The sequence below is a fragment of the Ornithinimicrobium sp. CNJ-824 genome, from assembly GCF_001942405.1.
Lineage (GTDB): Bacteria > Actinomycetota > Actinomycetes > Actinomycetales > Dermatophilaceae > Ornithinicoccus > Ornithinicoccus kibberensis.
The window spans coordinates 1-55,006 of the sequence record NZ_MKKA01000010.1 but is presented as its reverse complement, the minus strand read 5'-3'; the positions used below and the strand labels follow the sequence as shown (position 1 = coordinate 55,006).

Annotated in this window: 55 protein-coding genes and 7 pseudogenes; 20 read left to right on the top strand and 42 right to left on the bottom strand. The window is 73.8% G+C overall.

The annotated features are described in order from the left end of the window. Positions 1 to 47: 47 nt before the first annotated feature. From BJF81_RS20240 to BJF81_RS20805, 4 genes are read left to right on the top strand one after another with little or no spacing between them, the layout of a single operon-like run. Positions 48 to 173, top strand: coding sequence for a hypothetical protein (locus BJF81_RS20240; protein ID WP_269087307.1), 126 nt, complete (start codon positions 48 to 50; stop codon positions 171 to 173). After that, a complete protein-coding gene (locus BJF81_RS20815) occupies positions 170 to 1,222 on the top strand; it encodes a hypothetical protein (protein ID WP_083663984.1) in 1,053 nt (350 codons plus the stop codon). The genes BJF81_RS20240 and BJF81_RS20815 overlap by 4 nt, the downstream gene beginning before the upstream one ends. Next, positions 1,126 to 2,223: a hypothetical protein gene (locus BJF81_RS20810; protein ID WP_342447077.1), complete on the top strand. Its 1,098-nt coding sequence runs from the start codon at positions 1,126 to 1,128 to the stop codon at positions 2,221 to 2,223. The genes BJF81_RS20815 and BJF81_RS20810 overlap by 97 nt, the downstream gene beginning before the upstream one ends. Then, on the top strand, positions 2,172 to 3,056 hold the full coding sequence (locus BJF81_RS20805) for a multicopper oxidase domain-containing protein (RefSeq protein WP_342447076.1): 885 nt from the start codon (positions 2,172 to 2,174) through the stop codon (positions 3,054 to 3,056). Before BJF81_RS20810 ends, BJF81_RS20805 begins: the two co-directional genes overlap by 52 nt. Positions 3,057 to 3,119: 63 nt before the next feature. Here the strand turns inward: BJF81_RS20805 and BJF81_RS04260 are convergent, their stop codons facing one another. Beyond that, complete coding sequence (locus tag BJF81_RS04260) at positions 3,120 to 3,989, bottom strand: glycosyltransferase family 2 protein (RefSeq protein WP_075957290.1); 870 nt, start codon at positions 3,987 to 3,989, stop codon at positions 3,120 to 3,122. Positions 3,990 to 4,081: 92 nt separating this feature from the next. Between BJF81_RS04260 and BJF81_RS04255 the strand changes: the two genes are divergently transcribed. Then, complete coding sequence (locus BJF81_RS04255) at positions 4,082 to 4,705, top strand: LuxR C-terminal-related transcriptional regulator (RefSeq protein WP_237770010.1); 624 nt, start codon at positions 4,082 to 4,084, stop codon at positions 4,703 to 4,705. Positions 4,706 to 4,815: 110 nt separating this feature from the next. Here BJF81_RS04255 and BJF81_RS19085 read toward each other — a convergent pair whose 3' ends face one another. The 3 genes and pseudogenes from BJF81_RS19085 to BJF81_RS19075 form a co-directional block, all read right to left on the bottom strand. Continuing rightward, the gene (locus BJF81_RS19085) at positions 4,816 to 5,019 is read right to left on the bottom strand and encodes an alpha amylase C-terminal domain-containing protein (protein ID WP_237770016.1); all 204 of its coding nucleotides are present in this window, start codon (positions 5,017 to 5,019) and stop codon (positions 4,816 to 4,818) included. Between the two features lie 275 nt (positions 5,020 to 5,294). Then, positions 5,295 to 5,705: pseudogene (locus BJF81_RS19080) on the bottom strand (alpha-amylase family glycosyl hydrolase); the annotation flags it as partial. 8 nt (positions 5,706 to 5,713) lie between these two features. Continuing rightward, complete coding sequence (locus BJF81_RS19075; protein WP_237770009.1) at positions 5,714 to 6,496, bottom strand: alpha-amylase family glycosyl hydrolase; 783 nt, start codon at positions 6,494 to 6,496, stop codon at positions 5,714 to 5,716. Between the two features lie 181 nt (positions 6,497 to 6,677). Between BJF81_RS19075 and yczE the strand changes: the two genes are divergently transcribed. Both yczE and BJF81_RS19065 read left to right on the top strand, forming a co-directional pair. Continuing rightward, positions 6,678 to 7,367, top strand: coding sequence for a membrane protein YczE (gene yczE / locus BJF81_RS19070; RefSeq protein WP_075957309.1), 690 nt, complete (start codon positions 6,678 to 6,680; stop codon positions 7,365 to 7,367). After that, the gene (locus BJF81_RS19065; RefSeq protein WP_237770008.1) at positions 7,364 to 8,581 is read left to right on the top strand and encodes a multidrug effflux MFS transporter; all 1,218 of its coding nucleotides are present in this window, start codon (positions 7,364 to 7,366) and stop codon (positions 8,579 to 8,581) included. The genes yczE and BJF81_RS19065 overlap by 4 nt, the downstream gene beginning before the upstream one ends. Positions 8,582 to 8,619: 38 nt before the next feature. On the opposite strand, the gene BJF81_RS04235 is transcribed toward BJF81_RS19065, so the two are convergent. The 4 genes and pseudogenes from BJF81_RS04235 to BJF81_RS04220 form a co-directional block, all read right to left on the bottom strand. Beyond that, on the bottom strand, positions 8,620 to 9,021 hold the full coding sequence (locus BJF81_RS04235) for a formate dehydrogenase subunit delta (protein ID WP_075957288.1): 402 nt from the start codon (positions 9,019 to 9,021) through the stop codon (positions 8,620 to 8,622). After that, positions 9,018 to 12,104: pseudogene (gene fdhF / locus BJF81_RS04230) on the bottom strand (formate dehydrogenase subunit alpha); the annotation flags it as partial. The pseudogene fdhF and the gene BJF81_RS04235, both read right to left, overlap by 4 nt. Next, positions 12,034 to 13,629 (bottom strand): formate dehydrogenase beta subunit, encoded by a 1,596-nt coding sequence (locus tag BJF81_RS04225; RefSeq protein ID WP_083663983.1) that lies wholly within the window; start codon positions 13,627 to 13,629, stop codon positions 12,034 to 12,036. The pseudogene fdhF and the gene BJF81_RS04225, both read right to left, overlap by 71 nt. After that, positions 13,626 to 14,201 (bottom strand): NADH-quinone oxidoreductase subunit NuoE family protein, encoded by a 576-nt coding sequence (locus BJF81_RS04220; RefSeq protein ID WP_237770007.1) that lies wholly within the window; start codon positions 14,199 to 14,201, stop codon positions 13,626 to 13,628. Before BJF81_RS04220 ends, BJF81_RS04225 begins: the two co-directional genes overlap by 4 nt. Positions 14,202 to 14,353: 152 nt before the next feature. Here BJF81_RS04220 and BJF81_RS04215 point away from each other — a divergent pair, with 152 nt between their 5' ends. Together BJF81_RS04215 and BJF81_RS04210 are read left to right on the top strand one after the other, a co-directional pair. Next, entirely contained in the window at positions 14,354 to 14,791 is a 438-nt protein-coding gene (locus BJF81_RS04215) for a pyridoxamine 5'-phosphate oxidase family protein (protein WP_075957286.1), read from the top strand. Positions 14,792 to 14,820: 29 nt separating this feature from the next. Then, positions 14,821 to 15,438 (top strand): class I SAM-dependent methyltransferase, encoded by a 618-nt coding sequence (locus BJF81_RS04210; RefSeq protein ID WP_158068608.1) that lies wholly within the window; start codon positions 14,821 to 14,823, stop codon positions 15,436 to 15,438. 27 nt (positions 15,439 to 15,465) lie between these two features. On the opposite strand, the gene acs is transcribed toward BJF81_RS04210, so the two are convergent. The 3 genes from acs to BJF81_RS17225 all read right to left on the bottom strand — a co-directional run bounded on the left by acs (position 15,466) and on the right by BJF81_RS17225 (position 19,422). Beyond that, a complete protein-coding gene (acs, locus tag BJF81_RS04205; RefSeq protein ID WP_075957285.1) occupies positions 15,466 to 17,439 on the bottom strand; it encodes an acetate--CoA ligase in 1,974 nt (657 codons plus the stop codon). Between the two features lie 127 nt (positions 17,440 to 17,566). Further along, positions 17,567 to 19,105 (bottom strand): sodium/solute symporter, encoded by a 1,539-nt coding sequence (locus tag BJF81_RS17230; RefSeq protein ID WP_075957284.1) that lies wholly within the window; start codon positions 19,103 to 19,105, stop codon positions 17,567 to 17,569. Beyond that, positions 19,105 to 19,422, bottom strand: coding sequence for a hypothetical protein (locus BJF81_RS17225; protein WP_237770006.1), 318 nt, complete (start codon positions 19,420 to 19,422; stop codon positions 19,105 to 19,107). The genes BJF81_RS17230 and BJF81_RS17225 overlap by 1 nt, the downstream gene beginning before the upstream one ends. A 157-nt stretch (positions 19,423 to 19,579) precedes the next feature. On the opposite strand from BJF81_RS17225, the gene BJF81_RS04190 reads away from it, so the two are divergent. After that, positions 19,580 to 20,860: a cytochrome P450 gene (locus BJF81_RS04190; RefSeq protein ID WP_075957282.1), complete on the top strand. Its 1,281-nt coding sequence runs from the start codon at positions 19,580 to 19,582 to the stop codon at positions 20,858 to 20,860. Positions 20,861 to 20,863: 3 nt separating this feature from the next. Here BJF81_RS04190 and BJF81_RS20800 read toward each other — a convergent pair whose 3' ends face one another. From BJF81_RS20800 to BJF81_RS04175, 4 genes are read right to left on the bottom strand one after another with little or no spacing between them, the layout of a single operon-like run. Next, positions 20,864 to 21,175 carry a LytTR family DNA-binding domain-containing protein gene (locus BJF81_RS20800; RefSeq protein ID WP_342447075.1) on the bottom strand — a complete coding sequence of 104 codons (312 nt, stop codon included), beginning with the start codon at positions 21,173 to 21,175 and terminating at the stop codon, positions 20,864 to 20,866. After that, positions 21,172 to 21,675, bottom strand: a complete 504-nt coding sequence (locus tag BJF81_RS20795; protein WP_342447074.1) for a LytR/AlgR family response regulator transcription factor — start codon at positions 21,673 to 21,675, stop codon at positions 21,172 to 21,174. Before BJF81_RS20795 ends, BJF81_RS20800 begins: the two co-directional genes overlap by 4 nt. Positions 21,676 to 21,679: 4 nt before the next feature. Further along, the gene (locus BJF81_RS04180; RefSeq protein ID WP_075957281.1) at positions 21,680 to 22,288 is read right to left on the bottom strand and encodes a hypothetical protein; all 609 of its coding nucleotides are present in this window, start codon (positions 22,286 to 22,288) and stop codon (positions 21,680 to 21,682) included. Further along, positions 22,285 to 23,493: a sensor histidine kinase gene (locus tag BJF81_RS04175; RefSeq protein ID WP_187345493.1), complete on the bottom strand. Its 1,209-nt coding sequence runs from the start codon at positions 23,491 to 23,493 to the stop codon at positions 22,285 to 22,287. The genes BJF81_RS04180 and BJF81_RS04175 overlap by 4 nt, the downstream gene beginning before the upstream one ends. A gap of 110 nt (positions 23,494 to 23,603) precedes the next feature. On the opposite strand from BJF81_RS04175, the gene BJF81_RS04170 reads away from it, so the two are divergent. Next, positions 23,604 to 23,954 (top strand): carboxymuconolactone decarboxylase family protein, encoded by a 351-nt coding sequence (locus tag BJF81_RS04170; RefSeq protein WP_075957280.1) that lies wholly within the window; start codon positions 23,604 to 23,606, stop codon positions 23,952 to 23,954. Positions 23,955 to 24,097: 143 nt separating this feature from the next. Here BJF81_RS04170 and BJF81_RS04165 read toward each other — a convergent pair whose 3' ends face one another. The 6 genes and pseudogenes from BJF81_RS04165 to katE all read right to left on the bottom strand — a co-directional run. Then, on the bottom strand, positions 24,098 to 26,488 hold the full coding sequence (locus BJF81_RS04165; protein WP_143780659.1) for a DHA2 family efflux MFS transporter permease subunit: 2,391 nt from the start codon (positions 26,486 to 26,488) through the stop codon (positions 24,098 to 24,100). 388 nt (positions 26,489 to 26,876) lie between these two features. Next, positions 26,877 to 27,227, bottom strand: coding sequence for a 2'-5' RNA ligase family protein (locus BJF81_RS19055; protein WP_237770005.1), 351 nt, complete (start codon positions 27,225 to 27,227; stop codon positions 26,877 to 26,879). Positions 27,228 to 27,277: 50 nt separating this feature from the next. Continuing rightward, positions 27,278 to 27,427, bottom strand: coding sequence for a hypothetical protein (locus BJF81_RS17895; RefSeq protein WP_158068607.1), 150 nt, complete (start codon positions 27,425 to 27,427; stop codon positions 27,278 to 27,280). 298 nt (positions 27,428 to 27,725) lie between these two features. Beyond that, the gene (locus BJF81_RS04145; protein WP_342447073.1) at positions 27,726 to 28,418 is read right to left on the bottom strand and encodes an SDR family oxidoreductase; all 693 of its coding nucleotides are present in this window, start codon (positions 28,416 to 28,418) and stop codon (positions 27,726 to 27,728) included. Positions 28,419 to 28,475: 57 nt separating this feature from the next. Beyond that, positions 28,476 to 29,543 carry a catalase-related domain-containing protein gene (locus BJF81_RS19050; RefSeq protein WP_237770015.1) on the bottom strand — a complete coding sequence of 356 codons (1,068 nt, stop codon included), beginning with the start codon at positions 29,541 to 29,543 and terminating at the stop codon, positions 28,476 to 28,478. A gap of 12 nt (positions 29,544 to 29,555) precedes the next feature. Beyond that, positions 29,556 to 30,655 (bottom strand): annotated as a pseudogene (gene katE, locus BJF81_RS19045) (catalase); the annotation flags it as partial. Positions 30,656 to 30,984: 329 nt separating this feature from the next. Here katE and BJF81_RS04135 point away from each other — a divergent pair. Further along, positions 30,985 to 31,479 (top strand): DUF2243 domain-containing protein, encoded by a 495-nt coding sequence (locus BJF81_RS04135; protein WP_075957305.1) that lies wholly within the window; start codon positions 30,985 to 30,987, stop codon positions 31,477 to 31,479. A 4-nt stretch (positions 31,480 to 31,483) separates the two neighbouring features. Further along, positions 31,484 to 32,383, top strand: coding sequence for a cytochrome c oxidase assembly protein (locus BJF81_RS04130; RefSeq protein ID WP_075957278.1), 900 nt, complete (start codon positions 31,484 to 31,486; stop codon positions 32,381 to 32,383). On the opposite strand, the gene BJF81_RS04125 is transcribed toward BJF81_RS04130, so the two are convergent. Beyond that, entirely contained in the window at positions 32,283 to 32,942 is a 660-nt protein-coding gene (locus tag BJF81_RS04125) for a LiaF domain-containing protein (RefSeq protein WP_075957277.1), read from the bottom strand. The genes BJF81_RS04130 and BJF81_RS04125 overlap by 101 nt on opposite strands. Positions 32,943 to 33,037: 95 nt before the next feature. Between BJF81_RS04125 and BJF81_RS04120 the strand changes: the two genes are divergently transcribed. Further along, positions 33,038 to 34,042: an aldo/keto reductase family protein gene (locus BJF81_RS04120; RefSeq protein ID WP_075957276.1), complete on the top strand. Its 1,005-nt coding sequence runs from the start codon at positions 33,038 to 33,040 to the stop codon at positions 34,040 to 34,042. Between the two features lie 12 nt (positions 34,043 to 34,054). Here BJF81_RS04120 and BJF81_RS04115 read toward each other — a convergent pair whose 3' ends face one another. Beyond that, entirely contained in the window at positions 34,055 to 34,693 is a 639-nt protein-coding gene (locus tag BJF81_RS04115) for a hypothetical protein (RefSeq protein WP_075957275.1), read from the bottom strand. 45 nt (positions 34,694 to 34,738) lie between these two features. Here BJF81_RS04115 and BJF81_RS04110 point away from each other — a divergent pair, with 45 nt between their 5' ends. Continuing rightward, on the top strand, positions 34,739 to 35,890 hold the full coding sequence (locus tag BJF81_RS04110; protein ID WP_143780658.1) for a MalY/PatB family protein: 1,152 nt from the start codon (positions 34,739 to 34,741) through the stop codon (positions 35,888 to 35,890). 21 nt (positions 35,891 to 35,911) lie between these two features. Here BJF81_RS04110 and BJF81_RS04105 read toward each other — a convergent pair whose 3' ends face one another. Next, entirely contained in the window at positions 35,912 to 37,045 is a 1,134-nt protein-coding gene (locus tag BJF81_RS04105; protein ID WP_075957274.1) for a hypothetical protein, read from the bottom strand. A gap of 129 nt (positions 37,046 to 37,174) precedes the next feature. On the opposite strand from BJF81_RS04105, the gene BJF81_RS04100 reads away from it, so the two are divergent. The 4 genes and pseudogenes from BJF81_RS04100 (at position 37,175) to BJF81_RS04085 (ending at position 40,726) form a co-directional block, all read left to right on the top strand. Further along, positions 37,175 to 38,254: a saccharopine dehydrogenase gene (locus BJF81_RS04100; RefSeq protein WP_075957273.1), complete on the top strand. Its 1,080-nt coding sequence runs from the start codon at positions 37,175 to 37,177 to the stop codon at positions 38,252 to 38,254. A 158-nt stretch (positions 38,255 to 38,412) separates the two neighbouring features. Beyond that, positions 38,413 to 39,285: a transporter substrate-binding domain-containing protein gene (locus tag BJF81_RS04095; RefSeq protein ID WP_083663980.1), complete on the top strand. Its 873-nt coding sequence runs from the start codon at positions 38,413 to 38,415 to the stop codon at positions 39,283 to 39,285. A 12-nt stretch (positions 39,286 to 39,297) separates the two neighbouring features. Then, a complete protein-coding gene (locus tag BJF81_RS04090; RefSeq protein ID WP_083663979.1) occupies positions 39,298 to 39,966 on the top strand; it encodes an amino acid ABC transporter permease in 669 nt (222 codons plus the stop codon). A gap of 95 nt (positions 39,967 to 40,061) precedes the next feature. After that, positions 40,062 to 40,726 (top strand): annotated as a pseudogene (locus BJF81_RS04085) (amino acid ABC transporter ATP-binding protein). A 110-nt stretch (positions 40,727 to 40,836) separates the two neighbouring features. Here BJF81_RS04085 and BJF81_RS19040 read toward each other — a convergent pair. The 11 genes and pseudogenes from BJF81_RS19040 to BJF81_RS04030 form a co-directional block, all read right to left on the bottom strand. Beyond that, a pseudogene (locus tag BJF81_RS19040) lies at positions 40,837 to 41,184 on the bottom strand (PIN domain-containing protein); the annotation flags it as partial. Continuing rightward, positions 41,181 to 41,426, bottom strand: coding sequence for an AbrB/MazE/SpoVT family DNA-binding domain-containing protein (locus BJF81_RS04075; RefSeq protein WP_075957271.1), 246 nt, complete (start codon positions 41,424 to 41,426; stop codon positions 41,181 to 41,183). The gene BJF81_RS04075 and the pseudogene BJF81_RS19040, both read right to left, overlap by 4 nt. A 33-nt stretch (positions 41,427 to 41,459) precedes the next feature. Next, positions 41,460 to 42,695, bottom strand: a complete 1,236-nt coding sequence (locus BJF81_RS04070; RefSeq protein ID WP_237770004.1) for an acyl-CoA dehydrogenase family protein — start codon at positions 42,693 to 42,695, stop codon at positions 41,460 to 41,462. An 80-nt stretch (positions 42,696 to 42,775) separates the two neighbouring features. Further along, positions 42,776 to 43,573 carry a PIG-L deacetylase family protein gene (locus BJF81_RS04065; RefSeq protein ID WP_075957301.1) on the bottom strand — a complete coding sequence of 266 codons (798 nt, stop codon included), beginning with the start codon at positions 43,571 to 43,573 and terminating at the stop codon, positions 42,776 to 42,778. A gap of 509 nt (positions 43,574 to 44,082) precedes the next feature. Beyond that, positions 44,083 to 44,895, bottom strand: coding sequence for a hypothetical protein (locus BJF81_RS04060; RefSeq protein ID WP_075957269.1), 813 nt, complete (start codon positions 44,893 to 44,895; stop codon positions 44,083 to 44,085). Between the two features lie 34 nt (positions 44,896 to 44,929). Further along, positions 44,930 to 46,671: pseudogene (locus tag BJF81_RS04055) on the bottom strand (AMP-binding protein). Positions 46,672 to 46,717: 46 nt separating this feature from the next. Then, positions 46,718 to 47,332 carry a hypothetical protein gene (locus BJF81_RS04050; RefSeq protein ID WP_075957268.1) on the bottom strand — a complete coding sequence of 205 codons (615 nt, stop codon included), beginning with the start codon at positions 47,330 to 47,332 and terminating at the stop codon, positions 46,718 to 46,720. Between the two features lie 103 nt (positions 47,333 to 47,435). Further along, entirely contained in the window at positions 47,436 to 48,158 is a 723-nt protein-coding gene (locus tag BJF81_RS04045; RefSeq protein WP_075957267.1) for a matrixin family metalloprotease, read from the bottom strand. Positions 48,159 to 48,201: 43 nt separating this feature from the next. Further along, a complete protein-coding gene (locus BJF81_RS04040) occupies positions 48,202 to 48,873 on the bottom strand; it encodes an FMN reductase (RefSeq protein ID WP_075957266.1) in 672 nt (223 codons plus the stop codon). A 70-nt stretch (positions 48,874 to 48,943) separates the two neighbouring features. After that, positions 48,944 to 50,086, bottom strand: coding sequence for an LLM class flavin-dependent oxidoreductase (locus BJF81_RS04035; protein WP_075957265.1), 1,143 nt, complete (start codon positions 50,084 to 50,086; stop codon positions 48,944 to 48,946). 212 nt (positions 50,087 to 50,298) lie between these two features. Next, complete coding sequence (locus tag BJF81_RS04030) at positions 50,299 to 51,036, bottom strand: SDR family NAD(P)-dependent oxidoreductase (protein ID WP_237770003.1); 738 nt, start codon at positions 51,034 to 51,036, stop codon at positions 50,299 to 50,301. 18 nt (positions 51,037 to 51,054) lie between these two features. On the opposite strand from BJF81_RS04030, the gene BJF81_RS17215 reads away from it, so the two are divergent. After that, on the top strand, positions 51,055 to 51,888 hold the full coding sequence (locus tag BJF81_RS17215) for a rhomboid family intramembrane serine protease (protein ID WP_083663978.1): 834 nt from the start codon (positions 51,055 to 51,057) through the stop codon (positions 51,886 to 51,888). Here the strand turns inward: BJF81_RS17215 and BJF81_RS04020 are convergent. From BJF81_RS04020 to BJF81_RS04000, 7 genes and pseudogenes are all read right to left on the bottom strand, one after another. After that, entirely contained in the window at positions 51,804 to 52,196 is a 393-nt protein-coding gene (locus BJF81_RS04020; protein WP_075957264.1) for a type II toxin-antitoxin system VapC family toxin, read from the bottom strand. The two genes, BJF81_RS17215 and BJF81_RS04020, sit on opposite strands and share 85 nt — an antisense overlap. Further along, positions 52,193 to 52,462, bottom strand: coding sequence for a type II toxin-antitoxin system VapB family antitoxin (locus tag BJF81_RS04015; RefSeq protein WP_075957263.1), 270 nt, complete (start codon positions 52,460 to 52,462; stop codon positions 52,193 to 52,195). Before BJF81_RS04015 ends, BJF81_RS04020 begins: the two co-directional genes overlap by 4 nt. 46 nt (positions 52,463 to 52,508) lie before the next feature. After that, the gene (locus tag BJF81_RS19030) at positions 52,509 to 52,850 is read right to left on the bottom strand and encodes a hypothetical protein (protein ID WP_237770017.1); all 342 of its coding nucleotides are present in this window, start codon (positions 52,848 to 52,850) and stop codon (positions 52,509 to 52,511) included. Positions 52,851 to 52,885: 35 nt separating this feature from the next. Further along, positions 52,886 to 53,299: pseudogene (locus BJF81_RS19025) on the bottom strand (NAD-dependent epimerase/dehydratase family protein); the annotation flags it as partial. Positions 53,300 to 53,444: 145 nt separating this feature from the next. Further along, entirely contained in the window at positions 53,445 to 53,840 is a 396-nt protein-coding gene (locus BJF81_RS20235; RefSeq protein WP_269087306.1) for an SDR family NAD(P)-dependent oxidoreductase, read from the bottom strand. 8 nt (positions 53,841 to 53,848) lie between these two features. After that, a complete protein-coding gene (locus tag BJF81_RS20230; RefSeq protein ID WP_269087305.1) occupies positions 53,849 to 54,283 on the bottom strand; it encodes an SDR family NAD(P)-dependent oxidoreductase in 435 nt (144 codons plus the stop codon). Then, on the bottom strand, positions 54,280 to 54,717 hold the full coding sequence (locus BJF81_RS04000) for an ankyrin repeat domain-containing protein (protein WP_075957262.1): 438 nt from the start codon (positions 54,715 to 54,717) through the stop codon (positions 54,280 to 54,282). The genes BJF81_RS20230 and BJF81_RS04000 overlap by 4 nt, the downstream gene beginning before the upstream one ends. Between the last annotated feature and the right edge of the window lie 289 nt (positions 54,718 to 55,006).

Here is a 55,006-nt window from a genome sequence, read left to right as displayed (position 1 = left end):
GCCCCGACGGGTACCGTCGCGACCTGGACCGGTGCGCCGCGGGCAACGTGGCCGCGCTGCTCCTCTTCGTCCTCACCGCGGTGGCCACGGCGCTGGTGGCCGCCCGCCGCCCCACCCGTCGCCCCGCCCGTCCGACCACCCGCACCCCGGCCCGAACCCTCGAAGGACCATGACCCCCTCGCAGAAGCTCGAGCCCGCCCGGCCCGTTCCGGCGCCGGACGCACCCGCCGGGGCGGCGGCATACCCCTCCGCCACCCCGGGCCGTCCCGCACCCGCCGGGGCCCGCGGGCGGTGGCCGCTGCGGGACTACCCCGGGCTGCTGTGGCTGACGCTGGCCGCGCTGCTGACGCTGGTGCACCCGTTCCTGCCCGGGTCGCGCTGGCTCATGGTGCACCTCGTGCTCCTCGGCGCGCTGACCCACTCGATCATGGTGTGGAGCACCCACTTCACCCAGGCGCTGCTGAAGACCCGGCCCGGCCTGGACGACCGGCGCGACCAGAGCCGGCGGCTGACCTTGCTGCTCGTCGGCACCACCGTCACCCTCGTCGGCGTGCCCACCGCCACCTGGTGGCTCACCGTCGTCGGCGCGACCCTGGTGGCCGTCGCGGTCGGCTGGCACGGCGTGCAGCTGTGGCGCCGGCTGCGGGCCGCCCTGCCCGGCCGGTTCCGGGTGACGGTGCGCTACTACCTCGCGGCCGCCGTCTGCCTGCCCGTCGGCGCCGCCCTGGGCGCCACCCTGGCGCTCGGCCTGGACGACGGGCTGCACGGCCGGTTCCTCCTCGCGCACATCACCGTCAACGTGCTCGGCTGGGTGGGGCTCACCGTCACCGGCACCCTGCTGACGCTGTGGCCGACGATGCTGCGCACCCCCATCGGACCGCGCGCCGAGCAGCGGGCCCGGCAGGCGCTGCCCGGGCTGGCGGGGTCGTTGGCGGTCCTGCTCGCCGGCTCGCTGGCCGACGTGCGCTGGCTCACCCTCGCGGGGTTGGCGGGCTACGCGCTCGCCCTGCTGTGGTGGGCCTCGGCGACCCTCGCCCCCGTGCGCACCGCCCCTCCCCGGGAGTTCGCCCCCGCCTCGGTCGGCCTGTCGCTGCTGTGGTGGCTGCTGGGCATCGGCCTGGTGCTGTGGCGGCTGGCGACGACGTCGACCTGGGCCGAGCTCGCCGACGGCATCGGCCCGGTGAGCGCCGTGATCGTCGTCGCTTCGCCGCACAGCTGCTGACGGGGGCGCTGTCCTACCTCATCCCCTCGGTCATGGGCGGCGGCAAGACCGTGGTCCGGGCCGGCCAGGCGTGGTTCGACCGGGGGGGCACCGCCCGCCTGGTCGTCGTCAACGGCGGGCTGGCGCTGACCCTGCTGCCGGTGCCCAGCTGGGTGCGGGTGGTCGTCTCCGCCCTCGTCCTCGTGGCGCTGGCCGTGTTCGTCCCGCTCATGGTCGGCGCGATCCGGGCGACGGTCGCGGCGAAGCGGGAGGTCGAGGAGGCGCGGGCCCGCGGGGAACGGCCCGCCGGCGCCACCCCTACCCCCGGCCTGGCGACCGGTGCGGCGGACCGGCTGCCGTCGGTCTGGTCCGGCGGCCAGCTCGTCGCCGCCGTGTCGGCATTGCTGCTCGCCGTCTCCGTCGGCGTGGCGATCGACCCGGCGGCCGCCGGGCTGCGCACGACCGCGGCCGGCCAGGTGGCCGGCGCGGGGCCGGGCGAGGCGGCCGGCGGGGAGGTCACCCCGACCGGGCGGACCACGACCGTGCAGGTCGAGGCCGTGGGGATGCGGTTCGAACCCTCGACCGTCGAGGTGCCGCTCGGCGACCGGCTCGTCGTCGAGCTGACCAACACCGACGCCACCAACGTCCACGACCTCCAGCTGCTCGGGGAACGCACCCCCCGCCTGGCCGCGGGCGAGTCGGCGAGCATCGACGTCGGCGTGGTCACCGGTCCCACCCAGGCTGGTGCACGATCGTGGGCCACCGCCAGATGGGGATGGTGCTCGACGTCGCGGTCGCCGGCGGGGACGGCGTGGACGCGGCCGGGACGGCCGACGGGACCGACGGCGCTGCGCCGGACGGCGGCCACGCCGCGCACGGCAGCGACGCGGCCGGGGGCACCCCCGGGGCCGGCACGGCATACCCCGCCCCGGCCACGCCGGCGATCGACCCGGACGCCCGCGTCGAGGAGGTGGTCGACCCGGTGCTGCCGCCGATGCCGCAGGAGCGGGTGCACCGGCTGACCCTGACCGCCGAGGAGGTCGAGCTGGAGGTCGCGCCGGGGATCACCCAGACCCGGTGGACGTTCGACGGGCAGGTGCCCGGGCCCACCCTGCGGGGGCGGGTCGGCGACGTCTTCGAGATCACCCTCGTCAACGACGGCACGATGGGCCACTCGATCGACTTCCACGCCGGTGCGCTCGCCCCGGACCGGCCGATGCGCACGATCGCGCCGGGCGAGTCGCTGGAGTACCGCTTTACCGCCGAGCGGGCCGGGATCTGGATGTACCACTGCTCGACCATGCCGATGAGCGCGCACATCGCCGCCGGCATGCACGGGGCCGTCGTCATCGAGCCCGAGGAGGGGCTGCCGGAGGTCGACCGGGAGTACGTCCTGGTCCAGTCCGAGGTCTACCTGGAGCCCGGCTCCGGCGTCGGCGGCGGCGGCGCGGAGGGTGGCCCGGCGGAGGTCGACATGGACGCGATCGCGGCCGAGCGGCCGGCGTTCGTCACCTTCAACGGGATCGCCAACCAGTACGGCAGCGCCGGCGAGATGCTCCAGGCCCGCGTGGGCGAGCGGGTCCGGATCTGGGTGCTGGACGCCGGCCCCAGCCGGCCGACCAGCTTCCACGTCGTCGGCGGGCAGTTCGACCGCACCTACCTGGAGGGGGCGTGGCGGCTGGGCGACGACGACGGCCCGGCCGAGGGCGCCGGGGCCCAGGCGCTCGGGCTGCAGGCGGCCCAGGGCGGGTTCGTCGAGCTGACCTTCCCCGAGGCGGGGCACTACCCGCTCGTGTCGCACATCATGGTCGACGCCGAGCGCGGTGCGCACGGCTACGTGCGGGTGACCGACTGACGGACGCCGGCTCAGGGTGCTGTCCCCGCCGTGGCACGGCACCCTGAGCCGGCTCCGTCGCCGTCAGGCGGCGACGAACCTGCCGGACCCGTCGCGGCGGACGTGGCCCTGCCCCTGCAGGCGCTGCAGCCACGGCACGTCGGGCTCGACGCCCCACCGCCGGCGCCACACGTCCGCGTGCCGCAGCGCGGCCCGCACCTCGTCGGCGACGTCGGCCGGCGGCACCGGCTGCTGGTATGCCGTCGCGCCCCCCACCCACACGCGGGCGCCCCCGGCCTCGTGCACGGCCCGGCCGAAGTCCACGTCCTCCAGGCCGTGGCCGACGTAGTCGGTGCAGTAGCCGCCGACGGCCTGCCAGTCCTGGGCACTCATCGCGAACGCGCACCCGGTGCACAGCTCCCAGCGGTGGTCGACCTCGTACTGCCCCGGCGCCAGGGCGGGCACCCCGGGGGTGGGCACCGCGATGTCGCGCAGCTGACCGAAGGGGTAGCCGACGACGGGGTTCTCCGGCGGCGGCAGCTCCAGGACGGGCCCGCACCACATGGTCGGACCGGCCGGCTCCGGCCGGTCGGCCGCTCCCGGCCCGGATCCGGTGACGGCCTCGGCATACCGCTCGAGGGTCCGGCCGCCGGGGATGGCCGAGGCGTCGAGGAAGACGAGGACCTCGGCCCCCTCCTCGATCGCCGTCTGCGCCGCGAGGTTGCGGGCCGCCGCGTAGGGCAGCGCCCGACGGTCGGTCTGCACGGGGCGCACGACCGTGCGCCAGCGGTCGGTGCCCAGAGGGAGCCGGTTGCGGGTGAGGTCCCGGTCCCCCATGGAGACGACGACGTGCAGGTCAGCCGGCCTGGAGCCGACCGAGATGCCGTCGACCTGGCCGAGCAGCTGCTCGTGGTGGCCACGGGTCATCGTCAGCACGGCCAGGGAGGAGGTCACACCGGTGACCCTAGTGACCCGGCGGGGCCGGTGCTACACCCCGAGGGGTGGTTCGGGCCGCGCTCCCGACGAATGAGGCGTACTCTCTGGTCGTGACTGTGCCCGTGACGGTGGCGATCCTCAACGACTACGAGGTGGTCGTGCGGGGTGTCCACGCGATGCTGGAACCGTTCGACGACCGGGTCGAGGTCGTCGAACTGACGGCGGGCCTGCCGGTGCGTCAGGACGTCGACGTCGTCCTCTACGACACCTTCTCCGCGCCCCAGGTCGACAGCGCGGACTTCGACCGGGCCGTGCGCCACGAGGGCTTCGGCGCAGTCTGCGTCTACTCCTGGGACACCGACCCCCGCCTCGTGGACGTCGCCCTGTCCAAGGGCTGCCGCGGCTATCTCGACAAGGGCCTGGAGGCCGCCGACCTGGTGACCGCCCTCGAACGGGTGGCCGCCGGCGAGCTGGTCGTCTCGCCCTCCCGCTCCCACGTCGTGCCCATCGGGCCCCGGCCCGGGCTGACCGCCGACCAGGACCCGCCGGACCGGCGCCCGGAGCTGGTGCCCGGCGACTGGCCCGGCCGCCCCCACGGGCTGTCGCCGCGGGAGGCGGAGGTCCTCGCCCTCATCACCCAGGGCCTGACCAACGTGGACATCGCCTCCCGGGCGTTCCTGTCGATCAACTCGGTGAAGACCTACATCCGCAGCGCCTACCGCAAGTCGGGGTGACCCGCCGCTCGCAGGCGGTCCGGTGGGGCATGCAGCACGGCCTGGCGCCGGACACGATGCGCGAGACCGACCCGGACGTCCCGCAGCGGGCCGGGGCCTGAGAAGGGGCCTCAGCCCTCCGGCAGGTAGACGACGCAGGAGTAGGGGCCCAGGTCCAGCAGGCCGGTCCCGTCGGTGACGTCCAGGTCCGGCGTCGCGTGGTCGCCGAAGAGCTGGCTGTAGCGGCGGGCGTCGCTGTTGAACCGCACCCGCCACCGACCGCCGGGCAGCTCGACCTCGCGCTGGACGGCGTGGGCGGTGAGGTTGAGGGCCACGAGCACGTGCTGGCCGTCGTCGGTGGAGCGCACGTAGGCGATGACGTTGCGTCGTCGTCCAGGCTGACGAGGCTGGTGGTGGGCCCGCACAGGCCGGCCGTCTCGCCGTCGAGGTTGCGGCGCATCCGCACGAGGTCGCGGAAGAGCTGGGTGATGTCCCGGAACGCCCAGGCCCGCTCCCAGTCCAGCGGGACGGTGTCGCGGAACCACTCGTCCTCGAGGAACTCCTGACCCTGGAAGAGCATCGGCATGCCCGGGGCGGTCAGGACCAGCGCGGCCCCGAGCGTGGCCATCTTCTGGGCGTCCCAGCCGGAGGGATTGTGCCCCTGCACCTCGGAGGTGATCCGGGCCTTGCCGTTGGCCACCTCGTCGTGGGACTCGGTGTAGACGACCCGGTCGAAGGCGTGGTGGTAGCGGTGCATGACGGCCTTGGCCACCGCCGGGATCGACCGGTGCTCGTCCCCCGGCGCGGTGAGCACCTCGCGCACCGGGTGGACGAACTGGTTGTCCCACTGCGCGTGGAGCGCGGCGCCGCCCTCCTCGGTGGAGGTGACCCACGGGTCGTTGTGCAGGTCCTCGGCGATCGTCAGCCGGCCGGGGAAGTCGGTGCGGACCAGCTCGCCGACCTGGCGCATCATCTCCCACCCCTCCGGGATGTCCCCGGAGAAGCCGTCGACGTGCCGCATGTAGGGCGTCATGTCCAGCCGGAGGCCGTCGACGTGGTATTCGCGCAGCCACATCCGGGCGTGTCGAGGATGAAGTCGCGCACCTCCTGGCGGCCGTAGTCCGGGCGGGTGTCGCCCCACGGGGTCTCCGAGCGCCAGTCGTTGTAGAAGTAGATGCCGCCCTTGCCGTCCTCGCTCCAGCCGTCGAACTGCCACAGGGACAGGTCGCTGGGGCCGAAGTGGTTGTAGACCACATCGACGACGACGGCGATGCCGTGGCGGTGGGCCTCCCGGACGAACGCCTTGAGCGCGTCCGGGCCGCCGTAGGTGTGCTCGACGGCGAAGATGTGCGCCGGGTTGTAGCCCCAGGAGTAGTCACCGGCGAACTCCATGAGCGGCATCAGCTCGATGGCGTTGACGCCGAGGCCGACGAGGTAGTCCAGCTTGCCGGTGAGGTCGTGCAGGTCGGCGGGGCCGTCGGCGGCGTCGACGAAGGAGCCGATGTGGGTCTCGTAGAGGACCAGCTCGTGCTGCCCGGGGGTCTCGAACTGCTCGTCGCCCTCCCAGTCGAACCGGCCGTGGTCGTAGAGGATCCCGTTGCCGACCGAGTTGGTCACCGCGTAGGCGCGGGGGTCGATCCGGAAGAAGGTGTGCTCGCCGTTGGTCAGCAGCAGCTTGTACTCCTGGCCGTGCTCGGCGCCGGGCACCTCGACGTACCAGTTGCCGTTGCCCTCGGGCTCCATCGGGTGCGCCTGGTCGTCCCAGCCGTTGAAGTCGCCGACGACCGAGACGGCGTCGGCGTTGGGCGCCACACGCGGAAGGCGAAGCCCCCGTCGACGGCGATGGCACCCATGCCGGGGTGGGACGAGCTCATGCAGCAACCTCCAGGTCGAGGGGTCGGGACCAGCGACATCGTATGCCGTGGGCGCCCGGGTCCCGCCCCGCGGACCGGGCGGGGACGGCCACCGGACGCGGGTGGGGCAGACTGCGGGGGTGTCCGACCGCACCCGTCCACCTCGTGGCCCCGCGCGCCCCCGCCGGGAGCTGGCCGACATCGGGCCCCTGGAGCAGCTGCGGGCGGGGCGGCTGGCGCCCCGGCTGACGCTGCTGCTGCTCGGGCTGTTCCTCTACGGCGCCTCGATGGCGCTGGTGGTGCGCAGCGTGCTCGGGCTGATCCCCTGGGACGTGCTCCACGTGGGCATCCAGCAGCACGTGCCGCTCACCTTCGGCACGATCGTCGTGGGCACCTCGGTCCTGGTCCTGCTCGCCTGGATCCCGTTGCGGCAGAAGCCCGGGCTGGGCACGCTGGCCAACGCCTTCCTCATCGGTCCGTCCGCCGACCTGGTGCTGGCGGTCGTCCCGCAGACCGACCACCTGGGCTGGCGGACCCTGCTGCTGCTCGGTGGGATCCTGCTCAACGGGGTGGCGACCGGGATGTACATCGGCTCGCAGTTCGGCCCGGGCCCGCGGGACGGGCTGATGACCGGCCTCGCGCGGGTGAGCGGCCGCTCCATCCGGCTGGTCCGGACCGTCCTGGAGGTCTCCGTGGTGGCCGTCGGGTGGCTGCTCGGCGGCATCGTCGGCGTGGGGACCGTGCTCTACGCGGTGCTCATCGGTCCGCTCGCCCAGCTCTTCCTGCCGATCTTCACCGTCGAGCTGCCGCCCCGGTCCCGCGCCGCGTGAGTCGCGGCGGGACCGGCGGCGGCGCGCGACGGCATACCCGCCCGGTGTGGGTGCTGACCCTGACGCTGGCGACCCTGTCGATGATCGGGCCGTTCACCATCGACACGATCTTCCCGGGGTTCGCCCAGATGGGGAAGGCGTTCGACGCCGGCCCGGCCGCGCTGCAGCAGGTGACGAGCGTCTACCTGCTGTCCTTCGCCCTGATGAGCGTGGTGCACGGGCCGCTGTCCGACGCGCTCGGCCGGCGGCCGGTGATGCTCCTGGGGCTGGGCGGCTACGTCCTGGCCTCAGCCGCGTGCGCGCTGGCCCCCTCCCTGGGCTGGCTGCTCGTCGCGCGCGTGGTGCAGGGACTCTTCGCCGGCGCGGCGACGATCGTCAGCCGGGCCATGATCCGCGACCTGTTCTCCGGCGCCGAGGCCCAACGCCTGATGAGCCAGGTGATGATGATCTTCGCCGCGGCGCCCGCGCTCGCCCCCGTCGTGGGCGGGTGGATCCTGCAGTGGGGCCCGTGGCCGTGGATCTTCTGGTTCGTCGGCGGCTACGGGGTCGTGGCGGCGCTGCTCGTCGTGCTCGTCCTGCCCGAGAGCCTGCCCCCGCAGGACCGGCAGCCGCTGCGGCTGGGGTCGGTCGTCGGCGGCCTGCTCACCGTGGCCCGGTCCTGGGTGTTCGAGCGCCTGGCGCTGGCGGCGGCCTTCGCGATGTCGGGCTACTTCGTCTACGTCGTCGGGGCGCCGATCGTGGTGCTGGACCTGCTGGACCTGGGCGAGCAGGACTTCTGGGTCCTCTTCGTGCCGCAGATCGGCGGCTTCGTGCTCGGGTCGTGGCTGACCGGGCGGCTGGCCGGCCGACTGAGCGCGCAGCGGCTCGTCGACGGGGCCATGGCCGGGCTGCTCGTCGCGGGGACGGTCAACGTGACGCTCGCCGCGGTCGTGCCCTCCCTGCCGTGGGCCGTCGTCGGGCCCACGCTCATGGGGGTGGCCATCGGGGTCGTCTTCCCGATGCTGCAGCTGGAGATGCTCGAGCTGTTCCCCACGCACCGCGGGTCGGCGGCCTCGATGGCCACCTTCGCCTCGCTGACGTTCAACGCGGTGCTGGCCGGGGCGATCATCCCGCTGGTCACCGCGTCGCTGCTGACGACGGCGCTGGCCAGCGCCGGGCTGGGCCTGGCCGGGGCGTCGATGTGGGCCTGGCACCGGGCGGCCGGGCGCGCCTGAGCGCCGAGGTCCTTGCCCCGACGTCCGGCCCCCTTCGGTCAGCCGCCGGAGGGCTTGCGCACCTCCGATGGGTCGATCTCGCCCTCGCGCAGCAGCTCCACGCCGGCCCGGAGCAGGTCGTCCATCGGTTCGCCGCGGTCGACCCGGGCCAGGATGGTGGCCCGCATCCGGGGGTCCCAGAACTTGCGCAGGTGGGTGGCGATCTCCTCGGCGGCACGCTCGGGCGGGTGGTGGGCCATGGCGCGGGCGATGTCGTGGCCCATGCGCAGGTCGGCCGGCTGGTGCTGGCGCTCCTGGGCGTCGACGTCGTCCCCGGTCGGTGGTCCCTGGTCGGGCACCGGGTCGGCGTCCGTCGGGGCGTCCAGGTCGGGGTCAGCCAGGTCGGGGTCGGCCAGGTCCGGGGCCGCCGGGTTCGGGTCGTCCACGGACTGCCCGTTCATCGCGACGCCCCGGACGGCCTGGACCCGACCAGCTCGGCGCCGTCGGCCGCCCCGTCGGCCGCGTCGCCGGGCCGGCCGGCGTTGGCCACGGCGACCTGGACGGCGGTGACCTTGTACTCCGGGCAGTTGGTGGCCCAGTCGGAGTTCTCGGTGGTCACCACGTTGGCGCCGGTCACCGGGTGGTGGAAGGTCGTGTAGACCACGCCCGGCTGCATCCGCTCGGAGACCTGGGCGGTCACCGTCGTGGTGCCGACCCGGCTGGAGAGCTCCACCCGGTCGCCGGTGCGGATGCCGCGCAGCTCGGCGTCGGAGGGGTGGATCTCCAGCACGTCCTCGGGGTGCCAGGTGCTGTTGGCCGTGCGCCGGGTCTGGGCCCCGACGTTGTACTGCGACAGGATCCGGCCGGTCGTGAGGATGAGCGGGAACCGCCGGTTGGTGGTCTCGGTCGTGGGCACGAACACCGTCGGCACCAGCCGGCCGCGGCCGCGGACGAACTGCTCGACGTGCATGGTCGGGGTGCCGGTGGGGGCGGCCTCGTTGACCGGCCACTGCATGGAGCCCTCCCGGTCGAGCCGCTCGAGGCTGACCCCGGCGAAGGTGGGCGTCGTCGCGGCGATCTCGTCCATGATCTGCGCCGCGTCGTCGTAGTGCATGGGGAAGCCCATCGCGGTGGCGATCTCGCAGACCGCCTGCCACTCGTCCTTGCCCACCTTCGACGGCATGATCGGCCGCACCCGGCCCAGGCGGCGCTCGGCGTTGGTGAAGGTGCCGTCCTTCTCCAGGAAGCTGCTGCCGGGCAGGAAGACGTGCGCGTAGCGGGCCGTCTCGTTGAGGAACAGGTCCTGGACGACGACCAGCTCCATCGAGGTCAGCGCCGCCCGCACGTGCTGCAGGTTGGGGTCGGACTGGGCGATGTCCTCGCCCTGGACGTACAGCCCCCTGAAGGTCCCGCCGATGGCGGCGTCGAACATGTTGGGGATCCGCAGCCCCGGCTCCGGGTCGAGGGAGACGCCCCACAGGTCCTCGTAGATCGCGCGCACCTCGGGCCGGGAGATGTGCCGGTAGCCGGGCAGCTCGTGCGGGAAGGACCCCATGTCGCAGGAGCCCTGCACGTTGTTCTGCCCGCGCAGCGGGTTGACGCCCACGCCCTTGCGGCCGATGTTGCCGGTGAGCATCGCCAGGTTGGCCAGGCCCATGACCATCGTCGAGCCCTGGCTGTGCTCGGTGACGCCCAGCCCGTAGTAGATCGACCCGTTGGGCGCCGACGCGTAGAGCCGGGCCGCCGCACGCACCTGCTCGGGGTCCAGCCCGGTGGCCGCTGCCGTGGCCTCGGTGGAGTTCTCGTCGCGGCGGATGAACTCGAGGTAGGGGTCGACGTCCTCGCAGCGCTCGCGGAGGAACTCCTCGTCGGCCAGGCCCTCGGTGACCACGACGTGCGCCATCGCGTTGATGAAGGCCACGTTGGAGCCGGGCAGCAGGGGCAGGTGGGAGGCCGCCTCCACGTGGGGCGAGCGCACCAGGTCGATGCGGCGGGGGTCGGCCACGATGATCTGCGCGCCGTGACGCAGCCGCTGCTTGAGCCGGGAACCGAAGACCGGGTGGCGTCGGTGGGGTTGGCCCCGATGAGCAGGACCACGTCGGTGTGATCGACCGACTCGAAGTCCTGCGTCCCGGCGGAGGTGCCGAACGTCTGGTTGAGCCCGTAGCCGGTGGGGCTGTGGCAGACCCGGGCGCAGGTGTCGACGTTGTTGTTGCCGAAGGCCGCCCGCACCATCTTCTGGACGACGTAGACCTCCTCGTTGGTGCACCGGGAGGATGAGATGCCACCGACGGCGCCCACGCCGTGGCGGTCCTGGATGGCGCGGAAGCCGTCGGCCACCCGCCGGATCGCCTCGTCCCAGGACACGACCCGCCACTCCTCGTCGATGGAGTCGCGCACCATCGGGTGCAGCTGGCGGTCCTCGTGGTTGGTGTAGCCGTAGGCGAACCGCCCCTTGACGCAGGAGTGGCCCTCGTTGGCCCCGCCGGAGCGGGCCGGGACCATCCGGACGACCTCGGGAACGGTCGTCGGCGAGCCGGGCAGGACGTCGGCGTCGTCGTCCACCGGCCGGTCCTGGATCTCCGCCCGGAAGGTGCACCCCACCCCGCAGTAGGCGCAGGTGGTCTCCACGACCCGGGTCGGCATCCCCAGCTGCACCAGCGAGCGCTCGACCAGCGCCTCGGTGGGGCAGGCCTGGACGCAGGCCCCGCAGCTGACGCACTCGCTGCCGAGCATGTCCGTCGGTCCGGGGGCGATCCGCGAGCCGAATCCCCGGCCCTCGACGGTCAGTGCGAAGGTGCCCTGGACGTCGGCGCAGGCCCGCACGCAGCGGGAGCAGACGATGCAGGCCTGGGGGTCGTAGTCGAAGTAGGGGTTGGAGGCGTCCCGGCCCTCGCCCCCGTCGACGTGGTGGGCCAGCCCCGCCCTGGCCATGGCCAGCACGTCGGGCCGTCCGGTCGCCGGGCTGTCGACGAACGCCTCGGTGGTGCCCTTCTGGTCGGCCGGCCCGGGCGGGGTCGGCAGCCCGTAGCGGACCTCCGCGACCCCCGTGCGCCGGGCCATCTCCTGGACCTGGCAGGTGCCGCGCGCACACCCGGGGCAGTCGGTGGGATGGTCGGACAGGTAGAGCTCCATGAGGCCCTGCCGGAGCCGCTGCACCTGCTCGGTGCCGGTCCGCACGACCATCCCGTCGGTGCACGGCGTGGTGCACGAGGCCGGCGTGCCCTTCGCCCCGTCGACCTCGACGAGGCACAACCGGCAGGACCCGAACGCCGACAGCGAGTCGGTGGCGCAGAGACTGGGCACGTCGACCCCGGCCTCCCTGGCCGCCCGCAGCACCGAGGTGCCGGCCGGCACCTCGACGTCGCGGTCGTCGACCGTCACGCGGACGGTCACGTCGGTCTCCACGGCGGGCGTGCCCAGGTCGGGCTCGGGGGCGTAGGCCGTGCCGGCCGGGCGGTGCGGGGTGAGGGTCATGGCGCGCTCCTGGTGGTGCTGGCGGCGGCTGCCCCGGCGCGGGGGTCGGGGCCGGTGGCGTCCCCACCTCCGGCGGGGGCGAAGTCCTCGGGGAAGTGCTTCAGGGCGCTGCGCACGGGCATGGGCGTCAGGCCGCCCATCGCGCACAGCGACCCGCTGGTCATCGTCGTGCAGAGGTCCTCGAGCAGGACGAGGGCGGCCTCGCGCTCGGCCGGCGGACCGACCCGGATCCGGTCGATCGTCTCGGCGCCCCGGGTGGACCCGATCCGGCAGGGGGTGCACTTGCCGCACGACTCGGCGGCGCAGAACTCCATCGCGAACCGGGCCATCCGGGCCGCGTCGAAGGTGTCGTCGAAGACGACGATCCCGCCGTGGCCCAGCATCCCGCCGGCCTCGGCCAGCGTCTCGTAGCCGGCGGCCACGTCGAGGCCGGCCGCGGGCAGGTAGGCCCCCAGGGGTCCGCCGACCTGGACGGCCCGCACGGGGCGTCCGGAGCGGGTGCCGCCGCCGAAGCCCTCGACCAGCTCGCGCAGGTCGGTGCCCAGGTCGGCCTCGACGAGCCCGCCGCGGGCGACGTTGCCCGCCAGCTGGAAGACCTGGGTGCCGCGGGAGCGGCCGTCGCCCGCGGCGGCATACGTCTCGCCTCCCCCGGTGAGGATGGCGGGCACGGCGGCGAAGGTCAGCACGTTGTTGACGACCGTCGGCCAGCCCCACAGGCCGGACAGCGCGGGGATCGGGGGCTTGGCGCGGACCTCGCCGCGGCGGCCCTCGATCGACTCGAGCATCGAGGTCTCCTCGCCGCAGATGTAGGCGCCGGCACCGCGCCGCACGTGGACGGTGAAGGACCGCCCGCTGCCGAGGACGTCCTCGCCGAGGTAGCCCTCGGCGGTCGCCACCGAGATCGCCTCGCCGAGGGTGGCGATGGCGTCGGGGTACTCGCTGCGGACGTAGAGGTAGCCCTCCGTGGCCCCGACGGCGACGGCCGCGATCGCCATCCCCTCGAGCAGGGTGAACGGGTCACCCTCGGCGAGGATCCGGTCGGCGAAGGTCCCCGAGTCGCCCTCGTCGAGGTTGCAGGCCACGAACTTCTGGTCGGCCTGCGCCTCGAGCACGGTGCGCCACTTGATCCCGGTCGGGAACCCGGCACCGCCCCGGCCACGCAGCCCGGAGGTGACGACCTCCTCGACGACGTCGGCGGGGTCCATGTCCAGGGCCCGGCGCAGGCCGGCCCAGCCGCCCGCGTCGCGGTATGCCGCGATGTCGGTGGGCTCGGCCAGACCGAGCCGGGCGCAGCTGACCCGGTGCTGGGCGGTCAGCCAGGGGTCCTCCGCCACGGGCCCGAGGGAGTTCCCGACGGGGGCGCCCTCGAGCATGCCGCCGGAGACCAGCCCGGGCACGTCGGTCGGGGCGACGTTGGCGTAGCCGACCCGCCCGGCGGGCGTCTCCACCTCGACGAGCGGCTCGCGCCACAGCATGCCGCGGGTGCCGTTGCGCCGCACCGTGACCCCGGGCTGCTGTGCCAGGGCGGCGGCGACCTCGTCGGCCCCGACGGCTCGGGCGGAACTGTCCCTGGGGACCCAGACGATGGTCATCGGCGCGCCTCCTGGTCGGCGGTCGGCAGGGTCTCGGGAACCCCCGGTGCGGGCGGACGGTCGGCGAGCTCGGCGACCAGCTGCTGCACCCGGGACTCCTCGACCCGTCCGTGCAGCACGCCGTCGGCCTCGACCGTGGGACCGAGCGCGCAGTTGCCCAAGCAGAAGACCTGCTGCAGCTCGACGTCGGGGCCGGCGGTCCGCACCGCCTGCTGCGCAGCGGCATACACCCCTTCCGCCCCGACGGACTGGCAGGCCTCCGCCCGGCAGACGCGGACCGTGTGCGCGGGCGGCGGGATCCGCCGGAAGTCGTGGTAGAAGCTGACGACCCCGTGGACCTCGGCGACCGAGAGGTTGAGCTCGTCGGCCAGCACCCGGACGTCGGGCTCGTCGATCCAGCCGAGGGCGTCCTGCACGTCGTGCAGCACCTCGAGCAGCGGGCCACGCTCACCGGCCCGTCGCCGGGCCAGGTCCCGCACCGCGTCGGCCCGGGCACCCTCGGGCACCGGGGCGGGGCCGCCGTCCTGCCGCGGACCTCGCCTGCGCCTGCGCGGGCCTTCGCGCTCGTCCACGTCCGCAACCTCCTTGTCGCCGTGTCCTGCCCACTCTAGGTCGCGGGACCGACGTTGGGCACCCCCGTCGCCCGCTCCGACCGGCGCACCCCGCCCGTCACGGCGGGTCCCCACCTCACTAGAGTGGAAGCACGAACCCACAGGAGGATGAGATGTCCGAACAGCGGTCGACGCCGATCCTGTCCGAGGACGAGTGCTGGGAGCGGCTCCGCCAGACCGAGTTCGGCCGGATGGCCTACCACCTCGCCGACGAGGTCCACATCAGCCCTCTCAACTACGCGGTCGACGGGGACCGGCTCGTCTTCCGGACCGCCGAGGGGTCCAAGCTGCTGGGGGTCGCCATGAACGAGGACGTGGCGTTCGAGGTGGACGACATCCTCGAGGACGAGGAGCGGGCCTGGAGCGTCATCGCCCGTGGCAAGGCGCGCATCCTCGAGGGCGACGAGGCCCGCGACGCCGACAACCTGCGGCTGCGGCCCTGGGTCAGCTCGGCCAAGTTCAACGTCGTGGCCATCACCGTCGAGGAGGTCAGCGGTCGCGACTTCCACCTGGCCCGCCCGTGGCGGCACATGATGCCGCCGGAGGACTGATCGCCGGCGCCGGACCCTGGAGCGAGCGCGTGCTGCCCCGGGTCGTCGACCTCGTCCTGTCCGAGCGGGTCACCCGCCCGTGGCGCGAGCGCGCCTGCGCCGACGCCGTCGGCACCGTGCTGGAGATCGGCTTCGGCAGCGGCCTCAACCTGCCGCACTACCGGGCGGGGGTCGAGCGGGTGCTCGCGGCCGAGCCCTCCGACCGCGCCTGGGAGATCGCCGGCGAGCGGATCGCCGAGTTCGGCCGGCCCGTCGAGCGGGTCAGCCCGGACGCGGCCCGCATCCCCCTGCCCGACGGCAGCGTCGACACCGTCGTGTCCACGTGGTCGCTGTGCACCGTCCCCGACGTGCGGGCCGCGCTGGCCGAGGCGCGTCGGGTGCTGCGCCCCGGCGGGGCGCTGCACTTCGTCGAGCACTCACGCGCGCCGGAGAAGGGCGTGCGGCGGGTGCAGGACGCCATCCAGCCCGTCTGGGGCCCCGTCGCCGGGGGCTGCCACGTCACCCGGGACGTGCCGGGCCTGGTCCGCGCGGCGGGCTTCGAGGTGGTGACGGACGAGGCATACCTGACGCGGTTCCCGCCCGCCCGTCCCTGGGCCTGGTTCGTCGTGGGGACCGGCCGCGTGGGGACCGGCCGCCCGACCGGCTGACGCAGCCGGCCGGGCGTGCCACCGGCGTCAGTCGCCCTTGCTGAGCCCCGCAGAGATCGCGTTCATCACCGAGGAGTCGGCCAGCGTCGTGACGTCGCCCACCTCCCGGTGCTCGGCGACGTCCTTGAGCAGGCGGCGCATGATCTTGCCCGAGCGAGTCTTGGGCAGCTCGGGGACGATCATGATCTGCCGGGGCTTGGCGATCGGGCCGATCTCCTTGGCGACGTGGTTGCGCAGCTCGGCGACCAGGTCCGAGCCCTCGCCCGCCTCGTCGGCCTCCTGGACGGCCTCCTCGCGCAGGATGACGAACGCGCAGATCGCCTGGCCGGTGGTCTCGTCCGCGGCCCCGACGACGGCCGCCTCGGCGACCTTGGGGTGGGACACCAGGGCCGACTCGATCTCCGAGGTCGACATCCGGTGGCCGGAGACGTTCATCACGTCGTCGACCCGGCCGAGCACCCAGATGTTGCCGTCCTCGTCCAGCTTGGCGCCGTCCCCGGCGAAGTAGACGTTCTCGAACCGGCTCCAGTAGGTGTCCTTGTAGCGCTGCGGGTCGCCCCAGATGCCGCGCAGCATCGAGGGCCAGGGCTCGGTCAGGACGAGGTAGCCGCCGGAGCCCTTCTCCACCGGCTGCCCCATGTCGTCCACGACCGCGGCGCTGATGCCCGGGATCGCGTGCTGGGCCGAGCCCGGCCGGGTGGGGGTCACGCCGGGCAGCGGGCTGATCATGATCGCCCCGGTCTCGGTCTGCCACCAGGTGTCCACGATCGGGCACCGGTCCCCGCCGATGACCTCGCGGTACCACATCCAGGCCTCCGGGTTGATCGGCTCCCCGACCGACCCGAGCAGCCGCAGCGAGGACAGGTCAAACTTCGCCGGGATCTCCTTGCCCCACTTCATGAAGGTCCGGATCGCGGTGGGGGCGGTGTAGAGGACGCTGACCTTCTTGTCCTGGACGATCTCCCAGAACCGGCCCTGGTGCGGGGTGTCGGGCGTCCCCTCGTACATCACCTGGGTGGCGCCGAGGGTCATCGGCCCGTAGACGATGTAGGAGTGCCCGGTGACCCAGCCGATGTCGGCGGTGCACCAGTAGACGTCGGACTCGGGGTGGATGTCGTGCACCACCGAGCTGGTGTAGGCGGTCTGCACGACATACCCGCCGGTGGCGTGGAAGATCCCCTTAGGCTTCCCGGTCGTCCCGGAGGTGTAGAGGATGAACAGCGGGTGCTCGGCGTCGAAGGCCTGCGCCTCGTGGGTGTCGGCCGCCTGCTCCAGCTGCTCGTGCCACCACAGGTCGCGGTCGTCGTTCCACTCCACGTCCTGCTCGGTGCGCCGCACGACGAGGACCTTCTCGACCGGGGAGTCGCCGACGGCCAGGGCGGCGTCGACGGCCGGCTTGAGCGCGCCCGGCTTGCCGCGGCGCCACCCGCCGTCGGCGGTGATGACCACCTTGGCGCCGGCGTCGTCGATGCGGCTGTGCAGGGCCTCGGCGGAGAAGCCGCCGAAGACGACCGAGTGCGGGGCGCCCAGGCGCGCGCAGGCCAGCATCGCCACGACCGCCTCGGGGATCATCGGCAGGTAGATCGCGACCGTGTCCCCCTTGCCGACACCGAGGTCGGCGAGCGCGTTGGCGGCCTTCTGCACCTGCTGGTGCAGCTCGGCGTAGGTGATGTCGCGGGTGTCCCCCGGCTCCCCGACGAAGTGGATCGCCACCCGGTCGCCGTTGCCGGCCTCGACGTGCCGGTCGACCGCGTTGACGCAGGCGTTGAGGGTGCCCCCGACGAACCACTTGGCGAACGGGGCGTCGGACCAGTCGAGCACCTGGTCGAAGTCGTTCTCCCAGCTCACGAACTTCCGCGCCTGGTCGGCCCAGAAAGCCTCCCGGTCCGCGGACGCCTGCTCGTAGAGCTCGCTCCTGCCGTTGGCGGCGGCCGCGAACTCCTCGCTCGGCGGGAAGGTGCGCTCCTCGTGCAACAGGTTGGACAGTCCTTCTTCGGACATGGATGCCTCCTTGCGTCTGGGCTGCGTGCTCCCGAGTATGCCGTGACCTCGGCGGGCGCGCGGGCCGGGGCGGGTGCGGGGCGACGAGCGGACGGTGCCGTGCGACGAGCGGCAGCGCCGACGGAGGTCAGCGCCGCGCGGGCACGCCGAGCGCCCCGGTCGGGATCGACTCGGGGGTGTGCAGCCGCACGAGGGTGCGCCGGGTCCCGCGGGGGATCCGGTGCGGGGTGGCCAGGGAGACGCCGACGGCGGTGAGCAGGGCCACCGGCACGGTCCAGGCCGCCGGCTGCGCCAGGAGCGCGCCGGCCCACCCGGGGCGGTCGCCGACGAGCACCGTGACGCCGATGGCACCGGTGGCCAGGACGGCACCGACGAGCAGCCCGGCGGCGGCCCCCGGCACGGTGAGCCGGGGCCACCACACGCCCAGCGCCAGCAGGGGGAAGAAGGTCGAGGCCGCCACGACGAAGGCCAGCGTGACGAAGGCGGCCAGCCCCACCTCGGGGAAGAACCGGCTCAGCCCGTAGGGGACGAGCACGGCGACCACGGCGGCCAGCCGGAACCCGGTGACCTCGGAGTGGTCGCCCCCGGTGACCTTGGCCAGCAGCGGCCGGACGACGTCCTGGTTGAGCACTCCGGTCACCGCGACCGCGAGCCCGGAGGACGTCGAGAGGAACGCCGCGAACGCCCCGCCCGCGAGCGCGGCGACGAGCAGGTCGGCCGGCACCCCGTCGACGACCTGCGCGGGCAGCCGGAGCACCACCGTGTCGGCCCGCCAGTCCTCGGCGGAGGAGGCGAGGTAGGCGCGGCCGAGGACGCCGTAGACGATTGTCACCACGTAGAACATGCCCAGCAGCCACAGCACCCGCACCGTCGTGCGACGGGCCTGGGCGCCGTCGGGGTTGGTGTAGTAGCGCACCACGACGTGCGGCAGCCCCGTCGTGCCGAGGGCCAGCGCCACCAGCAGGGAGAAGGTCCGGTAGAGGTGGTGCCGGTCGGGGACCTCCCCGGTCAGCGGCAGCAGCCAGGAGCTGTCGACCTGCGGGAGTGGCCCGCGGGTGGCCCACCAGACCGCGACGATCACCCCGGCGGGCACGGCGAGGGCGGTGAGCTTGACCCAGTACTGCACGGCCTGGACCAGGGTGATCGAGCGCATGCCGCCGGCGGCGACCGAGAGCACGACGACGACGAGGACCACCGTCGCCCCGAGCCGTTCGGGCGCCCCGGTGACCAGGCGCAGCGTGAACCCGGCGCCCTGGAACTGGGGCACGAGGTAGAGCCAGCCGATGAAGACGACGAGCACCGTGCACAGGTGGCGCACCGCCCGCGACTCGAGCCGGGCCTCGGCGAAGTCGGGCAGGGTGTAGGCGCCCGACCGCCGCAGCGGCGCGGCGACGAGCACCAGCAGCACGACGTACCCGGCGGTGTAGCCGATCGGGTACCAGAGGGCGTCCACCCCGGTGTCGTAGACCAGCCCCGCCACCCCGAGGAAGCTGGCGGCCGAGAGGTACTCCCCGCCGATCGCCGCCGCGTTGCGGCCGGGGGTGACCGTGCGGCCGGCGACGTAGAAGTCGCTCGTGCGCCGGGACAGCCGCAGGCCGAAGACGCCGAGCACGAGCGTGAGCACGCACACGGCCAGGACCGCCAGCCCGGGCAGCACCCCGGACACTAGGCGTCCCGTCCGACGACGTCGCTGAACCGCGTCTCCAGCCGGCCCGCCTGGTGGGCGTACCAGGCGGCGAGCGCGACCATCGCCGGGTAGACGAGCACCCCGAGCAGCACCCAGACGAGGGGGACGCCGGCCAGGCTCACCGCACCGGTCGCCGGCACGAGGGTGACGAGCACCGGCACGGCGAGCAGGGCGGCGGCGAAGACGCCCAGCACGGTCAGCGCGAGGCGCAGCTGGGCCCGCAGCAGCCCCTGGAGGTAGAGCTCGCCCACCTCGGTCTGCTCGACGAGGTCGGTGGCGGGGGTGCGCTGCCGCACGGGCGGCGCACCCCGGCGGGAGGAGGTCACCCGGACCCGGGAGGTATGCCGTCGCGCCGGCGCGCCGGTCCGTCCGGGGGCGGGGACGACGGGGTCGGCATGGTGGGCAGGCTACGCCCGACCTGCGACACCGGGTGGGGTGGGCGACGATGGGGCCATGGCAGACCTCAAGGACCGCACGATCGGGCTCGTGAGCAAGGGCTACCGCTTCACCGACCGGCTGCTCGGGCCGGCGGTGCGCCCCGGCTCGGCCCGGCGGGCCCCGATGAGGCTGCTCGGCTCGCCCGCCCTCGTGGTCCGCGGGGCGGAGGGGGTGCGCCTGTTCTACGACACCGACCGGATGCAGCGCACCGGTGCCATGCCGGCCATCATCGGCGGCGGCCTGTTCGGCAAGGGGTCGCTGCACGGGATGGACGGCGAGGCGCACCGCAACCGCAAGGCGATCTTCGTCCGGGCCGCGATGGACCCCGACGCGCTGCGCGAGCTGATGGCCGACGCACGGCGGGAGTGGGCGGCATACATCGACCGGGAGTGGGTGGCCGGCGAGGGCGGCACCGTGTACGACGCCGCGGTGGACGTCTACGGCCGGTCGATCATGCGCTGGGCCGGGATCGAGGCCGACGAGGAGACCCTGACCCGGCTGTCCCGGTGGGAGGCGCAGATCGTCGACGGCTTCGCCGTGCTCGGGCCCGCCTACGTGCTGCAGAAGGTCCGGCGGCGCCAGTGCGACCGCTGGTTCGAGGAGCACGTGCGCAGGGCACGGGCCGGCGAGGTGCCGGTGCGTCCCGGCAGCGCCCTCGACCTGGTCCTGGCCCACCGCGAGCTGGACGGACAGCCGCTGTCGGACCATCTGGCCGCCGTGGAGATCCAGAACGTGGTCCGGCCGACGATCGCGGTCGCCCGGTTCGCCGCGTTCCTGGCGCTGGCCTTCCACGAGCACCCGGACGTGCGCGAACGGGTCAGCGAGGAGGTCCTCGCCCGCGGGACCACGGTCGACGGGCCCTACGCCACGGCGGTCGCCCAGGAGGTGCGCCGCTACTACCCCTTCGTGCCGGTGCTGCCGGCCGTCGCGCGGCACGACCTGGAGTTCGAGGGAGCCCGGGTCGCGGCCGGCGACCGGGTGCTCGTCGACATCTTCGGGACCGACCGCGACGCCGAGCACTGGCACGAGCCGGACCGCTTCGACCCGGAGCGCTTCACCGGGGAGGGCGCCGACCTGGCCTGGTCGGACCACTTCCTGCCCCAGGGCGGAGGCCGTCCGGAGACCGGCCACCGCTGCCCCGGGGAGCTGGTGACGGTGGGGCTGCTGGCGCTCACCGCCGCCGAGCTGTCCCGGCTGGAGGCGAACCTGCCCGAGCAGGACCTGTCCTACCCCCTGGACCGGATGCCGACGGCACCGGGGAGCAAGGTCCGGTTCGTCGACGTGCGCCGGCGCTGACCGTCAGGGCCGGGGGCCGCGGGCGAGGATGCGCTCACGGACGTCCCGGGTGTGCCGGCGGGCCACCTGCAGCTCGGTCCCGTCCGGGGCCAGCACGAGGGACACCCGTCCCTGGCTCTGCCGCACCTCGGCGACGTGGGCCAGAGAGACGAGGGTCGAGCGGTGGATGCGGACGAACCCGGCGTCGGTCCACCGTTCCTCCAGCGTGCTCAGCGGGACCCGGACCAGGTGGGAGCCGGTCGCGGTGAACAGCCGGGCGTAGTCGCCCTGGGCCTGGACGTAGCGGATGGTCGACCGCAGAACGAACCGGGTCACCCCGCCGAGCTCGACCGCGATCCGTTCGTCCGGGACGGTCGGCGCGGGACCCGTCTCCCTCGGCGAGGCCGTCGGCCCGTCGGCCACGGCCACCTCCCCGGGGGCCCCCGGCTCGGCGCGCGCGTCCGCGGGGGCGCGGACGTCATACCCTCCACCACCCGGTCGACCGCCCGGGCGAGCCGGGACGGGGAGACCGGCTTCATCACGTAGTCCGTGGCCTGCACGGCGAAGGCGTCGACGGCGTGCTCCTCGTGGGCGGTGACGAAGACGACCTGCGGGCGGCGGGCGAACCGGGCGATGATGCGCGCCAGCTCCATCCCGTCGAGCCCGGGCATGGAGATGTCGGAGAAGACGACGTCGACGTCGCCGGCGTCCAGCGCCCGCAGCGCGTCGGTGCCCGAGGAGGCGGCGACCACGACGTCGAACCGGCCGTCCTGCTCGAGGAGGTAGGTCAGCTCGGAGAGGGCGGGCGGTTCGTCGTCGACGACGAGGGCGCGCATGACCTCATCGTAGGAGGCGCCCTCCGTGCGGCGGAGGAGGCACCGGGGCGGCGGGGCCGGTGTCAGCAGCCGCGCAGGAGCTGGGCCTTGACCCAGGCGCCCGACTGGTAGACCACGGCCTGCGCCCAGCCCCGCAGGCTCCGGTCCGTGCCGGCGTCGGTCGTCCAGACGAGCACGTCGCGTCGGTGCACCGTTCCATGAGCATCCGGGTGCGCGCCGCGTGCGGCGTGCTGGTCATCACCGCGACCCGGTCCCAGCCGTGCTCCGCGACCCGGGCGCCCAGGACCCGGGCCTCCCCGCGGGTGGTGTACGGCTCGGGCAGGACGCACTCGACCCGGTAGGTGGCCGTGCGCAGGCGGCAGTGGTCGGTCGCGTAGTGCTCGCCGGTGTCGGCGTTGACCGAGGTCGTGGCCAGCAGCACGGGGGCGACGCCGGTGTCCATGACGGCGAGCGCCTCCTCGATCCGGGTCTCCACCGGACCGATGACGTAGGCCGCGTCCACCGGTGCCACCTCGTCGACCCGCGGGTCGACCACCACGTCGAGACTGACGGCCACCCACGTCACCAGCGCCGCGAGGACGGTCGCGATCAGGGTCGTCAGCCAGGGCCTCATCCGGCCACGTGCACGCCGGGGGCGTACTTGGGCACCCGGAAGGAGACCTTGGTGCCCAGCCCGGGGGCCGTCTCGACCACGAGGCCGTGGTCGTCGCCGTAGACCTGCCGGAGTCGGGCGTCGACGTTGCCCAGGCCCACGCTGTCGGTGTCCTTGCCGTCGGCCGCCGTGTCGCCGTCGAGCGCCCGCTGGACCAGCTCGGGGTCGGAGCCGACCCCGTCGTCCTCGATGGTGATCTCGGCCAGGTCGCCCAGGTCGGTGGCGGTGATCGTCACCGTGCCGACGTCCTCCTTGGCCGCCAGCCCGTGGCGGACGGCGTTCTCCACGAGGGGCTGCACGGCCAGGAAGGGCACGGCCACGGTGAGCACCTCGGGCGCGACGAGGAGGTGGACCTGGAGCCGCTCGCCGAAGCGCGCCTGCTCGAGCACGAGGTAGCGCTCGATGTTGCGCAGCTCGTCGGCCAGGGTGGTGAAGGCCCCGCCGCGCCGCAGGGCGTAGCGGGTGAAGTCGGCGAACTCCAGCAGCAGCTCGCGGGCCCGGTCGGGGTCGGTCCGCACGAAGGAGGCGATCGCGCCGAGGGAGTTGTAGATGAAGTGCGGGCTGATCTGGGCCCGCAGGCTGCGCAGCTCGGCCTCCATGGCCCGGGTGCGCTCCCGGTCCAGCTCGCCGAGCTCGAGCTGGCCGCTGACCCAGGTGGCGAGCTGCTCGGTGGCGCGGGCCAGCCCGGCGGAGGGCCGCTCGGCGTAGGCCGCGACCGTGCCCACGACCCGGTCCTCGACGACGAGCGGGGCGACCACCCCGGCCCGGACGTCGCACTCGGGGTCGGCGCAGGGCAGGTCGTCGCGGTCGAGGACGACGACGTCACCGGTGTCCAGCACCCGGCGGGAGTGGTCGACCGCCTGGCCGGAGTGGTGCTCCCCGTGCCCGGACCAGGTGAGCAGCTGGTGGCCGTCGCACAGCGCCAGCCCGGACGCCCCGAGCATGAGGCGCAGGTGCCGGGCCGCCCGGCCGGCGTGCTCGCCCGTCAGGCCGGACCGCAGGTGCCGCCCCGCCTGGGACCCGGTCCGCAGCGTCTCGTAGGTGATCCGGTCCGCCTCGGAGAGGAACCCCCGGGCCTCCCGCCGGCGGCGCAGCCACAGCACGACGTGCAGGACGAGGAAGGCGCCCGCCACGACGATGGCCGTGGGGAGGTGGAAGTCCTGCATGGAGCGAGGGTATGCCGTCTCGGCCGGCCCGGCCTCCGCCGTCTTTGGTGCGAACTCACCTGGGCGATACCCTTGGGGGTATCACGTCAATCCGTTCAACGAGGAGTTCCATGTCCCACGGCGCCCACGTCCTCGACGGCCTCAAGGCCCCCGCCCGCGACCTGCGCTCGCGCATCCCGGACGTCTACGCCGGGTTCGCCGCCACCCACAAGGCGGCCCTGGCCGAGGGCGAGCTGAGCACCGCCACCAAGGAGCTCATCGCCCTGGGCATCTCCGTGGCCACCCAGTGCGACGGCTGCATCGCCAGCCACGCCCGCGGTGCGGCCCGCGCCGGAGCCACGGCCGAGCAGGCCGCCGAGACCATCGGCGTCGCTATCCTCATGGCCGGCGGCCCCGCGACCGTCTACGGCCCGCGCGCGATGGACGCCTTCCTGGAGTTCTCCGGCGCCAAGGAGGCCTGAGCCTCCCGGGGCGCTGCCCGCGCGTCGGCCGGCGCCGGCGCATCGGCCGGGGGGCGCGTCGGCCGGGGGGCGCTCCCGGCCGCGTGACCAGTTGTGGCCCCCACCAGGGCCACGACTCGTCGGCCGAGACCCCCCGACGACGTCTACTCCCCCCGGCCGGACGAGCCGACGGTCTCGACCGGGCGGCCCAGGTCCACGAGCAGGGCGGTCGACAGCTCGGCGGCCGCCTGCCGCACCTTGTCGAGGTCGACGGCCGCGTGCCGCTCCTCCACGCTCGGCTCGATGGTCGAGAGCACCTCGTCGCGGTTGCGGGCGGCGGCCGCGGCCTGCACCGCCAGCTCCTGCCGCAGCTCGGCGCTCAGCAGCCCGCCCTCCTGGTCGGCCCGCCGGGCCAGCTCGACGGCGAACCGCTCGCCGGCGGCCGCCTCCTCCTGGTCGTCGCTGGTCAGCATGAGCGCCGCCCGGTCGAGCAGGCACCGGCCCCGCTCCAGGTCGCCCTGGCCGACCTCGGCCACGGCCCGGGTGAGCAGCGGCCGCTCCGCGGCACCGGCCTGCCGGGCGATCATCGCCAGCTGCAGGCCCAGCACCCGCTCCCGGGTCCGGGCGCCGACGTCCCCCTCGCGCAGGCTCGGCACGTAGCCCTTCGACGGCGCGCTCTGGGCCATCGTGTCGAGGTACTCCCGCTGGGCCTCCTCCGGCGTGCCGACCGTCTCCCGCAACGGGATCGCCCGGATGGCCAGGGTGGCGAAGAAGACCACGACGATGATCGGCAGGCCGAGGACGAACACGTCGTGCAGCTGGTCGGCCAGCCCCCGGCGCACCGCCTCCAGCACCTCCGGCGGCAGCCCCTCCGTCGCCGCCGGGTCTAACGCCGCCCCGGCGTCGATCTGCCCCAGCTCGGCCGCCCGCGACGCCATCTCGGCCGGCAGGTGCCCCGCGATCGCCGACGCCATCCCGGCCGTCATGACCGAGCCGAAGACGGCGATCCCGACCGTGTTGCCGACGTTGCGGAAGAACTGCAGGGTCGCGGTGCCGACGCCCAGGTCGGCCCGGGAGACCGCGTTCTGGACGACGAGGGTGTACTGCTGCATCGCCATCCCCAGGCCGGTGCCCATGACCGCGATCGCCGCGGTCATCGTCCACTCCCAGGACTCCACGGTGAGCCGGGTCAGCAGCCACAGGCCCACCCCGGTGACGACCGTGCCCAGCAGCATGAGCTCCTTGTAGCGGCCGGTCCGGGTGATGAGCAGGCCGGAGAGGATCCCCACGACGATCATCCCGAGCATCATCGGCATGAGGATCAGGCCGGACTCGGTCGCCCCGGCGCCGAGCACGCCCTGGGCGTAGACCGGCACGTAGATCAACGCGCCGAACATCACCATCGCCAGGCCGAAGGCGGCGATGTTGGCCCAGGTGAAGATGCTGTTGCGGAACAGGCCCAGCGGCAGAAGAGGGTTCTCCGCCCGCAGCTCGGCCAGGACGAACCCGGCCAGCAGGACCGCACCGGCCGCGAAGAGGCCCAGCACCGGCGCCGACGTCCACGGGTAGGTGGTGCCGCCCCAGGACGTGGCCAGGAGGATCGACACGAGCGCCGGGGTCAGGGTGACGATGCCCAGCACGTCGATGCTGCCGCGCGTCGGCTCGTGGTCCAGGTGCAGGAAGCGGGCGATGACGACCACCGCAACCACACCGACCGGCAGCGCGGCGAAGAACAGCCACCGCCAGCCCAGCTCGTCGGTGATCAGCCCGCCCGCGAGGGGGCCGGCCACCGAGGTCACGCCGAACACCGCCCCCATGAGGCCCTGGTACTTCCCCCGCTGCCGGGCCGGGATGATGTCCCCGATGATGGTCTGGGACAGCGGCATCAGCGTGCCCATGCCCAGGCCCTGCACCGCCCGGCCGAGGACGAGCGTCCAGAAGTTCGGCGCCAGCCCGGAGATCACCGAGCCCACCATGAAGACGACCAGCCCGCCAAGGTAGAACCCGCGCCGGCCGAAGATGTCGGACAGCTTGCCCACGATCGGCACGACGATGGCCGAGACCAGCATGGCCGCGGTCGCCACCCAGCTGTAGTGCTCCATACCCCCCAGCTCGGCGACGATCCGGGGGATGGCCGGGCCGACGATCGTCTGGCTGATCGAGGCGACGAACATGCCGAGCATCAGCCCGACGAAGACCCGCCGGTGCGCGGGCGTCATCCGGTAGGGAACGGGTTCGGGGGTGGCGGCCGTGGGCGCGGCTCCGGTGGTGGTCACGGGGTCCTCGGGGTATGCGGTGGTGCTGGCGGAGGCGTTCGGAGCGGCGGGTCTCGAGGCTGTCGGTGAGCTGCCCGAGCAGGCGGGCCAGGTCACGGCTGTCGTCGTCGTCCCAACCCTCGAGGCGTCGGTGACGAGGGCCACCCGTCGGGCCCGCTCCTGGCGGACCGCATCGCGACCCTCGTCGGTGAGGCAGAGCAGGGAGGCGCGACCGTCGGCCGGGTCCGGCTCGCGGGCCACCAGCCCCCGGTCGACCAGGGATGTGAGCCGCCGGCTCATCGTCGAGGGGTCCAACCCCTCCGACCGGGCCAGGTCGCGGGAGCGGACGGGCTCCCCGCCGTCGCCTGGTGGGACAGGTGGACGAGGACCGAGAAGTCCGGGCGCGAGAGGTCGCCCTGGAACTCGGTGAGGAGGCGGCCCATCGAGGCGAAGGCGCGCGCGAGCTGCTCAGATACGTGCATGATGCAACCATCATACGTCGTCCGGACGCCTCAGCTGGTCACGTCGCGGGCCCCCCGGCCGAGCAGCCACCGACGCACGAGACGGCAGCGGCCGGACTCCCACCAGGCGAGGTCGAGCGCGTCCGCCCGGGCTTCGACGGGCAGGAGACCGTCGAGCCGGCCCCGGGTGGACTCCTCGGTGACGTCGCCGTGGACCAGGTCGAGCGTCAGGTGTGGCTCGGGCGCGAACTCCCCGGCGTAGGGCGGGTGGTCGGGGAACTCCGCGACGAGCAGGGCGGTGAGCAGGGCGAACGGCCCGGCCGCTCGGGCGCGAGGTGGACGATCCCGTTGGGGAAGGTGGCCACCCGCGCGAGCCGGTAGGGGAACGGCTCCACCTGCGCGGCGACGGCGGCGACCCGGCTGGCCACGTCGTCGTCGAGCTCGTCGTCCAGCACGTCGACGAACGGGCCGAGGGCGGTGACGTGGGCGTGGACGAAGCGGGGGTCGGCGGAGACGAAGCCGGGGTCGTAGGCCGCGGTCCGGTCGCGGACCCATCCCTCCAGCGGCGGGACCGGCACCTGGAGCACGCTGTGCCCGCGCCAGGCTGACGCACCGGTGTCGGGCGGGCTCACCGTCCCCGCCGCTGCCGGTGGAGGCGCAGCTCGTGCACGAACCAGACACCTCCGAGCACCACGGTGATCAGCCCGTGCCACCACGCGATGGCACCGGCAGCGACGAGGACCACAGCGGACACGATGACGACGGCCGACGCTGTCACGGGCCACCAGGTCGAGCTCCGCCCCCTCGCCAGGTCATCCACGGGCCCGACCGTTCCACAGGACATGGTCGTCCGCAAGGCTGTGCAACAGATAGCCGACCAGCGGTGAGGCTCCCTGCCGGTTGCGACATGTCACGTGCTGCACCCTCGGGCCTCTGGCACGCGACACGCTACAACGGCTCTGCACAGTGCGTGACACGCCGGGGGCTGGTGGGCGACGGCTCCGTACAGTGCGCGACACGCCGGGGGCGGAGAGCCCAGGGCCGACCGTCGGCCCCCGCCGTTACCGCGCGCGCCGTCAGAAGACCGGTTTGCCGCCCGTCACCCCCAGCACCGTCCCGGAGACGTAGCTGGCCTCGTCGGAGGCGAGGAAGACGTACGCCGCGGCCACCTCGACCGGATGGCCGGCGCGGCCCAGCGGGGTGTCCGAGCCGAAGCCCTCCACCTTGTCCGACGACATCGTCGAGGGGATGAGCGGCGTCCAGATCGGCCCGGGCGCCACGGCGTTGACGCGCACCCCGCGCGGGCCCAGCTCGGCGGCCAGGTTGACGACGAGGTTGTTCAGCGCCGCCTTCGTGGCCGCGTAGTCCAGCAGGTGGTCCGAGGGCTCGTAGGCCTGGATCGAGGTGGTGACGATGACGCTGCCGCCGTCCTTCCCCAGCTCGCCGGCCAGCTCGTGCACCAGCCAGTAGGGCGAGAAGACGTTGGTCGCGAACGTGCGCTCGACCTGCTCCAGCGGGAACTCCTCGAGCGTGTCGTGGGTCATCTGGTAGGCCGCGTTGGCCACCAGCACGTCGAGCCCGCCGAGCGCCTGCACGGCGTCCTTGGCCAGCTGCCGGTTGGCCGCCAGCTCGCGCAGGTCCACCGCGAACAGGTGGCAGGTGCCGCCGGCCGCCTCGACCAGCTCCTGGGTGCGCCGGGCGTCGTCCTCCTCCTCGGGCAGGTGGGCGACCGCGACCGCGGCTCCCTCCTTGGCGAAGGTGAGGGCCACGGCCCGGCCGATGCCGGAGTCGCCGCCGGTGATCAGGCGCGCCGGCCGGGGAGGCGGTCACGACCCGTCCACGACTCCTCGCCGTGGTCGGGCGCGGGGTCCAGGTCGGCGACCGTGCCGGGCCACTCCTGGGACTGGCCGGGGATGTCGGACAGCTGGGGACGGGTCATGCCGTTCTCCTTCCGTCAGGGATGGGGATGTCGTGCAGGGATGGGAATGTCGTGCAGGGATGCGTATGCCGTGCCGCCGCTCAGACGTCGCGCTCCCAGCGGCGCATCGCCCCGCAGGCGGTGAAGAAGTCCTCCGGCGTCGTCGTCGACAGGTCCAGGCAGGCCTGGTCCAGCCGGTCGCGATCCCGCCGGCCTCCAGCAGCGGGCGGGCGCCGGGCACGTAGCCGATGAACTTGTAGTGCGAGAACGCGTCGGCGACGAAGTCGCGGGTGGCCGGGTGACCGGCCAGCTCCTCGGCCCCGGCCCCCTCGCCCAGGAGGGCGACCGCGTCGAAGAGCACCGAGGGCCCGCCGTCGATCTTGTGGTCGACCGGCCGGCGCTCGCCACCGGCGAGGGTGACGCCACCGACCTTGAGGGCGACCGTCTCGACCATCGCGCCGCCGTCCTCGAAGGCCTTCGTCAGGGCGTCGAGCACGGCCCCGTCGGTCCCGTCGGTGACGACGATCCCCAGCTTGCGGCCGGCGAAGCTCTCCGGCGCGCGGAACTCCATGCTGAGGGCCGGGGAGGCCGGCAGGTCGTGGTTCGGTTGCACGTGCGGGGTGGTGGCCTCCGGCAGCTCCATCCCGAGCCCGTCGGCGACCCCGGCCGCCAGCTCCTCGTCGACGTTGCGCAGGTTGGCCACGATCCGCTCGCGGACCACCGGGATCTCGCACTTGGACAGCTCGAAGACGAACGCCATCCGGATGTGGTCCTGCTCGACCGCGCTCTGGCTGCGCCAGAACTGACCGGCCTGGGAGTAGTGGTCGGCGAAGCTCTCGGCCCGGACCCGTCTGGTGTGCCCGCTCTCGGGCCGCTCGACGGTCCGGAAGCCCGCCTCCCGGTCCGCCCGCGGCCCGGCCGCGGCCCCGGTGAAGGAGTTGGGCTCGTAGTTCGCCCGGCCCGCCTGCCGGCCCATCTGCATGTGGCCGTCCCGCTGGAAGTGGGCGACCGGGCAGCGCGGCGCGTTAACCGGGAGCTGGCTGAAGTTCGTCGACCCCAGCCGCTTGAGCTGGGTGTCCAGGTAGGAGAAGTTGCGCCCCTGCAGCAGCGGGTCGTTGGTGAAGTCGATGCCGGGCACGACGTTCTGGGTCATGAACGCCACCTGCTCGGTCTCGCTGAAGACGTTGTCGACGACCCGGTCCAGCCGCATCGTGCCGACCACCCGCAGCGGCACCTGCTCCTCGGGGATGATCTTGGTCGCGTCGAGCACGTCGAAGTCGAAGGAGTCGGCGAACTCGTCGTCGAAGGTCTGCACGCACAGGTCCCACTCGGGGAAGTCGCCGTTGTTGATCGCCATCCACAGGTCGCGCCGGTGGAAGTCCGGGTCGCGCCGTTGATCTTGACCGCCTCGTTCCACACCACCGACTGCAGCCCCTGCTTCGGCACCCAGTGGAACTTGACGAACGTGCTGCGCCCCTCGGCGTCGACGAACCGGAAGGTGTGCACGCCGAAGCCCTGCATGAAGCGGAACGACCGCGGGATCGCGCGGTCCGACATCTGCCACAGCAGCATGTGGGTCGACTCGGGCATCAGCCCGACGAAGTCCCAGAAGGTGTCGTGCGCCGACTGGGCCTGCGGCCAGCCCCGGTCCTGCTCCTCCTTGACCGAGTGCACCAGGTCGGGGAACTTGAGGGCGTCCTGGATGAAGAACACCGGGATGTTGTTGCCGACCAGGTCCCAGTTGCCCTCGTCGGTGTAGAACTTGGTCGCGAACCCGCGCACGTCCCGGGCCAGGTCGAAGGAGCCCATGTTGCCCGCGACGGTGGAGAACCGGACGAACACCGGCGTCTCCTTGCCGGCCTCGGCGAACAGCGAGGCCCGGGTCAGGTCGGACAGGTCCTCGGCGGCGGTGAAGGTGCCGTGCGCGCCATACCCGCGGGCGTGCACCACCCGCTCGGGGATCCGCTCGTGGTCGAAGTGGAAGATCTTGTCGCGGAAGGCGAAGTCCTCCAGCAGGGTGGGTCCGCGGTCGCCGACCTTCAACGAGTTCTGGTCGTCCGAGAGGACCTGCCCCTGCGAGGTCGTCATCGGAGGTATGCCGTCGCCCGGCAGCTGGTGCAGCTCGCCGCCCTCCCCGGGCTCGGTCGCGTCGGTGTAACGCGGGTTGTCCGCCGCGGCACCCGCGTGGCGGGGCGTCGGCGGCTGCGGCGGGGCCGGGTCCTGCGGGTAGTCCGGGAGCCGGGGGCCGCCTGCCTCCACGGCCGGCTGGTCGTTCTGGTTCTTGGCCATCGTCGTCCTCCAGGTCCGCGTCGTCGTCGCCCTCGCTGGCGACGCGGTTTCCACGCTAGGACGACTGCGCCCGCTCGTCCTGTCGACCTGACGTGCGGCACCGGCCGGACCGTCCCAGGCTGGGTCGCATGCCCAACCTCGACCGCCGGACGCTGGCCGCCGGGTTCCTCTTCGGGTGCGGCGTCGCCGCCTCGATGATCGACCTGTTCGTCTTCCACCTGGGCCTTCAGTGGCACCACTTCTACGACCTGTCCACGCCGGAGGTGGCCCTGCTGGCCGACGCGTTCTTCCACGCCTTCGGCTGGTTCATCACGGTCTGGGGGCTGTTCCTGCTCGCGGACGTGCGCCGTCGCGGCGGTCTCCTGTGGGTCCGGTGGGCGGGGGCGGTCCTCGTCGGGATCGGCGTCTTCCAGCTGCTGGACGGGGTGTTCCTCCACAAGGTGCTGCGCATCCACCAGATCCGCTACGACGTCGAGCTGTGGCCCTACGACCTCACCTGGATCGGCACCGCGCTGCTCGCCGTGGTGATCGGGACGCTGGTCGCGCGCCGCGCCGGACGGGAGCGCCCGGGAGCAGCCGCCGACCGGCCCGGCGGGACGGACCGCGGACGGGCGACGGGGTGAGCCGGTGACCGTCCTTCCCGCCCACGGTGAACACGGCCCCGGCCGGGTGGCGGCCGACCTGGGCTGGGAGGCGTTCGCGATCCTCGTCGTGCTGCTGCTGGTCTCCGCCGCGATCGCCCAGGTCGCGGCGCTGCGGGCCGCCGCCCCGCGGGTTCGCTGGCCCTGGTGGCGCACCCTCGCCTGGCACGCCGGTCTGCTGTGCGCCGGGCTCGCGCTGGTCGGCCCGCTCGCCGACGCCGCCCGCTCCAGCTTCACCGCGCACATGGCCGGCCACCTGCTGCTCGGCATGGTGGCGCCGCTGCTCCTGGTCCTGGCCGCCCCCGTCACCCTGGCGCTGCGCGCCCTGCCGGCACCGTCGGCCCGCCGCCTCGTGCGCCTCCTGCGGACGCCGTTCGTGCGGGTCCTCACCCACCCCGTGGTCGCGGCGGCGCTCAACGCAGGAGGCCTGTGGCTGCTCTACACGACCGACCTCTACCGGCTCATGCACGGGTCCGTGCTCGTCCACGCCCTGGTCCACGCGCACGTCCTGCTCGCCGGGTGGGTGTTCACCGCGTCCGTGGTCGGGGTGGACCCGGACCCCCACCGGTCCCCGGTGACCGTGCGGGCGACCGTCCTCGTGCTCTTCGTCGCGGCCCACTCGCTGCTGGGCAAGTGGCTCTACGTCCGCCCGCCGGCCGGGGTCGAGCAGGCCGACGCGCGGGCGGGCGCCCAGCTCATGTACTACGGGGGCGACGTCGTCGATGTCACGCTCATGGTCCTGCTGCTGCTCGGCTGGTACCGCGCCACCCGGCCACGGACGGGCCTCAGGACCGCTTCGGCTGCGCCCAGCGCCACCCGCGGGGCAGCTTCTCCGCTTCCGCGACCGAGCGCACCCGCACGTCGCCGAACACCGACCACCCGGTGACGACCAGCCGGCCGCCCGACGGCGGGGTGCCGGTGGCGGCCGCCCCCACCTCCGAGCGCGCGTCGCCGAGCAGCGTCATCCCCTGGATCTGCACGTCGGTGCCTTCGGGCACGAGGATCTTCGCGCTCCCGAACAGGCTGTAGAGCTCGACCTCGAGGGTCTCCCCCGGCTGCAGCACCTGGCGCAGGTCGAGCTTGACGTCGCCGAACACCTGGTAGGACACGGTCTTCTGCGCCGCGTCCCACGCCCCGGTGCGGACCAGGTCGCCGAAGGCCGACACCATCGGCTGGTCCCGCTCCCGCCGGGCGGGCAGGTCTCCCGGACCGCCCGAGGGGTATGCCGCTCCGCCGGCCTGCTGCCAGGAGCCCGGCGCCCCGGGGACCACCTCGGGCATCCCCGCGCCCGGCGTCTGCGGGCCAGGCAGCGGAGGGGGCTGCAGCGAGGGGTCGATCCCCGGGGACGGCAGCATCGGGTCCGGGCCGGGCGGTGCCGCCAGCTCGTCACCCTCGCGGGGCTCCTGCCCGCGGTCGTCGTCCTGCCACCCCGATCGGTACGTCATACCCCCACCGTAGTCGGCGCCGCGGACTCCCCGGCGCTGCGGCGGATCCTGCCCCGCGGCACCGAGCACCCCCGCGGGCTCCGTACGCTGGGGGGATGGAATTCAGGTACCTCGGCAACAGCGGGCTCAAGATCAGCGAGATCACCTACGGCAACTGGTTGACCCACGGGTCCCAGGTGGAGAACGAGGTGGCCCACCAGTGCGTGCGCGCCGCGCTCGACGAGGGCATCTCGACCTTCGACACCGCCGACGTTTACGCCAACACCAAGGCCGAGAGCGTCCTCGGCGAGGCCCTCAAGGGCGAGCGCCGGGAGAGCCTGGAGATCTTCACCAAGGTCTACTGGCCGACCGGCCCGGGCGGCAAGAACGACACCGGTCTGTCGCGCAAGCACGTCATGGAGTCGATCGACGGGTCGCTGAAGCGGCTGCAGACCGACTACGTCGACCTCTACCAGGCGCACCGGTTCGACACCGAGACGCCGCTGGAGGAGACGATGCAGGCCTTCGCCGACATCGTCCGGCAGGGCAAGGCCCTCTACATCGGGGTCAGCGAGTGGACCGCCGACCAGATCCGCGAGGGCCACCGGCTGAGCAAGGAGCTCGGCTTCCAGCTGATCTCCTCCCAGCCGCAGTACTCCATGCTCTGGCGGGTCATCGACCCCGAGGTCGTCCCGGCCTGCGAGGAGCTGGGCATCTCCCAGATCGTCTGGAGCCCGATGGCCCAGGGCGTGCTCTCGGGCAAGTACCTGCCCGGCCAGCAGCCCACCGAGGGCCGCGCGGCCGACGAGAGGATGGGCAAGGGCATGCAGGGCTTCATGTCCGACGAGACCCTCACGGCCGTGCAGAACCTCAAGCCGCTGGCGGAGGAGGCCGGCCTGACCATGCCGCAGCTCGCGGTCGCCTGGGTGCTGCAGAACCCCAACGTGGCCGCCGCGCTCGTCGGCGCCTCCCGGCCCGAGCAGGTCAAGGACAACGTCAAGGCCGCCGGCGTCAAGCTGGACGCCGACCTGCTGGCGAAGATCGACGAGGTCCTGGGCGACTCGGTCGAGCGCGACCCGGGCAAGACGGCCGAGAACGCCCCGCAGACCCGGGTGGCCTGACGAGCCGGACGGTCAGCGCTCGACGATCGTCGTGACCACCTCGGTCAGCGCCGGCCGGCGGGGCGTCGAGGAGAAGCCGAAGCGGGCCGGCGGGTCGACCGGGGTCAGCGTGCCCAGGTCGACGCCGTCGAGCCGGGCGGTCACGGAGGTCACCGTCCGCAGGTCGGTCGCGCCGTAGAACTCCCGCCGTCCCTGCCCGGCGCTGCCCCGGGTCCGCACGCCCCTCAGGAGGACCCGGGCCACCGGGTCGGTCACCGTGGCCAGCAGGGGGCTGGCGGCGACCCGGCGGGGTATGCCGCGCAGCAGCCACCCCAGCACGGTGCGCCGGCCGAGGGTCGCGGCGAGGGTCAGGGACGGCGTGCCCACGGAGAAGGTCGCGGGCGGCCCGTCCGTCGGGGCCGGTGCGCCGGCGGCGAGGTCCACCTCGACCGGCTCGATCCGGGTCTCGTCGAAGCTGTAGGTACCGGTCACGAAGTCGGCGACCTCCTGGGTGGGGGCCAGCAGGACCCGGTGCCCGTCGGCCCGCTCGACCATGACGTCGGCGAACGAGCCCAGCGGCGAGGTGTCCCAGACCCCGACGACGAGCCGCACCCCGCTCGTCGTGCCGACCCCGAGGATGCGGCCGGTGAAGGTCCAGGTGCGCGACGTCATACCCCCCATCCTCGCCGGTGCGGGCGCTGCTGACAGGCTGGGGCCATGGGAGCACCCTTCGACCTGACCCTGGAGCAGATGCGGGAGCACCGCAGCGCCAAGTGGAGCCGGGTGGCGCCCGACGTCCTGCCCGCCTGGACCGCGGAGATGGACGTGCGGACCGCCCCGGCGATCGCGGAGGCGCTGCGCACTGCGGTCGACCGGTCGGACTTCGGCTACGCGGGGCACCCGAGGCCGGTGGTGGAGGCGTTCGCCGGGTTCGCGCGGGACACCTGGGGCTGGGACCCGGTGGCCGACGGGGGCAGCGTGCGGGTGATGGCCGACGTCGGGGTCGGTGTGCAGGAGATCCTGCGGGCGGTCACCTCGCCCGGGGACCGGGTGCTGCTCACGCCCCCGGTCTACCTCAGCTTCTACCCGTGGATCCGCGAGCTGGGCCTGGAGCCGGACGACGTGCCGATGCTCGACCAGGACCGGGGCGGGCGGCTGGACCTGGAGGGGATGGAGCGGTCGCTGGCCGGCGGGACGAAGGTCGTTCTCCTGTGCTCCCCGCACAACCCCCTCGGCCTGGTGACCCCGCGGGAGGACCTGGCCGCGGTGGCCGACCTGGCCAAGGAGCACGGGGCGCTCGTGGTCTCCGACGAGATCCACGCGCCGCTCGTCCACCCGGGCAGCGCGCAGCAGTTCGTCCCCTTCCTGGCGGTCTCCGACGCCGCCCGGGAGGTCGGGGTCGCGCTGCAGTCGCCGTCGAAGGCGTGGAACCTCGCCGGGCTCAAGCTCGCCGTGGCCGTCGTGGCCGACAGGTCGCGCTGGCCCGAGGGGATGCCCGGCGGGCTGGACTGGGGCTCGGGGATCCTCGGGCAGTACGCGGCGGTGGCGGCGTACACCGACGGGCGCGACTGGCTGCAGGACGTGCGCCGGGAGATCCAGGAGCGGGCCGCGCAGCTGGAGGGGCTGCTGGCGCAGCACCTTCCGGGGGTGCGCTACCACCGGCCGTCGGCGAGCTACCTGGCCTGGCTGGACTGCCGGGAGCTGGGGCTGGGCGACGACCCGGCGGCGGCCTTCCTCGAGCGTGGCCGCGTGCTGCTCTCGCCCGGCCCGGCGTTCGGCCCGGGCGGGGCCGGGTTCGCCCGGCTCAACATCGGCACCTCCGAGGAGCTGATGGCCGAGGCGGTGCGGAGGATGGCCCGGGCCCTGTGACCCGCGGCGTCCGTCCGGACGTCAGGGGCAGGGGATGGCACCGAGGCGGGCCAGCCCGGCCAGGTCGCCGGGGCCGAAGTGCGTCTGGCCGGTGTTGACGGGGGTCATCAGCTCGCCCGGCGCGTCCACGTGGCCCAGGCCCAGGACGTGGGCCAGCTCGTGGTCGAGCACCGCCGCGTGCGCCTCCGGCGTCGGCAGCTGGTCGGTGTCCAGGACGACCTGCCCGGAGGCGTTCCAGGACCGGCCGTCGGGAAAGGTCACCACCGTCGGCCCGCCGAACCCTGCGCTCGGTCCCTCGAGCGCCGGCACCTCCTCGTCGGTCGCCCAGCCGACCAGGACGGGCTCGCCCCGGGACGCGGGGTCGTCCGACCAGGTGCGATCGGTCTCGCCGACGAGCTCCAGGTGCAGGCCGCTGGCGTCGGAGATCCGGGCGAGGGAGGCGAGCACCAGGTCCGCGTAGCCCTCCGGGGCTCCTGCCGGGTTGACGGCGACCTCGACCGGGCCGCACGGGGAGAAGCCGACCGGCTCCTCGCTCTGCGGCTGGGTGGCCAGGAAGGCGTAGGCACCGTCGGTCTGCGGGGCGACGGCGGGCAGCAGCCGCTCGCCGCGAGGTGGTTCCCATCCCCACCCGGCCGGGTCGGAGCGGGGGAGGAAGTCCGGCACCAGGTCGTCGAACCGCCCGCCCGCGCTCCCCTGCGCCGCCGGGTCCACCGTGCCCGCCGGGGCGCGGTCCTCCTGCCGGCCGCCGATGACGTCCGGGGGCACCGGTGAGGCGTCCGGCAGCGGCAGCTCCGGCTCCTGCTCCGGCAGCCCGAGGACGGAGCGACCGGTGTCCTGCGCCCAGGACCAGGTCTGCACGGCCCGGTCGGGGTAGGTGAGCCCGGCGCCGACCAGGCCGATCACCACCAGCACCCCCGGCCACGACCGACGTCGCCGGCGCACCGGTGGCCGCGGAGGGACCGGGTCGAGGACCGGGACGGGCGGGGGACCACCCTCGGGCGAGTGGTAACGCCAGGGTCCCGAGCCGCCGGTGAGCGGGCTGCCCGGAGGACTCCCGCCCAGGCCGTAGCGCCGGTCCCACTCGTCGAGCTCGGCCAGCCGTCGCTGCATCTCCGCCGCCCTCCGGCGACGGGCGGCGGCCTCGAACATCCCCATGGGGACATCGTGCCCCACGGCACCGACGGCACCGGGCCGAGGCACCGGGCAGAGGCACCGACCGACGGCGCCGGACCGGCCGCCCGCCGGAGTTGGGGACCGCCCGCCCCACTCCATACGCTGTGCCCCATGACCCGCCCCCACCTGTGGATCCGCGCCGAGTCCCGCCCGACCGAGCAGCGCGTGCCGATCGTCCCCGCCGACGCGGCCCGGCTCATCGCCGACGGCTTCACCGTGACGGTGGAGGAGTCGCCGACCCGGATCGTCCCGGTGGAGGAGTACGTCGAGGTCGGCTGCTCGGTCGCCCCGTTCGGCTCCTGGGTGGACGCCCCCGAGGGGGCCGTGGTCGTGGGGATCAAGGAGCTTCCGGAGGACCCCTCGGACCTGCAGCACACGCACGTGTTCTTCGCGCACGCCTACAAGGGCCAGGAGGGTGCCGAGGAGGTGCTGGAGCGGTTCCGCCGCGGCGGCGGCGAGCTGCTGGACGTGGAGTACCTGACCGTCGACGGCAAGCGCGTCGTGGCGTTCGGCTTCTGGGCCGGCTACGTGGGGGCGGCGCTGTCGGTGCTGCGCCACCGCGGGCTCCTGGACGGCGGCGTCGGCCCGATGACCCGCGAGGACCTGGACGAGCGGCTGCGCGGCAGCACCCCGGCCGAGCCCGAGCGGGCGCTGGTCATCGGCTCGCGCGGGCGCTCCGGGACCGGTGCCGTGGAGGCGCTGGCCGTGGCCGGGTGCGCCCTGACCCGGTGGGACCGGGCCGACACGCTCGTCCTGGACAAGCCCGCCCTGCTCGACCAGGACATCCTCGTCAACTGCGTCGTCAGCCTCGGGGCGGGCGAGGCGTTCGTCACCGCCGAGGACGTCGACGCGCCACGGCGCCTGCGGGTCGTCGGCGACGTGACCTGCGACGTGACCTCCGAGGCCAACAAGCTGCCGGTCAACACGCAGATCACCACGTGGGACGAGCCGGTGCGCCGGTTCGGCGGGGACGAGCACCCCCTCGACGTCATCGCCATCGACAACCTGCCCTCCCTGCTGCCGCGTGAGTCCTCCGAGACGTTCAGCGCCGAGCTCACCCCCCCTGCTGCCCGACCTGGCCGACCGGTCCGGACCGTGGGCGGCGAGCCTGGAGTGGTTCCGGCGGCACGTGCACGACGCCTCCTGACGCGTCCGGCCGCCCTGCGGTGGACGGCCGTAACGATCGGGTAACGGTCCCGGTCGGGGCTTGCGCGGGGCACGGGGCCGACCAAGGCGCGCGCGCGGATACCGCGGACGCCGCACGCGGTCAAGGGTCCCCGGCCGGGCGACCGACGGCTCCTATGGTGGGAGCAGTCGAACGACGTCCACTCCCGAGGAGATGAGTTGAGATGACACGCACCACCCGGACCACCCGCCGCTCCACCACCATCGTGGCTGCCGCCGCCGTCGCGCTCGGCCTGAGCGCCTGCGGCGGGGACGACACCGACGGCGGGGACGACACCGGCGGGGAGGCGGCGGCCGGCGACGACCTCGGCCTCATCGACGACGGCACCCTGGTCGTCGCCATGAGCGGCGAGTTCCAGCCGTTCAGCTACTTCGAGGGCAACACCCTCACCGGCTTCGACCACGACATCGGCGTGGCGATCGCCGAGGAGATGGGCCTGGAGGTCGACGCCCAGACCGGCGCCTTCGACACCCTCATCCAGGGCATCAGCGCCAACCGCTACGACGTGCTCATCGCCTCGATGACGCCCACCGAGGAGCGGGACGAGCAGGTCGACTTCACCGACAGCTACTACGTCTCCGGCGCCCAGGCCTTCGTCGCCCCGGGCACCGAGTGCACCGACATCGCCGAGCTGGACTCCCCGACGATCGGGGTGGCCAGCGGCACGACCTACCAGGACTGGCTGAACGAGAACGGCGGGGACTGGGTCGGCGAGATCCGCACCTTCTCCTCCGACGTCACGGCCCTGCAGGACGTCTCGACCGGGCGTCTGGACGCCGCCATGACCGACCGCAACGTCGGCCTCTACCAGATCCAGGAGTCCGGCCTGGACCTCGTCGAGTGCGGCGAGCCCGTCTTCACCGAGGAGCCCGCCTTCGCGGTCGAGGAGGGCAACACCGCCCTGCGCGACGCCCTCAACGAGGCCCTGGCCACGATCAAGGAGGACGGCACCTACGCCGAGATCTCCGAGGAGTACTTCGGCAAGGACATCTCCACGACCGGCGGCGACGACGCCGCCGAGACCACCGAGGGCTGAGGACCGACTCCGGTGTCCAACTTCCTGGAGCTGTTCGCCGAGTACTCGCCGCTCTTCCTCGAGGCCACCTCGGTCACGCTCCGGCTGACCGCCGCCGCCCTCCTCATGGCCATGGTGGGCGGCGCGGTCGTCGCCGCGCTCGCGATGAGCAAGGTGCGACCGCTGCGCTGGCTGGCGACGGCCTACATCGGGGTGGTCCGCGGCACCCCGCTGATCACCCAGATCTTCATCATCTACTTCGGCCTCACCGCCATCGTCACCCTCGAGGCCTTCTGGGCCGGGGCGCTGGCGCTGGCCTTCCACAACTCGGCCTACATCGCCGAGATCGTCAGGTCCGGGTTCCAGGCCGTGCCCAAGGGGCTGACCGAGGCGTCCCGCTCGCTGGGGATGTCCAAGGTCAAGACGCTGCGGCGGGTGCAGGCGCCGCTGGCGCTGCGCACCACGCTGCCGGTGCTGGGCAACCAGTACATCATCGCGGTGAAGGACTCCTCGCTGGTCTCCTTCATCGGGATGACCGAGCTGTTCCAGACGTCGCGCAACATGGCGGCGACCACCTACGAGCCGCTGACCGCCTACATCGTGGTCGCGATCTACTACCTCGTCATCGTGCTCGCGCTGACCGCCCTCGTGGCCTGGCTCGAGCACCGGCTGAGCGCACACAGGAGGCCGGCCCAGGCATGAGCGAGCACCCAGCACCCACGGACGCCCGGCCCATCGTGCAGATGCGCGGCATCGTCAAGCGGTTCGGCACCACCACGGTCCTCGACGGCATCGACCTGGACGTCGCCGAGGGCGAGGTCGTCACCCTCATCGGTCCCTCCGGCGCCGGCAAGAGCACCCTGCTGCGGTGCGTCAACGGCCTGGAGCGGATCACCGACGGCACCATCGAGGTGGCCGGCGAGCGCCTGTCCTACACCGAGAAGAGCCTGAACCACCTGCGCGCCCGGATCGGATGGTGTTCCAGTCGTTCAACCTCTTCCCGCACATGACGGTCATGGAGAACATCACCGTGGCGCAGCGGGACGTGCTCGGCCGGTCCAAGGCCGAGGCGCGCTCGCGCGGCACCGAGCTGCTCGAGCGCGTCGGGCTGGAGCACAAGGCCGACGCCTACCCGGACAACCTCTCCGGCGGGCAGCAGCAGCGGGTCGCCATCGCGCGGGCGCTGGCCATGGACCCGGCGGTGATGCTCTTCGACGAGCCGACCTCCGCCCTCGACCCCGAGCTGGTCGGCGAGGTGCTCGACGTCATGCGGGCGCTGGCCGACGAGGGCATGACGATGATGGTCGTCACCCACGAGATGCGCTTCGCCCGGCGGGCCGCCGACCGGGTGGTGCTGCTGGCCGACGGCGGGATCGCCGAGCAGGGACCGCCGGAGCAGGTCCTCGACTCCCCCACGAGCGAGCGGGGCCAGGCCTTCCTGCAGCAGCTGTCGGAGCACTGAGCCGGTCGGTGACGCCTGCTGCGACCCGCGGTCGTCATGACGGGCAGCGTGGTGTCAGGCGACGGCGAGATCCGCACCGACGGCGTCGTAGGTCGCAGCGCACGCCGGTCGAAGGTCAGCAGCGTCCGCCCGTGCGTCCTGGCCGTCGTCCCGACCAGTCCGTCGTAGACCGCACCGCCCTTGATCCCGACCGCCGCCAGCGCGGCCACGGTCTCGAGGTGCACGTCTGCGGGCAGGGTCAACGGCGATGCGGTCACGCGGCGCAGGGCGGCGAGCACGACCGTCGGCTCCAGCCGGTGCGGTGCCGGCAGGCGGGTCAGCACGCTGTAGGTCTCCAGGAGCACGTGGGCCGGAAGGTCGAGCTCGGTCGCCGCCAGGTGGCGCAGGGCGTCCCGGTGACGGTCGTGGAACGGCAGGAGCGCAGGCACCAGGACGCTGGTGTCGCAGGTCGGCCTCACCGGCGGGTGGCCTCGAGCACCTCGCGCACCGTCGCGGTCGTGAGCGGGGGCACCTCCTCCTGGGGCACCAGCACCGGGAACCCGTCCTCGTCCTCCAGCGTGACGGGGGTGGAGGCCACCTCGATCTCCAGCCGACCGTCCGTGAAGGCGATGTCGACGAGCTGCCCCGGCTGGAGCCTCATGGCCTCCCGCAACGCCTTCGGCACCACGATGCGACCGGCACCGTCGATGGTCGTCCTCATGGCACAAATCTACCATCGAGCCCCCCAAGGGGCTCAGGTGAAGGCGCTCACGCCCGTCACCGCCCGGCCGACGAGCAACGACTGCACGGTCCGGCTGCCCTCGTAGGTGTAGACCGCCTCCAGGTCGGCGAAGTGCCGACCCACGTGGTGGTCGAGGAGGATCCCGTTGCCGCCCAGCAGGTCCCGGGCCGTGGCCACGACCTCGCGGGCCGCGGTCGTGGTGTGCAGCTTGGCCATGGCCGCGTGCTCGAGGGTGCACCGGCCCTGCTCCTCCAGCTGCGACATCCGGGTGCACATCAGCTGCATCGAGGTGATGAGCGTGACCATCCGGGCCAGGTCGTCCTGGACCAGCTGATTGTGCGCGAGCGGCCGGCCGAACTGCTCGCGCCGCCGCGCGTAGGTGAGCGCCCCCTCGTAGGCCGCGACCGCGTGGCCCAGCGCCTCCCAGGCCACCGTCTGCCGCGACCGGGCCAGCACCCGGTTGGTGTCCTCGAACGTGCGCGCCCCCGCCAGCCGGTTCCCCGCCGGCACCCGGACCCCGTCGAGCCGGATGTGGGCCTGCCACACCCCGCGGTTGCCGACCTTGCCCTCGATGACCTGCGCGTCCCAGCCGTCGGCCTCCTGCGGCGCCTCGACGACGAACCCTCCCACGTTCCCGTCGTCGTCGCGCGCCCACACCACCGCCAGGTCGCAGACCGACCCGTTGCCGATCCACCGCTTGGCCCCGTCGAGCACCCACCCGTCCCCGTCCCGCCGGGCGGTGGTCTCCAGGCTGACCACGTCGGAGCCGTGGGTGGGCTCGGTGAGCGCGACCGCGCCGAGCAGCTCGAGCCGGGCCATCGCCGGCAGCCACCGCTCCCGCTGCTCCTCCGACCCCAGCACGTGCACCGACGTCATCGCCAGGCCCGAGTGCACCGCGTTGAGCGTGGCCACCGACCCGTCCCCGCGGGCCAGCTCGGCGCACATCATCCCCTCGGCCAGCGGCGAGACCCCCGCGCACCCGTACCCCTCGATCGAGGCCCCCGCGACGCGCGTGGCGGCATACCCCCCGAGCAGCTCGCGCGGGAACCGGGCCGCCTCCCAGAACTCCGCGGCCCGCGGGACCACCTCCTCGTCGCACCACCGGCGCACCCCGTCGCGCAGCTCGCGCTCCCGCGCGGTGAGCAGCTCGTCCAGGTCGAAGAAGTCGGTGCCCAGGGACCTCCCGAGGTCGCTGCCGTCGGGCAGGTCGCGCGCGGACTCCGGCATCGGGGCGGGGGACTGGTCCATCCAGCGAGGGTATGCAGCCGCGCCGGCCCCCGCGACCGGGCGCCTCGGGCCGGGGCCGGGGTGGAAGGGCCTCCCGAGGCTCAGCCGTCGAGCAGCGGGTGCCCGTCGACGACCCCCGCGGGGCGACCCTCCTCGATGAACCACTCGTCGCCGAAGGCCATCGCGAACTGCTCCTGCGGCATCCCCAGCATCCAGCCGACGTCCTCCTGCGAGGCGTGCGCGGCCAGGGCGGCCCGCTTGGCGGCCAGCACCGGGCGGGCGTCGACGTGCCAGTGCAGCTCGTCCTCGGGGGTGCCGAACGGGTTGCCGTCGTCGGCGGGCGCGTCCGGGTCGATGCCGACGTCCTCCAGCCCGGCCTCCCGGGCGGCGACGACCAGGCGGCGGATGTGGTCGCGGTTCATCGTGGCCTGCAGCCACCGGGGACGCCGGGCGGCCAGCTCGACGGCACGCCTCACCACGTCGTGGACCTTGACGTGGTCGGGGTGGCCGTAGCCGCCGTGCCAGTCGTAGCCGACGACCACGTCGGCGTCCTCCTCGTCGAGGACGGCGACGAGGCGGGCGGCGGCCTCCTCGGTCGAGGCCCGGGCGAAGGCCCGCTCCCCCTCGTTCTGCTCCCACCCGGTCATCCCGGAGTCGGCGTAGCCCAGCCAGGCGACCCGGGCGGTGCCGAGGACCTCGGCGGAGGCGGCCGCCTCGACGCGGCGTCGGGCCACGACCGTCTCGCCCTCGGCGAGGTCGGCCGGCACCGTGCCGTGGTCGCCGTCGGTGGCGTAGACGCAGACGACCCGGTGGCCGGCGTCTGCGGCCAGCCGCATGGTGCCCGCGGTCTGGGATGCCTCGTCGTCGGGGTGGGCGTGGAGGAGGACGATCGTGCTCACGAGGGACCAGACTAGGGCCGCGGACCGGTCGTCGGGGCCGGCCCGGGGCTCACGCCTCGCGGTACCAGTCGCCGCACGACAGCGTCCGCAGCGGCACCAGGCGACCAGCGCGACCACCGCGGCGGCCACGAGCACGGGGGTGAAGCCCAGCCACGCCACGGCCCCGCCGGCCATCAGCGGCAGCACGGCCGCCCCCAGGTTGGCCGCGCCGAAGAGCCCCGCGTAGAGCGCCCGTTCCCCGTCGGGGGAGATCTGCACCAGCGCCCCCTCGAGCCCGATCTTGTGGGCCGACATCACCGCGCCGGAGAGGAGGAAGACGCCGGCGTAGACCGTGAGCGGGGCCGTCGCGGAGAGCACGAGCGCCAGCGGGAACACGGTGGCCAGCAGGACGAGCTCGGCACCCAGCACCAGCCGGTAGCCGCCGGCCCTGATGACGCGGTTCCACACCGGGCTGAACAGCAGCGTCCCGGCGATCTGCACGAGCACGAAGGTGCCGACGGCGGTGGCGGTCAGCTCGTAGCGGCCGTGGGCCAGCGCGGTGAGCAGCGGAATGGAGGTGAACCCGAGGGCGGCGAGGTTGGCCACCCCGACGAGCGCCCGCAGGTTGGGGTCGGCCGCGAGCATCCGGGGCGCCTGGCGCACCGCGCGTAGCACGCTGGACCGCGGCCGGTCCGTCGGGGTGCTGCGGGGCTCGTGCAGCAGCCAGAACCCCCAGGAGGCCACGAGGAGGACCCCGGCCGCGAGGGCGAAGAGCAGGACGTAGCCTGCGGGAAGGACGTCGACCCGAGCAGGAAGCGCACGACGAGGGCCGAGGTGAGCAGCCCGAGGGTCGTCAGCACCTGGCGCCGGACGAAGAAGGACCGCCGGCGCCCCGAGGGCACGAGGGTGCCGACCAGGTCGGTGTAGGACACGCCCGCGAAGGCTCCGCTCATGGCGAAGACGGTCATCGCGAGGAAGACGACGCCGATGACGCGCGGGTCGGTGCCCAGGGCGGCGATGCCCCACGCGGCGCCGGCCAGGGCGGCCACCCGCAGGTGGATCCCCAGCAGCAGGTAGGGCCGCTTGCGCGGCCGCGTGGTGAGGAACCCGGCGAAGAGCAGCTGGGAGACCAGGGGCAGCCCGATCATCACCGCGGTCAGGGCGCCGACCGCCACGACGCCGCCCCCGGCGGCCAGGACGAGGGCGGGCATCACCGTGTTGATCTCGGTGAAGCTCGTCGTCATCGCCAGGAAGAAGGCGTGCCAGAAGAACGGCCGCTCCGGCCGGGACCGGCCGACCTGGGCCTCCGGGTCCGCCGTCGCGGGCGCTGAGGTCGTGCTCACCGTCCCAGCATACCCCTGGGGGTATGCTTCGAGGTCAGCCCTTCAGCTCGGGGAAGTCGCTGTCGCGCCACTCCTGCTGGACCACCCCGGTCGTGCCGGGCAGCACCGCCTCGCTGGCCAGCTCGTCCTCCCGCGCCCGCAGCTCGACCCGGCGGATCTTGCCGGAGATCGTCTTGGGCAGCTCGAAGAACTCGATCCGACGCACCCGCTGCCAGGGGGCGAGGTGCTCCCGGGCGTGCCGCAGGATGGACAGGGCGGTCTCCCGCGTCGGCTGGTGCCCGTCGACGAGCGACGCGTAGGCCTTCGGCACCGCCAGCCGCACCTCGTCCGGGGCCGGCACGACCGCCGCCTCGGCCACGGCCGGGTGCTCGATGAGGACCGACTCCAGCTCGAAGGGGCTGATCTTGTAGTCGCTGGCCTTGAAGACGTCGTCGGTGCGGCCGACGTAGGTGATCATGCCCTTCGCGTCCCGCTCGGCCACGTCGCCGGTGTGGTAGAAGCCGCCGGCCATCGCCTCGGCGTTGCGCCCGTCGTCGCCCTGGTAGCCCGTCATCAGCGCCACCGGCGCCGCCGAGAGGTCCAGGCAGATCTCGCCCTCGCCCGGGCCCTCCACCACCTCGCCCGCCTCCGGGGAGACGAGCACGGAGGGCACGCCGGGCAGCGGCATACCCATCGAGCCGGGCTTGACCCGGTCGCCGGGGCAGTTGCCGATCTGGGCGGTGGTCTCGGTCTGCCCGTAGCCGTCCCGCAGGGTCAGCCCCCACTGCCGCTGCACCTGGGCGATGACCTCGGGGTTGAGCGGCTCACCGGCGCCGATGACCTCGCGCAGCGCCCCCGGACCGCCGGAGAGGTCGGCGTTGATGAGCATCCGCCACACGGTCGGCGGGGCGCAGAAGGTGGTGACCCGGTGCGCCCGCAGCACCTTGAGCAGCGCGGCCGGGTCGAACCGGGCGTAGTTGAAGACCAGGATCGTCGCCTCGGCGATCCACGGCGCGAAGAAGCAGCTCCAGGCGTGCTTGGCCCAGCCGGGGCTGGAGATGTTGAGGTGCACGTCTCGGGCCGCACGCCGAGCCATTACATCGTCGACAGGTGCCCGACGGGATAGCTCACCTGGGTGTGCTCGACCAGCTTGGGCCGGCTGGTCGTGCCGGAGGTGAAGTAGAGCAGCAGCCGGTCGTCCGCGCCCGTGCCCGGGTGCTCGGCGGGCGGGACCGAGGTCTGGTATGCCGCGCGCAGGTCGGTCCACCCGTCCGCCTCCCCGACGGACAGGCGCACGTAGTCGCCGGGCACCTCCTCGAACTTGGGGGTGTCGGCCGGGTTGGCGACCACGGCCGTGGCCTGCCCCCGCTCGATGCGGTCGCGCAGGTCCGCCGGGCCCACGGCCGTGGTCGTGGGCATGACCACGGCGCCGAGCTTCATGACCCCGAGCATGGTGTCCCACAGCTCGACCTGGTTGCCGAGCATGACGATGACGCTGTCTCCCCGGGAGACGCCCTGGTCGGCCAGGAACGCGGCGACCTGGTCGGAGCGGGTGGCGACCTCGTCGTAGCTCAGGGTCGTGTCGGACAGGTCCTCCTCGACGATCGTCAGCGCCGGCCGGTCGTTGCCGCGGGCGATCGCGTCGAACCAGTCGACGGCCCAGTTGAAGGTCTCCCCCACGTCCGGGTAGCGGAACTCCGCCCGGGCCCGCTCCGGCTGCCCGTGCAGGGAGAGCAGGAGGTCGCGGGCCTCCCGGTAGCGGTCGGTGCTGGTGCTCGGGGCGGACGTCGTCGTCATGGTCCATCCCTACTACACACGGCCGGAGCCGCGCACCGAGGGTGCGTCAGGCCCAGCGGGAGAAGACGCGCTGCAGCTCGCCGGCGTGCCGGGCCGGCACGTAGGCGACGGTCATCGACCGCCCGTGGCGCACGTAGGCCGGACGCTGCCCGGCCCCGGCCACCGCGGCGAACAACTCGGGCATGACCACGGGGTCGGCCCGGTCCTGGGTCCGACGGGGGTGGATCTCCCGGGTCAGGTCGTCGAAGGTGAACCGGACGACCCAACGGCCGCGCTCCTCGTCGACGCCGCCCTCGACCTCCTCGAGCAGGTGGGCCGTCCCGGCGGCGTCGGCCAGCTTGCGCACGAGCTCGGGGTAGGACTGGGGCCCCACGAGGTGGTCGAGGTCCACCGTCGTCACCCGGGGGTGCCGCGTGAGCGCGCCGTCCTCGCCGCGGGCCATCACCTGCAGGATCGCCACGTAGGGGTGCAGCTTGATCCAGCCCGCGGCGTCCGGGTCGTCGGCGATGTCCTGGACGCCCACCCCGTCCTGGGTCTCCAGGCCCAGCCGGGCCAGCGTGCCGAGCTGCTCGCCGACCGAGGGCCGGACGGGCGGGGGCACCGGTGTCGGGGGCTCCTCGCTGCTGTCCTTGCCGCGGGTGAAGATCTCGAAGGGGCCCATGGCCTCAGCCTGCCACGGGTCGGGGTCGGCGGCAACGGATCCGCGACCCCTGTGACGCGGTCGACACCGCAGGTCACCGGCCCGGACGGGGGCGGCTGCGGGGTCAGGAGCAGGCCGCCTCCCGCAGCGCGGCCAGACCGGCGAGGTCACCCTCGCCGAGCTCGCTCTGCCCGTCGTTGCGGGCGGCCATCAGCTGGGTGGGGTCCTCGGTGTGGCCCAGGCCCAGGACGTGGACCAGCTCGTGCACGAGGACCGCCTCGGGGTCGGTGCGGGAGAACCAGCCGCCGGTCTCCTCGGTGTCGACGACCACCATCCCGCCGACGGCATGCCCACCCCCGCCCGGTCCCTGGACGTAGCTGGAGCCGCCGATCCCGGCGACCGGGCCGGCCAGCGCCGGCACCTCCTCCTCGTCGGCCCAGCCGAGCAGCACCGGGCCGAAGCCGCGGTCGGCGAAGTCCCGGTCGGCGGTCTCGCCGACCACCTCCAGGTCGAACCCGCTCGCCGTCGAGAGCCGGGCGACCGCGGAGTCGACCATGTCCGCATACCCCTCCGGAGCCCCCTCGGGGTTGACCACGATCTCGACCGTCTCCTCGCACGGCCAGGTCAGCGGCTCCCCCCGCGCGGTCGTCTGCAGGAAGGTGTAGCCGTCGCCGCCCGAGCCGGGCTCCCCGTGGAGCGGGTCGACCGCGGCGTCCCGCAGGTCGCCCAGCTGCAGGTCGGGGGAGACGACGAGCGTGCCGACGATGACCGCGCCGACGACCACGAGGGTGCCCAGCACCCCGCCGCAGGAACCTCCGCGGCCCCGGTCGGTCGTCGAGGGGGTCATCGTCACCGTCCCAGTGTGCGGGACGCTCCTGCCAGCGGCCTGACTACTGGCCCAGCCCGCCGAGGAGCGTCTCGAAGTCGGTCACGTCCTCGTCGACCCCGTTGCCGGAGGACCGGCGGCGCGGGGCGGCCAGGTCGTCCTCGCGCGGCACGAAGCCGCCCACCGCGCCGGTCTCGGCCACGACCAGGGAGGCCAGCTCGGCGGCCGCCTGGGCGATCCGCCGGCCGAGCCGGTCGGACTCCCCGCCGCCGAAGTCCTCGGTCGCGGCGAACACGCCCGTGGGGACCACGACGGCCCGCAGGTAGGTGAACAGCGGCCGCAGGGCGTGGTCGAGGACGAGCTGGTGCCGGGAGGTCCCCGCGGTGGCGGCGACGACCACCGGCACCCCGTTCAGGGCGTCGGTGTCCAGCACGTCGACGAACATCTTGAACAGCCCGGAGTAGCTGGCGGTGAACACCGGCGTCACCGCCACCAGCCCGTCGGCCGACGCCACCAGGTCCCGCGCCTGCGCGACCCGCGGCGTCGGCATCCCCCCGGTGGTCATGGTGGTGGCCAGGTCCTGGGCGAGCTCCCGGAGCTCGACCACCTCGACCTCGGCGCGCTCGCCGCGCGCGCTGACCTGGGTGGTCACGGCGTCTGCGATGCGGTCGGCGAGCAGACGGGTGGACGAGGGGTTGGACAGCCCGGCGGTGACGACGACGATGCGGCGGGTCATGGAGGCTCCTCGGGGGTATGACGTGGGGCGGGTGCCCGGGACCGCCCTCGGAGGGCGGTCCCGGACGGGGTCAGCCCGCGCGGGCGGCGGCCCGGTCGGCGGCGGTCCGGGCCGGGGCGACGAGGTGGTGCGGCGCCTGCGGACCCTCGGCGACGAGGGAGGCGTGGGTGGGCGGGTCGCTGGGCACGGAGACTGGGCGCCGGGCCTCGAACTCGCGGCGCAGCACCGGGACGACCTCGCGGCCGAGGATCTCGACCTGCTCGAGGACGACGTCCAGCGGCAGGCCGGCGTGGTCCATGAGGAACAGCTGGCGCTGGTAGTCGCCGACGGCGTCGGCGAACCCGAGGGTGCGCTCGATGACCATCTCCGGGGTGCCGACGGTCAGCGGCGTCGCCCGGGTGAACTCCTCCAGGCTCGGCCCGTGCCCGTAGACGGGGGCGTTGTCGAAGTAGGGCCGGAAGAAGCGCTTGGCCTCCGCCTCGGTCCCGGCCATGAACGCCTGGCCGCCGAGCCCGACGATCGCCTGCTCGGCGGCGCCGTGGCCGTAGTGCTCGAAGCGACGCCGGTAGAGGCCCACCATCTGGGCGGTGTGCTCGATGTTCCAGAAGATGTGGTTGTGGAAGAAGCCGTCGCCGTAGTAGGCGGCCTGCTCGGCGATCTCGGTCGAGCGGATCGACCCGTGCCAGACGAAGGGCGGCGTGCCGTCGAGGGGGCGGGGCGTCGAGGTGAAGCCGTGCAGCGGGGTGCGGAACTTGCCCTGCCAGTCCACGACGTCCTCGCGCCACAGGCGGCGCAGCAGGTGGTAGTTCTCCACCGCGAGCGCGATGCCCTGGCGGATGTCCTTGCCGAACCACGGGTAGACCGGGCCGGTGTTCCCACGGCCCATCATGAGGTCGACGCGACCGCCGGAGAGGTGCTGCAGGAACGCGTAGTCCTCCGCGATCCGCACCGGGTCGGTGGTGGTGATGAGGGTCGTCGCGGTCGAGAGCAGCAGCCGCTCGGTCTGCGCGGCGATGTAGGCCAGGTGGGTGGTCGGCGCCGACGGCACGAACGGCGGGTTGTGGTGCTGCCCGGTCGCGAAGACGTCGAGCCCGACCTCCTCCGCCTTAAGCGCGATCGCGGTCATCGCCTGGATCCGCTCGTGCTCGCTCGGCGTGCGGCCGGTGGTGGGGTCGGGCGTGACGTCCCCGACGCTGAAGAGACCGAACTGCATGGCTCACCTCTCGCTGGTTGATCTGTCAATCATCCTAACGCGAGGGGCGCGCCGGGCATTCCGACCGGCCGCCGGGCGGGGCCGAGCCGCCCCGACCGGCAGACCGGCCCGTGGCTACCCGGCGGGCACCGCCGGGCGCTGCAGCAGGTCGGCCATCTTCCGGGCGATGAAGTCGGTCGCCCGGCGCGGGGCCACCCGGGAGAAGAGGTCCATCACCATGCGTCCTTGCCGACCGTGACCCGGAAGCGTCCCTCGACGACGGCCTGGTCCACGATGGTCCGGGCGGCGTCGACGGCGCTGGTCACCCGGCGCTGGCTGTTGGCCCGCGCCTCGGCGGCGTCCGCCCCGCCCGGGACCGCGACCCCGCTGTTCGCCGTGATGTCCGTGCCGATCGCGCCGGGGAAGACGACGGTCACCGCGACGTCCGTCTCCCGCAGCTCGGCGTAGAGCCCCTCCGTCAGCAGGGTCACCGCCGCCTTGCTCGCGCCGTACAACGTCTGGCCGGGCACCGGCAGGAAGCCGCCCATGCTGGAGACGTTGACCAGACAGGCCTCGGGGGCGGTGCGCAGGTGCGGCAGGAAGGCCTTGTTCACGTGGATCGTGCCCCACAGGTTGACCTGCAGGACCTTCTCCATCTCCGGGTAGTCCAGCTCGGCGAACGGCACGAACCGCTGGATGATCCCGGCCACGTTGAGCAGCCCGTCGACCCGGCCGTGGACGGCGACGACCTCGTCCGCGACCGCCTCCACGCGCTCCCGGTCGCCGATGTCGACGACGTGCACGGAGAGGCGCTCGCCGGCCGCCGCGAGACCCTGCGTCCCGGCGAGCGCCTCCGCCCGCAGGTCGAGCGCGGCCACCCGTGCCCCACGCCGGATGAGCTCCAGGACGACCTCCCGGCCGATGCCGTTACCGCCGCCCGTGACGACGAAGACCTTGTCGTTGACCTGCATGTTTCCTCCTGTGTCGTGATGACCCCAATTCTACGACAGCTCGTCGTGGACGACGGTGCGGGGCACCTGCGCGAGCCCCGCCCCGACCCCGGCACGACGGCATACCCCCGGCCCGTCCCCTGGCACGATGGGGAGGTGACCTCCCGCACCCCCGTCCGGCCCGGCACCCCCACGTGGGCCCGCCGGCTGCTGCCCGTGCTGCTGCTCGTGGCCCTCATGTGGACCGTCGAGGTGGTCGACCTTTTGCTGCCGCTGCCGCTGGACCAGTTCGGGATCCGCCCGCGCGACACGGGGCACCTGGCGGGGATCGTGCTCAGCCCGTTCCTGCACCTGGGGTTCGGGCACCTGCTGACCAACACCGTCTCGCTGCTCGTGCTCGGCGGCCTGCTCGCCCTGACCACCCGGCACCTGTGGCTGGTGACCGCCGGCGTCGTGCTCCTCGGCGGCCTGGGGGTGTGGCTGCTGGGCGGGCCCGGCACCGTCCACATCGGGGCCAGCGGGGTGGTCTACGGGTATGCCGCGTTCCTGGCGGTCTACGGGTTCGTCTCCCGGCACCCCTGGCGGGCGCTCGTCGGGGTGCTCGTGGTCGTGCTCTACGGGTCGATGCTGTGGGGCGTGCTGCCGCTGCGCGAGGGCGTCTCCTGGCAGGGGCACCTCTTCGGCGCGCTCGCCGGGGTGGCGCTGGGCGGTGTGGCTGGGCCGCCAGGACCGTGCGGACGTGCGGAGGCGCTGAGCCCCTGCACCCGGGCGGTGCCGACGACCCCTGCTCAGGCGACCCGACGCACGTCCGTGTGGACGAAGTCGTCCCCCTTGAACAGCAACGGCTCGTCCAGCCGGATGGCGAGCGCATAGCTGAAGCAGTCGCCGAAGTTCAGCCGGGCCCGGTGTCCCGACCCCCGGCCGAAGTCGCGGTAGGCCTGCCGGGCGGCCCGCGCGTCGGCAGCCGTCACGTCCACCACCGTGATCCGGAGGGCGTCGACGAGGGCGTCGTAGCCGCGGCTGAGGACGGGGGCGCGGCGGCCGTCCAGCACGACGCCCACCTCGGTCCACGAGACGGCCGAGATGCGAGGGGACGGCTCGGACCTGAGGTGGGAGAGGAAGTCACGGCGCTCGGGCTCGCCCAGGACGATCGCCACCAGGGCCGAGGAGTCGACGATCACGCGGGCAGGCCGTCGTCGTCGTACAGGTCGTCCAGGGAGGCGCGCACCGCGTCGGAGTCCGTGGGCGTGAGGGACGCGTCGATCCGGGCGAGGATCCGTTCGACCCCTGGGTCCGGCCCTCCCGGGCCCGCGTCCGGCCCGGAGGAGGCGTCGGCCAGGTAGCGCTCCAGCGCCTCCTCCACGACGGAGACCTGCGACCTGCCGGACAGCTCGGAGGCCCGGCGGATCAGGTCGCAGACCCGGTCGTTCTTGATGTTGATCGCCACGGCACCACGGTACCGTGTCGGTGGTACCTCCGGTACCCCCTGGTGCTCACGCCTCCGGCCAGGAGTCGGGCGTGTGCTCGCCGCCGGGCACGACCCGCTCATCCTCGTCGGCGACCTCGTGCCAGCTGTCCTGCGGCCGGTAGCCCAGCTCGAGCATCGCGTCGGTGAGGTCCCACCGGCGGTTGGGGTTGTCGGAGACCGCGTAGTAGACCCCGAACCGGGTCGGCGCCTCCACCGCCCGCTGCAGCGCCTGGGCCGCGTCGCCGGGGCTGAGCCACATGGCCTGCACGATGTCCTGGTCGGCCGCCCCGTAGTCGCCGCTGACCCAGCCGATCCGCAGCGCGATGACGTCCAGCCCGTGCTCTTCGTGGTAGAACCGGCCGAGCACCTCCCGAAGACCTTGGACACCCCGTAGAGCGAGTCCGGCCGCGGCGGCTGGGAGTTGTAGACCGGCCACTGCTCGTCCCGGTCGTACATCCCCATCGCGTGGTTGGACGAGGCGAGCACGACCCGGCGCACCCCGGCGGTGCGGGCGGCCTCCAGGACCGTGCGGGTGCCGACGATGTTGAGGTCCAGGACGGTCTCCCACGGGGAGTCGGGCGCGGCGGCCCCGGCCAGGTGGACGACCGTGTCGACCCCGGCGAAGGCCTGCTCGCACGCCGCGAGGTCGCGCACGTCGAGCTGCTGCACGGGCGGGTCGGCGTCCGGGTCCGCGTCGACGTCGGTGAGGACGAGCTCCCAGTCGTCGCGGGTGCGGTCGAGCAGGATCGGCAGGGCGTCGCCGGCGACGGTGCCGCCGGCGCCGGTGACGAGGACTCGGCGAGGGCTGGTGGTCATGGGGTCACGGTAGGGCGAGGATGACGCCCGTTCACCCCGGACGGGTGGGTGCGGGGCGCGGCGGGAGCCGCTGTGGTGTCACATGGGTCACCCGGACGACCGATGTGACACCACAGCGGGGTACATCGGTACGGAGCGGCCTCCCCTACCGCAGGTGGCTGGCCCCGTTGAAGTCCAGCACGGCGCCGGAGGCCCAGTGCGACCAGGGGTCCGCGAGCGCGACCACCGCGTCGGCGACCTCCTCGGGGGTGACGACCCGGTGGAAGGGGCTCTGCGCCCTGATCGCCCCCCCCTGGTCCCCGGCGAGGGCGTAGCCGGCCATCTCGGTGGCGATGAACCCCGGTGCGATCCCCAGCACCGCGATGCCGTGCGGCGCCAGCCGCACGGCCATCGACTGGCCCAGGGAGTGCAGCCCGGCCTTGCTGGCCCCGTAGGCGGGGATGTCGGGCTCGCCCCGGTAGGCGCCCCTGCTGCCCACGTCGACGATCCGGCCGGCGGGCAGTCCCTCGGCCGCCGGCACGTCGATCATGTGCCGCGCCACCTGCCAGATCAGGTGGGCCGGGCCGAGCAGGTTGGTCGCCAGGGTGCGCTCCCAGACCGCGACCCAGTCCCGGTATGACGTCTCCTCCAGCGGGTGCGTCCCGCGCCGGCCGCGCCCCTCCTCGGGGCGACGATCATCGCGGCGTTGTTGACGAGGACGTCGACGCGGCCGAGCACGCCGACGGCCTCGGCGGCCAGGCGCTCGACCGCGGCCGGGTCGCCCAGGTCGGCCTGCACGAGGCCGTGCCCCTCGCCCGGCAGCGAGCCCAGCACGTCGCGGGCCAGGTCCTCGCTGCCGTGGTAGTGGACGACGACCCGGTCGCCGCGGGCGGCGAAGGCCCGTGCGGTCGCGGCGCCGACACCGCGGGAGGACCCGGTGACCACCACGCCCCGCGACGGCGCCCCGGCGCCCTCGGTGCGGGCCCCACCCGCCGGCGCGCTCACGGCATACCCCCGTCCTGGAGCAGGTCGGTCCGGCCGAACAGCTGCGCGGTCTCGCGCGCGGTGGGCGTGCCCGCGTCGGGGTCGGCCCCGGCCTCGAGCAGGACGCCGACGACGTCGTCCTCGCCCTTGAAGACCGCTCCGGCCAGGGGCGACTGGCCGCGGTCGTTGAGCCGGCCGACGTCGGCCCCCCGCCCGGCCAGCTGCCGGACCAGGTCGGCGTGCCCGTGGTAGGCGGCGAGCATGAGCAGGGTGTTGCCGTCCGGGTCGGTGAGGTCGACCGGGGCGCCGGCGTCGACGTAGGCCGTCAGCTGCTCGGTCCGGCCGTGCCGGGCCAGGTCGAAGAGGGCGTGCGCGAGGTCGACGGCCTCGGGGGGAGGGCCGTCCGCCTCCGGCGGGGCGCCGTCGGGTGGCTGGGCGCTGGGGTCCGTGGGCATGGCTCGCTCCTCGTCGCGGGGCGCCGCAGGACGGGCTGCGGCCGGCACACCGTCAGCCTAGGGAATCGCTGATCTGGGGGCGTCTGCGGGTGTGAGGCCAGCCCGCAGGGGGGCTGAAGCCCGATGAGGCCGCGGGAGCGACGCTGGAACTGTCCTTGTGCCCCCTGGTTGGGGGCCTCAGGGCCGGTTCGGGGCAGGCTGGCGCCTGGCCCTCACCCGGTCAGGGCGAGGGCACGACCGCGCATCAGCCAGTTCGCCGAGGCGAACAGCATGTTCAGGTGGTTCAGGT

Excerpts from the sequence above, each read along its gene's own strand:
- BJF81_RS04180 (WP_075957281.1), bottom strand. The coding sequence starts at position 22,288 with ATGAGGCCCTGGCTGACGACCCTGATCGCGACCGTCCTCGCGGCGCTG.
- BJF81_RS04175 (WP_187345493.1), bottom strand. The coding sequence starts at position 23,493 with ATGCAGGACTTCCACCTCCCCACGGCCATCGTCGTGGCGGGCGCCTTC.
- BJF81_RS04050 (WP_075957268.1), bottom strand. The coding sequence starts at position 47,332 with ATGGGCCCCTTCGAGATCTTCACCCGCGGCAAGGACAGCAGCGAGGAG.
- BJF81_RS17215 (WP_083663978.1), top strand. The coding sequence starts at position 51,055 with ATGACCCCAATTCTACGACAGCTCGTCGTGGACGACGGTGCGGGGCAC.
- BJF81_RS04030 (WP_237770003.1), bottom strand. The coding sequence starts at position 51,036 with ATGCAGGTCAACGACAAGGTCTTCGTCGTCACGGGCGGCGGTAACGGC.
- BJF81_RS04000 (WP_075957262.1), bottom strand. The coding sequence starts at position 54,717 with ATGCCCACGGACCCCAGCGCCCAGCCACCCGACGGCGCCCCGCCGGAG.
- BJF81_RS04110 (WP_143780658.1), top strand. The coding sequence starts at position 34,739 with ATGGGAGCACCCTTCGACCTGACCCTGGAGCAGATGCGGGAGCACCGC.
- BJF81_RS19050 (WP_237770015.1), bottom strand. The coding sequence starts at position 29,543 with ATGGGCCGGCAGGCGGGCCGGGCGAACTACGAGCCCAACTCCTTCACC.
- BJF81_RS04105 (WP_075957274.1), bottom strand. The coding sequence starts at position 37,045 with ATGGGGATGTTCGAGGCCGCCGCCCGTCGCCGGAGGGCGGCGGAGATG.
- BJF81_RS04225 (WP_083663983.1), bottom strand. The coding sequence starts at position 13,629 with ATGACCATCGTCTGGGTCCCCAGGGACAGTTCCGCCCGAGCCGTCGGG.
- BJF81_RS04120 (WP_075957276.1), top strand. The coding sequence starts at position 33,038 with ATGGAATTCAGGTACCTCGGCAACAGCGGGCTCAAGATCAGCGAGATC.
- BJF81_RS04165 (WP_143780659.1), bottom strand. The coding sequence starts at position 26,488 with ATGAGCCGGCGGCTCACATCCCTGGTCGACCGGGGGCTGGTGGCCCGC.
- BJF81_RS04035 (WP_075957265.1), bottom strand. The coding sequence starts at position 50,086 with ATGCAGTTCGGTCTCTTCAGCGTCGGGGACGTCACGCCCGACCCCACC.
- acs (WP_075957285.1), bottom strand. The coding sequence starts at position 17,439 with ATGTCCGAAGAAGGACTGTCCAACCTGTTGCACGAGGAGCGCACCTTC.
- BJF81_RS04135 (WP_075957305.1), top strand. The coding sequence starts at position 30,985 with ATGCCCAACCTCGACCGCCGGACGCTGGCCGCCGGGTTCCTCTTCGGG.
- BJF81_RS04095 (WP_083663980.1), top strand. The coding sequence starts at position 38,413 with ATGACACGCACCACCCGGACCACCCGCCGCTCCACCACCATCGTGGCT.
- BJF81_RS04170 (WP_075957280.1), top strand. The coding sequence starts at position 23,604 with ATGTCCCACGGCGCCCACGTCCTCGACGGCCTCAAGGCCCCCGCCCGC.
- BJF81_RS04235 (WP_075957288.1), bottom strand. The coding sequence starts at position 9,021 with ATGAACGGGCAGTCCGTGGACGACCCGAACCCGGCGGCCCCGGACCTG.
- BJF81_RS04115 (WP_075957275.1), bottom strand. The coding sequence starts at position 34,693 with ATGACGTCGCGCACCTGGACCTTCACCGGCCGCATCCTCGGGGTCGGC.
- BJF81_RS20815 (WP_083663984.1), top strand. The coding sequence starts at position 170 with ATGACCCCCTCGCAGAAGCTCGAGCCCGCCCGGCCCGTTCCGGCGCCG.
- BJF81_RS04125 (WP_075957277.1), bottom strand. The coding sequence starts at position 32,942 with ATGACGTACCGATCGGGGTGGCAGGACGACGACCGCGGGCAGGAGCCC.
- BJF81_RS04100 (WP_075957273.1), top strand. The coding sequence starts at position 37,175 with ATGACCCGCCCCCACCTGTGGATCCGCGCCGAGTCCCGCCCGACCGAG.
- BJF81_RS20795 (WP_342447074.1), bottom strand. The coding sequence starts at position 21,675 with ATGCGCGCCCTCGTCGTCGACGACGAACCGCCCGCCCTCTCCGAGCTG.
- BJF81_RS04075 (WP_075957271.1), bottom strand. The coding sequence starts at position 41,426 with ATGAGGACGACCATCGACGGTGCCGGTCGCATCGTGGTGCCGAAGGCG.
- BJF81_RS04190 (WP_075957282.1), top strand. The coding sequence starts at position 19,580 with ATGGCAGACCTCAAGGACCGCACGATCGGGCTCGTGAGCAAGGGCTAC.
- BJF81_RS04215 (WP_075957286.1), top strand. The coding sequence starts at position 14,354 with ATGTCCGAACAGCGGTCGACGCCGATCCTGTCCGAGGACGAGTGCTGG.
- BJF81_RS04070 (WP_237770004.1), bottom strand. The coding sequence starts at position 42,695 with ATGGACCAGTCCCCCGCCCCGATGCCGGAGTCCGCGCGCGACCTGCCC.
- BJF81_RS04045 (WP_075957267.1), bottom strand. The coding sequence starts at position 48,158 with ATGACCCCCTCGACGACCGACCGGGGCCGCGGAGGTTCCTGCGGCGGG.
- BJF81_RS04040 (WP_075957266.1), bottom strand. The coding sequence starts at position 48,873 with ATGACCCGCCGCATCGTCGTCGTCACCGCCGGGCTGTCCAACCCCTCG.